The sequence below is a fragment of the Pseudomonas tehranensis genome, assembly GCF_014268615.1.
Lineage (GTDB): Bacteria > Pseudomonadota > Gammaproteobacteria > Pseudomonadales > Pseudomonadaceae > Aquipseudomonas > Aquipseudomonas tehranensis.
Map to the genome: position 1 here is coordinate 1 of NZ_JABWQV010000016.1, position 50,456 is coordinate 50,456.

The following is a 50,456-nucleotide window of genomic DNA, read 5'->3' on the forward strand; positions in this document are numbered from 1 at the left end:
GGCCAATTCCATTGGCCGCGCCGGTAATCACAATCGTGCGTTCCTGGCTCATAGCATTTTCAACCCGCCGTTGACGGGTAACACTTCGCCCGTGACGTACAGGCCGCGCTCGGCCAAATACAGCACCGCGTCGGCAATTTCTTCAGGCCGGGCGAACCGTTTGATCAACATCCGCGACTGGATTTCCTGTTCATGGGCCCCCACCAGGGCTTCACTCATTTCAGTACTGACAATGCCCGGCGCTACCGCGTTGACCCGGATGTTGCGCGGCGCCAATTCCACCGCCAATGCGCGCGTCAACGCTTCTACACCGCCTTTGGCCGCGGCGTAGTTGCTCTGACCCTTGCCGGGTTTTTGCGCGGCCACCGAACTGACGTTGACGATGCACCCGCTGCGTTGGCGCATCATGCAGGGCAGCACCTGCTGGCAGCACAACAAGGTGCCGATCAGGTTGGTCTGGATGACCTCGGTGATGTCGTTCAACGATTGCGTGGCGAGCAAACCGTCACGGGTAATACCAGCGTTGTTGACCAACAGATCGATACATTCAAAACGCTGTTCCACCCGCTCAAAAAAACCCTGAATGCTCTGCGCATCTTTGACATCGCACTGCACGGCCAGACACTCCCGACCGAGCCCCTCGACCTGCGCCTGCAATGCAGCCGCAGACGCCTCGTCACGGACATAGCTGAACGCGACCTGATAACCCGCGCCGGCCAAAGCTAGCACGATGGACTTGCCAATGCCGCGACTGCCGCCGGTCACGACAGCTATTTTCTGAGTCATGGCCGTTCCTTACAGAGAGTTTTGAGTTTTGAATTGCGCGAGGGTGAAGCCGTGGGTCGCCGCCAGTGCGCGCACCTGCTGGACTTGCCCGCGGCTGATATCGCCGTAGGAACCGTGCTGGCTCATGCCGGACAAGCCCATCAGCACCGATTCGGCCATGCAGGCATACAGCTGACCTTGTTTCAGATAAGCCCGCACGTTGGGCGCCAGGCCGTCGTCGAACGGCGTCTGGACGATGCCGCCGTGCATGTAGAGCACATCTTCGCGTTGGCTCGGCAGGTCTTGATGGACGTTCAGCGGTACGGCGATATCGCAGATCACGCTGCGCTCGGCGAAATGCCCGGCGCCGAGAAACGGCAGAGGCGCATTGGCCGCACACAGGACAATCCGTGCGCCCTTGAGGGACTCGAGATCATTGGTGACCGTGATGAACGCGTTCGCGCCAAGGCGCTCATCCACCAGACGGGCGATGTGCAGGCCGAGGTCGGTTTTGTGCCCATGGGCGTGCAACAGGTCGCGAAAACCATCGAGGGTCAGCAAGCGCTGCGCCAACCGGTCATGTTCGGCTGTGCCCTTGAGAATCGAACGGGCCGCATCGGCGTAAATCAGTTGGGCGGTTTTTTCCAGACGCCGAACCGAACCGTCACGGCCGCTGCCAATCAGAATCAGATGATTGACGGTGGCGGACAGCACCGAGGCATAGGTCGACGCAACGTTACCGGCGGCACCGACAACGGCGGCGGTTTGCTCGCGCAGTTCCAGACCTTGCTGTACACAGCCTTGCTCGATGGCTTCGAGCCCCATGCCAATGGTCAGGGCGTTGCCGGACGTCAGCGCCATGTCGGCAATTTTCAACGCCTGGCAATTGTTGGTGACGATCGAGGTGTACATCCCCAAGCCGGCAATGGTGCATCCATCGGCGCGGGCATCGGTGACACGCTTGCCGACCTCATCGCGAATGGTGTCCAGATCACCACTGAGGATGTACTCGGCCATGGCATCGGAATCCATGCACAGCGGGTACAAAGTGAATTCCACCGCCATGCCGAGGCGCGAGCGAATGATCACCGGGCCGACCGGCGCAGCGCGGCGTTCAGGCTTGGTGCGGTTGATGAACGTACGTTTCTGCTCCGGGCTCAGGGCCGCCAGCGACGGGTCGACGTCACCGAGGATATCGGCGTCGATCAGGTGGTTGATGAACGCCACGCGGGCGACCACCTCAACATCGGAATCGGCTTTTTCAGCAGGCTCGGCTACCCGAAAGTCGTCCTGACGGGCTGGCACCGCGGGGATCGAGTCTGCGCAGATACCTGCCGCCAACGGGAACGCATCGCCACGGCGCAACATGTCGCACACCCGCTGCAGGGCGCCGATCAACCCGTCAATTTCGGTCAGGGTGATACAGGCTGGAGGCTCCAGACGAATCACATTGGAGTTGCTCCCCGACGGTGCTACCCGGAACGCTTCGAACTGCAACAGGTAACCGGCGATCAAGTAACCCAGGGCATCGTTGTATTGAGCCGATGCCTGAACCAGCGAGCTGCTGACACTCAAGTCGTGCAATTCGAAACCCACCAGCAAGCCGCGCCCACGCACGTCGGCGATCACATCCGGATAAGCCGTCTTCAGTTCATTGAGCGAGGCTTTGAGGTAGGCGCCCTTGGTGCGGACTTCCTTGAGCATCGCGTCATCATTGGCGAACAGTCGACGCAATGCCGACAGGGCGATATGGCAGGACGCATCGTCCTCGGCAAAGGTCGAGCTGTGGATGTAGCTGAACTCGCCTTCGTAGTGGCCGCTGCGGATCACCGTTGCGGCGATTTTCATCAAGCCGCCGCCGAGGGCCTTGGATAGGCAGTAATAGTCGCCTTGCAGGTTGAACTGGCTGCTGGCGAGAAACGTCCCGGCACGGCCAAAACCCGACTGCACTTCATCGACCACCAACGGGCATTGCTGCTCGTTGCACAGCTTGCGCAGGCCCAGATAGAACTCGGCCGCGAACTCGTTGATGCCACCTTCGCCCTGAATCGGCTCCATCAACACGGCGGTGATTGCGCTGAACGGCAGTCGCAGCACGTTCAGGTGTTCGCCGTCCCATTGCAGGCTCAACCAATGGTGCGTATGCCGGGCGGGCAGCTCCTGCAACTGATGGGGTTGGTGTGGGTCGATGAACTCGACGTTCAGACCAAAACGGGCAAACGGCGCCCGATACTGACGGCCGTAGGTCAGTTGCACGGTATTGACCAATTTGCCGTGAAAGCTGCCGCGCAGGGCGACAAATACCGGTTCGATGTGCAACTGCGCCAGGTTGTGTTGGCGAACGGCTTCAACCACCTGACGCAAGGTCACGCTGTTCAGGGTTGCCGGCAGGACACCTGCAGGCAGGTCGAGGTCGGCCACATCCAGTTCGCGGTAAGCGCGTTCGCTCGCCGTCAAGCCGGCCAGGGTGAAGTCAATGTCATCGAACTGCTTTTGCAGGTTTTTCTGGCGACGGAACTCCGCGTGCTTGACGGCAATTTCCACCGCCTCGGCGCCGCTGTTGGAGAAGGTCGTGATATAGCGTTCGGTGCTCTTCAGTTCGCGATTGAACGCGTCGCTGAGTTCTCGCCCCAATTGCCCGGCCGCACCGCGGATCGACATTTGAGCGTTGAACGGCACGTCGCTACGCAGCAGCGTGCAGAGCTGATCGACAAACTGCGGGTCGTTGTGACCGAACAGGGCTGCACCGTAGCCGCCGAGAAAATCGGTGACCGTGACCATGTCGCCCTTGGGGTTGCGGTAGAACAATTGGCTACCGAGTGCGCGCTGAAACTCACACTCCAAGCCCAGCGCCTGGAGCAGGCCGACGAATTTGGGCCGAACGAAATCGCGATAATCCATGACAGTCATATCCCTTGAAAGTAGAAAAGAGCCGGTCGGCAGCGTCAGTCCTGAGGGACCTCTGCGCTGTAGAACAATTGAAAGGCAGCGCTGAAACCGTTGTCGTCGCGGTTCAGCACCAGGCAATGTGCAAGGCTCGCCGGGTGAGGCGCACCTTGGACAAACGGCAGGTTGGCCACCGGCTGCTGCAAACCGGCGATCGGCGGCACCTGCTGAGCCTGCAAGGCACCACGGGCGAGGATCAGATCCACCAGGCTCGGCGCAGCGCTGAGAATGCCGTTGATCGCCAGGCCACTGGTGATGTGCGAGGCGCCCGTACGGGCCAGTGTTTGGCACAACTCGCGGTCTTTATGCGGATCGCCAGTGCCACTGCACACCAACACATCGGTCGGCCTGTCGGGCAGGCTCAAGCGAGCGAGGATGGCATGGGCGGTCATGTCGGCGAGGCAGGTTTGAGGGCCTGCCGGCAGGTCTTCGCGCCGACGCAACACCAATGCTGCCGCGCCTTCCCCGGCAATGCCGCCGATGCCCCGAAGGTCAAACGGCAACAGGGTGTCCGAGCCATTGGCGCTGATGACGCCCGCCTGGACCAATCCAGACAGCGCCAGTGTATCCAGCTCGCTGCCCGCGCCGACGATGATTGCCGCGTCAATTCGGCCGGCCTGCAAAGCGGCCGTGGCCTCACGCAAGGCCGCCAGGTTGCCGGCGACGCCTTGCATGTAGGCGTTGCATTCGCCCACCAGTTTCAGCGCCAGGCTGGTGACACCCAACAGGCAGTTGCTCAACCCTTTGAGTACCAAAAAGGGGTCCTGGGCGCGGTCTTGCAGGATCCGTTTAGCGAACGCTGCCATATCGGCGACGCCGTCCTGCCGACAGCCGTGGAGCAACTCGGCATAGGATTCCAGAGACGGATGGGTGTACCCGCCCTGACAGCAATACAACCCGAAACGAACACCCGGTTGCTCGCCCGTCAGGCCAGCTTCATCCAACGCCTGACGTACTGCGCTGACGCCCCAGATCACCGCCGGCGTGCAATAACGCTGAAGATTTTGCGCAAGGTCTTGTCGGCTACGTTGGTGGTCCTGGTCCTGAATTTGCCCGAACGCCACCACGCGCTCGCTGTGGAACCGTCGGGTGTTCAGCGCCGTAATGGCGCTGCGCCCTTCGTTCGCAGCCGCCCAAAATGACTCGACACCCCATCCGCTGGGCAGCACGCAACCTGCGCCGGCAATCGCGACCGTTTTTTTCATCGCGAAGGCTCCCGGTACTTGCCCAGCGCCAGCGAGGTGTTGAGGCCGCCGAAACCGAAGGAGTTACTCAGGGCAACATCGACCTTGCGCTTGACCGCTTGATGGGCGCAGTAGTCGAGGTCGCATTGTTCGTCGGCATCATGCAGGTTGAGGGTCGGCGTGACCCGATCGTCCCGGCAGGCCAGAGCCGTGAGCATGAACTCCGGGGCTCCGGCGGCTGCAATCAGGTGGCCGAACTGGGATTTGTTGGCCGTCACCAGCAGCCGGCGATAATGCTCGCGCTCGGTAAACAAGGTCTTGATCGCCAGGGTTTCGGCGGCATCATTGAGGGGTGTCGACGTACCGTGAGCATTGATCAGATCGACTTGCCGGGGCGCCAGACCGGCATCCGTCAGGGCCGCCTGCATCGCCAGCACCGCTCCCCGGCCCTCCGGGTCGGGCGCAGTGACTTTATAGGCATCCAGGCTGCTGCCGAAGCCGAGCACTTCGGCGTACGGCGTGGCCCCCCGGGCCAGTGCCCGTTCGAGGGTTTCGAGCACGACAAAACCACCGCCTTCACCGGCGATCAAGCCGCTGCGATGGCGGTCGAAGGGCCGACACAGTTCAGTGCCCCAACGCTGTTCGCTGCTGGCGGCGCCGAGCAGATACAGCGCGGTCATGGTGTCCAGGCTCAGCACCGAATCGGCGCCCCCGGCAATGGCCACATCGACCTCGCCGCGACGAATCATCTGAAACGCGTTACCAATGGCTTGGGACGCTCCCGCGCAGGCGCTGCTGATATTGATCACCGGGCCTTCACTGCCGATGCCATCGGCAATCACCCGTGCAAGGCGGTCGTTGCTCTGGCACAGCGAGCTATCGGGATCGACCTGCGCTTGTCGCGTCATCAATTGAGCCCATGACGGCGCCTGCGCCGGGTTGTCCGGCAGGCTCAGCAGCATGTCCTGCAAACGATGGGCCGGTGCGCCGGAAGCCGACAATACCGCTGCACCGCGCAACTGTTCTGGGCTCAAGCCACCGTCGGCAATGGCCTGAGTGGCCGCAATCCAACCAAAACGGGTGCGTTTTTCCAGCGATAAACCCCAGGCCGGATGGTCCTGCAAGTGTGCTGGCATCAAGCGCATATCCACGGGCGCCGCGTAGCGCAAAGGGAACGCGCTCGCCTCGACGCCTTCCGGTTGCCATGGCCGAATGCAATGTTCGCCGGCCAACATCTTTTGCCACATGGACTGCCACTCGAAACCGAAGCCGGTGACGGCGCCCATGCCCGTGATCACGATCCGTGTGGGGCTCATGGGTAACTCTCCATTGTCTCTCTGTCCAACAGCGCTCTGGCCAGCAGCACCGCACCCCAATGCCCGCCTCGGCTGTGCTCGAGCAGCAGCGTGTAAGGGCTGGAGTCCAGTGCCCACGTCGCAGCGATTTCGGTGAGCAAGGCACTAGTGCCCAAGTCGCCTACCAACGCCTTTGAGTGTTCGAGGGCGTGTCCCGCTGAGGTGAACAACGCGGCAATCTGTGGGTCCTGTCCATCGGCGACGACCTGCCCGACATCGCTGAGGCAGAGCTTTTCGTTGCTCAAGGCACGTTCGATGACGTCGCGACCAACCGCCACTCCACGCTCGGGCTGCGCGCTGTAACCACGGGCAAAACCGGCAATGCGTAACGCTGATTGAGCACCCTTGGCCGGGCCGGTACTCAGTAACAACGCTGCCGCACCTTCACCGAAAATCCACGGGCCGGGGTTCACGGGTGGGTGGGTAACGTCACGCAGGTACAACGCAGGGGTGATGTTCGGACTGCTACTGACCACCACGGCGGCATCGGCGCGACCTTCGCTCAGATGGGCTGCGGCCTCCATCAAGGCATCCAGTCCCGCATTGCCCTGGGAGCAAAAGCCGCCCATGGGACCCTTGCAATGCAAGGCCTCGGCCGCGTGGGCCATGACGCTGCTGTTGAGCATCATCAACGCATGCAGCGGCGGTGTGTGGGCAAAGAATTGCGCCAGCAGGTCCGCCGGTTGTTCGCCAATGGCCTGCACCGCGTCCCAGCACGAACTCGGGCCATCCACTTCCGGGATGGCGGCAGTCAACGCGATCCGCTCATCGGGCAGTTCCAGCCTACGCAAGGTCTCGGCAAGACGGCCGGCGCAATACAGTAGACGGGCGCCCTGAGGCTCCAGGCTGCGGGACAACTTGCGGTCGTATACCCCGGCCGGCAACGCGGGCGCTGTGACGCAATGGGCCAGGCGTGCCGTGTCGAAGTCCAGTGGTAGCGCGGTCTGCGGTTGGCTGTCGCGAGACACGCATTCAGTCCCGGCGGCGTTGAGTACCGACGCTGCGGTGATGTAAACGGCTGTCGAATTGGATCTGGTCATTTCATGCCCTGCCCAGCACCAACGAACTGTTCACGCCACCAAACCCGAAGGAGTTGGAGAGCACGACATTGATCGGTTGCTGCAACGGTTCGCAAAGGAATTTCAGCTCCGGAAACTGGGATTTTTCCGGCTGAAAATTGAGGGTCGGCAAAGCCACGCCCAACTGAATGCTCATCAACGACAGCACCGCCTCAATGGCGCCACTGCCTGCCAATGAATGCCCAACGGCAGACTTGTTGGCGGTGAACGTCATCTGTTCAATGGTTTCACCGAAGACCTGCGCCAAACCCAGGGCCTCGCAACGGTCATTGGCCTGAGTCGACGTACCGTGAACATTCACATGGTCCACAGCAGCGCTGGCCAGTCCGGCATCGGTCAGGGCCGCAGCCATGCAGGCGGCGTACTTGCTGCCGTCGCGACTGCTGGAGGTGATTTTTTCTGCCTCGCACAGGTTCGCGTAACCCAGTACCCGACCCAACGGGCGGGCCTGACGACGCTCGGCATGCTCGCGGGATTCCAGCACCAACAGCGCGGCCCCTTCACTCAGGACAAAACCGCAGCGATCCGGCATAAACGGCCGACTCTGTTCCTGTGGGGAAAAATCCACTCGCTGGCAGAGTGCACCCAGTCCGTCGAAGCTGTAATAGGACAGTTCGTGGGCCATCAACTCCACGGCACCACACAACGCCAGGTCGATCTCGCCACGGGCAATCGCCCGATAGGCGCTGCCGATGGCCATGGTGCCGGCGGCGCATGCATCGGAATGGGTCGAAATATGGTCACGTACACCCAGCCATTCGGCGAGATGGCGGGTTTGCTGATCGACCCGCCGGGCAAACGCCCCACCGCTGAGGGTGTGGTTATCCAGGTATTGGTCGAGATCGACCCGTCCCTGATCGTCCATGTAACGGCTGGCGTCGCGCAGATCACCGCTCACGCAATGTTTGTTGGCTCCGACAAAAATGCCGCTGGCGATCCGGGCAAATGCGCCATCGGCCAACCCGGCATGGGCCAGCGCCTGACAGGCCACGTAATGCGCCAGCCATTCCTGGCGGGAGGTGGTCTGCAGATCGCCCGGGAAAGCCGCCGCGATGACCTGCCATTGTTGTTCATCGACAAATCCGGCCGCCGGGTTCGCAAACCCCAGCTCGACAAACGCCGGGTGCTGGCGAATGCAGGAACGCTTTTTGCTGATCGTCGTGAAGAGCGAGGCCGCATCCAGTGCCGTGGGAGCCACCAGACCGTAGCCGGTGACCAGAACTTCTCGGGCCTGCATCAAGTCAGCCCCTACGCCGAGGCTTGTAACTGAGTGGCCGCGTACTGCTCAACCAACAGACGCGAGATCGAATCACCGTCCAGAGGGGTCAGGCGAGCACTGCAACCGCCGCACACCACTTGTTTGCGCTCATTGAGCTGGGCGTGAACCGCGCCACATTCCGGGCAGGTCTCGGGGAGATAGCTGAAAACGTTATGGCATTGCTGCGCCCAATTACGCACGGTGGTGGCCGCGAAGACATCACCCGGCTGCATGCCCACGCGCAACTGACCCGGCGCATAAGCGCTGAGGCTCTGTTCCAGCAAGGCTACGCCGTCCTGCGTGATGCGCCCTTTTTCGACAAACCGGGTCGCGTCGCCGAACACCGCGACCGCGTGATCCAGCACGCTGGTTTTCGGCAAGGTGCAACCGTATTGGCGGCCCAGCTGGAAGCTCAGGTCGACGATGTCCAGCGAGTCGGCGCTGAGGTCGTCAACGATACTGCTGTGCTCTGCCACGTCGCCCATATCCATCACCAACAACTGCGCAAGAATCTCCCGCGTACTGTTGATAACGCTGTCCAATTCCAATGGATTGTTCATTGATTGTTCCCCTACAAAAACAGCATTAAATGAATAAAGTCATCGGGCCAAAAAAGCTGTTTTCAGGCCAAATCTATCGAGGCGCGGGAGTCTAAAGTCTCCCCTTAAGGGGAGAGTCAACTTGCCATTATTGCTTTTGAGAGAAATCCCGATGAGCCCTGACACCCTTGGTTTAAGCACCTCAATGGTGCTTGGATAGGGATCGTAAAATGACAAAATCGATTGCTTGAAACAGCACGACAGTTCCAGATGGGGCGCCCGGGAATAGCACATCGAGCGCTAACAGGTAATTCAATGTCGAGCACAGACAAACGCCCGCGCTCGTCCATGGCGCCGACCCTGGTGCAATCCGCAATCAATCTACCCAACTTCGGCAGCCGCAATGGCCCGACCGAGCTGGAACAGGGATCCCTGGCGGACATCCGCAAGGCCCGCAACCAGGCCCGAGCGCTCATCAACGAGCAGATCAATCCCAACGAACACAAGAAAACCGTCAAGGCACAGGCATACGCCGCGGCTACCCGATGTCTTGGGCAGAGCAGTCGATGCTGTTCTCGGAAATCCCTGATCACCTATTGAGGATGGCGCTCTACAAGATGAACACCGGTTGCCGGGAGCAGGAAGTCTGCAAGCTTCAATGGGATTTGGAGATTCGGGTGCCGGAACTGGGAACGAGTGTGTTCCTGATTCCTGCTGACTTTGGCGGGCGGAGTGAAAAATCTGGCGTGAAGAACGGCGACGAGAGGCTGGTGGTGCTGAACAAGGTGGCGATGTCAGTCATCGATGGCCAGCGCGGTCTGCACTCGAAGTATGTCTTTCCGTACGGGCAGCCTGACGAACATAGGCCAACCGCCATGCACCGGATAAATGACACAGCGTGGAAGAAGGCCAGGGTGAGAGCAGCGGCAAAGTGGGATGGAACACAAGTCACCGGCACACCCTGGGTTCAGATCGATCAGGATTCACGACCTCAAGCACACCTTTGGCAGAAGGCTTCGTGCAGCGGGCGTGACACTGGAGGATCGGAAGGCGCTCTTAGGGCACAAGAATGGCAGCGTTACGAGCTACTATTCTACCGCAGAGCTGGAGCAGTTGATTATGGAGGCGAACAAAGTGTCGGCAACCGATTCGCGAGGACCGGCGCTGACCATCTTGAGGAGAAAAACTGTAGTGGTATGCATTGCTGAATCTGAAGCGTTCCATTAGGCACTAGCTGGGGTAAATGAATCACCTCTACGGAAAATCTGTCATCCCAGCTGCGCTTCGTAATATCAAGCGCCGTCGATAGGTGTCGGCTCGAACGCGTAGACCACGCTGCCCCTTCCAACGGTTCGAAATGCACCCTCCCCTTTGGCCGAGAAAGGGTTTGCAAGCAGCATCCAAGTCATTCGTATCGGATCGTCGACATTAGCCAAATACAGGATTCGGTACTGATGCTCTCGATCAGCTCGATAGCGTTGTGCTGTGAATATCTCAGTGGGGCCCATTTCGAATCGCTGTGGGTTACCAGTACTAGCTTTTACCTCGTAGTAGTAGGTGCGACTCTTCGTTGCGACGATGAAATCGTAGCCCAATGTGTCTAAGCCCCCGCTTGTGTTCAGGACTGCATCGCGATAACAGGATACCCAATTACTTTCGTCGACTGACTCGAGATTGTGACGGCGGCGTAACCATTCGCGAGCCCAAAGCTCGCCCATCAGACCTACTGCCAACTTCTGTTCGTCCGACATGCTGGTCTCAGGCAACTTCGGTGCTCCGCGAGAACTACCTCCACCATGACCTCCACTCCACGCGGTGGGATCCATTGGCTGTAGCACCGTCTCTTTCGACGAGACGGAGTTCAGAGCGGGCGCTTTAGCAACAGCGTCACCAACGGCAGCCGCAATGTCCGCGTACTTATCCGAAAGCGCGGACATGATGACCCCGGCAAACTTCACCTGTACTCGGCTATTCAGCCGCTCGGCATGCTCCGTTCTCGCGCGCTCCTCACTACGGGCAAAGCTCTCTAGAGACAATCCCCATGACACTAAATCGGTGCTTGGCGGATGGCCAACGGGCCAAATCCCGTCAACGGATAAATGGTAAGCGATCTGATCTTCATCAAGTACGCGAAAATCCAGCCAACCACGGCTTCGTGCACGCGCCATAAAAGCATCGTGTGATGCTTCTGAATTACCCCATACCTTACGAAACTCAGAATCCAAGGCTTTGCCGGGAGCACGACACCTCGCGGAAAGAATTGGCAAGAACTTGCCCCAAAAGTCGCGAAGTTTGGCGCCGTTGATCGACCTGCACTCAGTTAGGGTGTGCTCCAGCGGCATTTGAGGAGCTTCAGCCAGAAAGCTTTCTTCGATCCACTTATCGATGTAAGCATCCATCACAAGCTCAGGCAGCTCGTCATATGTAGTGAACCAACTTGGATCAGGTGATGCGGTTAGTGCGCTATCCCTAGCGGATACATAAGGGTTTAGTGGCTCTCGCCTATCGAACATCCCGGAGGCACGTAAACGCAGCCGGTCTGCGACCTCGGGCTGACGCTGACGCAAATGACGCGCCCAAGCATCCTGGTGCATTCGCTCATTGCTCACGGGTTTGTAGCGATCACCTAAACCTGAGATGGCGGCATTGAGCCGAGCGATAGGCAGAGAAAATTCTGCTTTTAAATCAGATAGATCAACGAGATGTATCATGCGTTCTTCGAGATCAACCAGTGAAGTCTCGAGAGCGAGAGCCAAGCCCTCGAATGCAGCGCGTAGCTCCTCATCACGAGGCTGGTCCCGTGTAGAGAGTTCCTGCAAGAGCGTAGCGGTCTCGAATGCACCAATGCAGAGGGATAGGGGGATAGCGAGATCAAGTATCCCAATCAGGTCCCCACTTGCAAGGCAGCGCGTTTGACGAATGGCCTCAGGCTCGACGCCCAGAGCGGCGGCCATGATCTGGTCACTGGGTATTTCTTCGAACTGGACGCGAGCAGCTGTGAGCCGCAACAAGGCTGCCTCGAGCCCGTGAGCCAGCTCACGCGCGCCAAGAGCTACCGCGAGTTGCCCCGCAGCTCCTGCAAGATCTTCAAGAGTCAAAGATCCGTGCTCTGCCTGAATGATCAATACCGGGCCAACGGCTCGATGGAGTGCGAGTGAGCCACGCAGCGTTGGAGGCAGGGCAACTCTCATATCGCCATGCGCGATCTGAACCTTTCTCCCACTGACCACGGCCAACGCCCTCGCCGAGTGCCGAACCCTTCCGAGCATATTTTGCGTTGCTTGCACGAATGCGCTGCTCTTGTGCGCTGCCACGTTGACAAGGAACTCGATGATCCATGGCCCAACGATGTCGCTCAGCAGGCGGCTTGGCATTCCGTCATCGAACTTTATGTCGTCAACATAAACCTCGGCCGGCTCATCAGAAATGCGACGGAATTTACCCGGCGCGCTGGCGTTGACCCACTCCCATGCAACCGCCGTATCTCCGTGCACAAAATCGAAGACAGGTTCGCCAACGTCGAAAAGCAGCTGTTTCTTTAGTCCATCTCTCTCATCATCGAAGTAAGCTTGAACGATGCCTTCCGTTGCGTCGGAAACAACCTTAATTTCTCTTCCCACGAGAACTGGTACGCACGGGCTAGGCTTAGGCACCCCTTTCCTACATGCGATGGCCCACAGACGCTTAAACAACTCCTGGAATCGCCGGACATCGCGAATATCGGAGATCCCTGCAGAAGCGGCTTCAGATAGAGCAAATAGAGCGCGTTCGGCATGCCGCTCATCATTGAACAGTCCTAACTCTGCGCGGCTCTGTAGCCACTCGAGCGTTGTAGCGTTGATCGCGCCGGCCACTTGGTGCTGCACGAAATCTACGAAACGTGGTGGCCGCTCCTCATCAGTATTGAAATACCAAGCCTCAGAAGGTTTGACAAACCGTAACTGACCACCCGGCCGTGTGACAGGCAGCCACTCTGCGCCAGTTAGGAAGGCCTGCAACGGTGTCGACAAGTTGTGTCGCTCGGCGGCTGCGCCAGAGTCTGCACGGACAGCGGAAAACCATAGGTGCTCGTCGTTAAGCGCTCGCATGGCCAGTGCGATCTGAACCGAATAGTCGCGACGCACCTCAATCGGAAATGACTCATAGTCCCACTGTCCAGGGATGCGCCAAGACCGAAGCTCGGCACGATACTGACGTGAAATAAACATGCGCGCGCAGTCCTTCGTAAGCTGCGTTCTCCAGTGCGAGCGCAACGCGTCGGTGAGTCCAGTCACTTCACGCGAGATAGCAATCGGCAGATAGGCGGAATTACCGGAGGGTTTTGATGTGACCTCTTCACCGCCGACGGGGCGCAGACAATCCATTACTCCAGCTGCAGTGAGAAATCGCACCCAATCGGCCTGGTCTCCATGGCGGACTGGCCATGCCGCATGCGCGGGGAGCAGACGTGCAAGTGATTGCGTCAAATCCTCAGAAACGCTGGACGTGCTTCGCAGCAGCGCTTGCAACTTCTTGCCATTCGGAACCGCCCAGCCATCACCAAACATTGCGGCCTCGGCGTCGATCCAGCCGTCGAGCGTCGGAACGAAGAATGCAGCTGAGCGTGTCTCCTTGTCAGACAGCGACCGGCCGCTACTCCATAAGCGAAAGGCCCATTCGAGCGCCTGTGCGCGGGTGCTGTCGGTACCTGACGTGCGAGTCACGCCAGCAAGAGTGCGTAGCACGTCACGAGTGTCGTATTCACGGGCCAGCTTGCCGGCAATAAGGAAGGTGCGGCCAGGACGATAGCCACCATCGTCCTCCAGCCACGGCACGTCGCGGCTTAAGAGGGCGAACCCCTTTCGCAGGGTCGCAGGCAGACTCTCCAATGGCAGTGACTGTTTGCTAACGTCATCGTCAACATCTGCGTCGACAGACAATACCGGAGCAAAATAGACGTCCGCTGCGCGCCGCCTGCGGCCAGAGGTGCCGCTAGAGGGAGGCTCGCTACTGATAAGATCACCGCTCACGCTGAGCAAAAAGTTCCTGCCGAAGAGTGTGGATGCATGACCAGCCAATGCGACAGATATCTCGTCGTAGAACGCGGCCCACTGCTCGGGCGCAACACTTTTCTCATGCATTTTTCCAGCAACTCTCTCCACCCAGCTCGCGACAACATCAGGAGGCGGTTTGAAGTCGGTAAAGCGAAGTTGTACGTACAGCCGGTCCAGCGCCGCTCGTTGTTTAAAGGTGAGAGAGTCGACCAGAATGCGGCCACCACCGACCTCGCAGATGCTCTTAGGTGATAGGCACGCGTCGTGCGGAGCGGACCATGCATACGTTTCCTTGGGCGAAGCCCAAGTAATCGTGTCGTCTTGTCCGCGAACGGGGAGGAACTCGCGACTCAAGATACCTTGACCTTTGTCGCCCATTGCGAGCTTAAGTTGCTCCAGATACGGCTGTTCCCAACAGAGGAGACTGACAACTGCGCTTGGGGCCTGTGGCCACTCGCTTTCAACCAAGAAACCTATCAACTGACAACTTAACCAAGCGGCCGTTTGCATGAAGGTTTTATTGAGTTGAATAGAGGCGTCGACGGCCCGTCGATCCATCTTCGTGTAGAAGTTTGCGTTGATGTAGCCGGCGAATGGGGCCTTACCCTCCACCCCAAGCGGAAGAAAGCAGTACAGTCTTCCTTCGTCCAAAGGTGCACCAAGCGGGACGGCGACGCTAATCCGGGCAGTCCCATCCCAAGCTTTCCAGCTTTCCGGGACTTCACCTTTTTCTAGACTCGATTCAAGTGCTTGCCTGAAAAGGCCGTCATTAATGTCCCAGTGGGCCGCTACGAACTCGTCGGTACCGAGCCTGAGTTGCGTCACCGAGATGGGGCGGTCGACCTTGCAGCCCGGCGGCTCAAAAGTCCAAGTCTTCACTACCGAACGATCCAATACGAAGGGTTCCCCCTCTCCGAGATCAAGCGAAATGCGCCCAACACGCTCGAGAAACAGGTGAAGCGGCGTAGTGAGACTTTTCAACGCTTCGAACTGCGCCCTCACAACCTGAAGGGCGTCGAATGATTTCAGCGGTAAGCGAACAACAGTGGCAAAACCTGCCTCGGCGAATCGAGCCACGCTGGCACCAGGTTCGGTGGGAACAGGCAAGTGCCAGCACGGAAGATTACGCGCCATCTCCTCAACGATGTCGCCCGAATCGTCACCAAGTAGGCTGCGCAAGTCGTCGGTGGTCGCGAAGCGAAAACAGTAGCCATCGAACGTGCCGCTTCCACCTTCGCCCTGAACCGAGTAGATCTCGGGCCAATTACAAACCTGCAGGACACTTCTAAAGCCGAGGCCTTTATTGCCTATGCCTGCGTTGACTGGCTTACTGCTTAGAGCAATGTTGGTGATAGCCTTTAGATTATTGCCGGCGAAACCGGCACCACGGTTTGCAACGTAGAGACATCCATTCTCTTCGGAGGCATCCAACACTACGACAATCTCACCGTCGTAGCGTAATGGATCGTGGGCATCATGAGCGTTCTGGATAAGCTCTACGAGGAAACGGTTGCCGTAATCGTCAGAGACGAACTGCGACATGTTTCGAACACTTTGATAGAGGCTCGGATCGCTACGCGCGGCCATGTAGTGCGAGATGCGCTCATGCATAAGCCGCTCAACCGCCCTTGTAGGTGACGACTCCAGGCCGCTAGCTGATGCTTCTGGAATTGAAGTCATGTAACTTTTGCCCTTTTACTGCCTTGTAATGTAGGTAATGCCCAAAATGAGCGACTGGGCTTTAGCTGGTTCTACATCGGCCTCAATTCATCGAAGGCTTTGCGCAATCTCTTTCGGCGATCCTGCTCTTGATCCATTCATGAATCTCACTCTCAAGCCAGCCAACACTGCGGCCAACCAGAGGTACTGGTTGCGGGAACGCCCTATAACTAATGAGCCTATAGATTGTGGATCGTGCGAGGCCAGTCGTGTTGATGACCTCTTTTAAACGAATAATCCTCATGACTGAACCAATAATAACGCAGGCCAATACAGGCGCTTGAGGGGAACAATGCGTTTTGTCTCAGAGACGGTTGCACCATAGTGCTCAATCACGCACGCACCACATGATCTAAGGTCCACATGACCAGCAGGATAGATGCATGGCCAGCCTCGTGCTGGGCATCCGTGCTGAAGCCACCGGTACTCAAACAAAGGTATCGATCATCCTTATGTCGACCGCCCAAAAAGCTTCGAAGCTCCTGTGCCACGTTGAGGTTGATTGGAAGTTTGGTCATATCCGTAGCTACTACCGTTCAAATACCGCGGCAATTACAGCTTCAGGCGCTTGCTTACGGATGCATGCTTCTGCAACGGATGAAAACTCTGCATCGTATTTCACCTTTTCCTTTAAGCGGGCAATTGAGGTTTCCTTCATAATCCAAACCAAGGCCTGAGCACCATGGGCTCTAGCACCACGATAGTCTTCAATGACCGCTAGACATTCATCCCATTTTTTCCCTCGCTTTTGATTTAAGCGATCAATTCTGTTTAAGCCAAGAATTTCGATGGTTTTTTCTGCTTTAAATCTCTCCAGATCATCAATGCCACCAGCTAATACGGCAATGCAACCATCGTCGTCGCGATCGTAGGAAATTAACCGTGCTTGATCCGTTAACGGGTCAATTAAAACCGCACCTTCGAGTCGAAGCTGCACTTCTGAGCAGTTCACTGGGGCGCGCCGTTCGCCATGCATCAAAGGAAAAATATCACTCTTTTTAGAGTTGATTAAGTGACCGGCAATGACATAGTTTTTCCAATTAAAGGTTAGCCACCAATAGCCATCATCGTAACTTCCATCCAGATTCTTTACCCGACCTTTAGGCCGAAAGTGGTCAACGTGAATCGGCGAGATAGACTCCTCCGCCTCGGTGTACCAACATTTATTAGAAAATTGACTCATTAGCCAATTACGAATACGAGCATCACGCCAGAAACCTTCATGTCTATCGAGTATCGTTTGACGGGATGCATCGTCTGCGGCAGCTTGTATTTGCGCAGTAATAGCATCAGCTTCGGCGATCCAGTCAACTGGTGGTGTACCTGTAATAATCACCTTGCGCATGCTTAACCCTTTAACTTCTCAGATAGCTCTTGCGCAAGCGAGGAAAGATCATCCATTCGCTGAGCTTTCACAAGCTGCTCCATAACTTTCTCAGCCAAGGCATTTTGCTGTTGTAACTCATCTTCGGTTAACAATTCATCTAGCGGCTTGCTGCGCACTTTGTACATTTGCTCAATGAACAGCTGATACATCGGATCACGGTATTCTCTCGAGAAGCCCAGGTCATCTAGGCGCACAACCAAACATTCAAGTTCTTGCTGCTCATCATGGCTCAAACCTTCGTGTTTTCTTCTGGCCAGTAAGTCGTTACGACGTTGAAGGGCGTTTAATGTGTGCCGATCAAGCGTAGAGGGTAATCCAAACATTTCACTCTTTAATAATCCCGACACACCCATGCCTTGCGGATGCTCGTCAGGCTGTTCCACCAGCGTGTTGCCATCTCTTTTTCGAATAATGTGAACCTGCTCTTTTCTAAGTGAGCCCACCATCATAGGGTCGTGGGTGGTGATCAGGATTTGTGATTCGCCTTGTACCAGTGAATCATTTTCCAAACTCAACACACCTTCAATATCGTCGAAGTAGCGAAGCTTCCAGATCGGGTTCAAGTGAGTGTCCGGCTCGTCGAGCAGGAACAGGCAGTGATCTTCACGGGTGATGCGCATCAAGCCCAGCACCGTAAGCATCTGTAGCTCGCCTTCGGACAGCTGGGTGAAACTCACCTTGCCGCCATGCTCATCACGTTTCTTGACGGTAATGCGCACCTCATCGATCAAGTCGCCGATATAGGCACCTTCGGCATAGCGGAAGAAGCTATCGGTGCCGCCCATCCAGTCGCCCAGTTGTTTGAGCTTCCCCTGGCTCGGCACAAACAGATAAAGCTGTTTCTGCTTCTCGGTTCGACCACGGAAGTCGATCTGCTTGGTGGCTTCTTGCTCGATAGGTGCCCAGGCCACTTGCCAAAGCTTGTCGAGAAACTCACTTACCACGTTGCCACGGGCATACCAGAAGCGTGGGTCACCTTCGTTCAGTTCCTGCTCGTCGAACCTGCCGCCACGGCGTTTTTCACGCAGGCGGTGTGGCTCTTTCAAAACGAACAGGGCCGATTCCAGCGACTCAATGTGCAGGTTTTTGAGAACCTTCTGAAACACAGGGTCATCCGACAGCAAACACGCGAGCAGCACCAACTGGCTGTGGCCGCCACGGCAATAGAACAGGCGACGCAAGCGGTCATCGCCCGCTTGCTTCAGGCGCGACTCGCGGCGACGTTTGGCCTCGTCCACCGCGCGAATATCGGCTTCGGATCCGACAAAATTCTCCAGTAAACGCTCTGTAAGCACCTCGTCAGTTGTGATTTCCTGAAGCCGGTTAAAGCGGCGTTGATGTTCTTGGAACAACGCCTCAATGCGTTCATTTCGTCCGGAGTAATAAGCGAATATATGTGTCGGTAGTAAGCGTGGCCCGCGACGACGGTCAAGAGGTTCTTTATCCGGCGGGTCGTTTTTATTCAGGTACTCTTGATTGACACGTTCACCATCCACCCACACAAAGGGGCGCTTCTGCTTGGCGGTATCGGCCTCGATGCGCACGGTGTGCCCGCGAATGCTGTACTCCAGCGTGTAATCAAAAGCTGCTTCGCGGTCCAAATCGACATCGCGGAAGATGGTGATCAGCGCTTCGATTAAGTTGGACTTACCGATACCGTTCTGGCCAATTAGGGCATGACTGCGGATGGGCTTAGGTTCTGCATCCGCTGGAGCGCCCGCAGCAGACTGCAAGTGCGTATCGAATGCGATCTCAAGGCCTCGCAAATTGCGGAAAGCCGGGATGCGGATGCGGTGTAGTTGCATATCAGGCACTCACCGTGTTGGACTGGTTTTCGTGCACTTCGGCCACTGTGGGCTCCAGAATCCAGCCGTGCGCCACTTCGGTTTTCAGTTGCGCGTAAAAGGCGTCGATCTCACCCCCAAAGCGCTGCCATAAGTCCTTGGCGTTCATCTCGCCGTTGTTGCGGGCCAGGATGGTGGCTAACGACGCTTGGTCATTGACTGCTGGGGACACCCCCAAGCGCAACGGGGCGATCAGATCAGTTTGCGGGGCCTTCATGGGTTCCTCCTCTTGTTCGTTAGCGATGCCAGTGATACTTGAAACGGCAGTTCTAGCAAGGTGCTCCGCGAGATTTTTGCCGGTGAGCAGTTTTGATTCGAGGGAATCGCACAATGTCATCAACTCATTAACCCTGATGACGATTCGAACTTGCTCCATCGTTGTAGGCAATGGCATTGCATGTAACGCGAAGTAACCTGTTGGAAGTCGCTTTTGACCTGCAGTACCAACCATGTTTATCTCACCATGAAAACGGAACAACGGTGATTTAAGAAACAAATAAACAAAGCTAGGTAATACACCGGGGTGGATTGAGCGGAAAACGTGAAACTCTGTAGATCCTGAACCTAAGCCATTATTTAAATCTCTAATGACAGCAGCTTTTCCATTCTCAAAACAAGGAGTAATTTTGGCTAAGATAACGTCTCCGTTGGAGATATGGGTGTAACCCTTGTTAATTTCACCCCAAAGTCTTGGCTCTCCGCGAAGTGGAGCATTGTGTCGCTCCGAAACGCCCCTCATAGGTAGAAAGGTAGCGGTCAAATCGGCTTCGGCGTTATTACGTGGATTGATTTCACCCAAATCAAGCAGACGACTCCATTGCCACGTTGAAGGTAGGCCTATCTCCGGGGGCAACAACGGTTCAGACTCCAATTTCAGCGCGCGTTTATATTTTTTCTCCGCAATTAATTTCTGACGGGTACTAGAAATTTCGGCTAAAAGCCCTTTCGCATCACCTTCCGCAGAATCTTGAACCACCAAGCGACCCGTAACAGCCAATTGGTAAATCACTTCGCGCAACCCAGCCACATCCTCCGGCACATGAAACAGCCGCCCGAAGTTCTCAGCCAAGCGCGCCCAGCTGGTTTGCAGTTCGTGTGGACTATTGGCGCTGGTGACGGCTTGCAGAATCGATTGGCGGAGGTTGTTTTGCAACTTCCGTCGAGCCTGCTGCTGCGCTTCCAGCCAGTCGCACAAGGCCATCAGCTCATCGACTTTGGCGACGATGCGGGATTGTTCGGCAGACGATGGCAGGGGTAAAGCACGGGTCGCAAAGTACTCAGTTGGCAATCGTCTCTGACCTGCAGTACCGGTCATATTCTTCTCGCCTTCAACAGCGAAATATGGCGACCTCAAAAACAAGTAGATGTACCCCGGCAGTATGCCAGCGTGGATCGGTCTGAATACGTGAAGCTCGGTCGTACCGGCACCGATGCTGTGCTCCAATCCTGCAATAACGGCGGCCTTACCGTTCTCAAAGCATGGTGTGATCTTGGCAATAACGACATCGCCATTTCTGAAGTGAGGGAACCCCTTCTTTATACTTCCCCACTTCGCAGTCTCAGGCACCAGTGCCCCCATATGGGTTTCAGAGAAACCTCTCATCGGTATAAAGGAAGCAGCAGCCTCATCGGGCGCATCGTTTCTCGGGCTAATCTCGCCAATATCAAGAAGACGCGTCCAACACCATGAGGTAGGAAGCTCTATAAATGACGGGATATCGAGAGCTGCGCTCTCTAGCTTTGGCAGGCGTTTGTAGGCTTTCTCGCGAATCAACCGATTCCGTAATGTTGTGATGTCGGCCAGTAGTTGGCGCGCGTCACCATCGATACCGTGTTGAGGCGTCAATGCGCCTGTAATTGCCAACTGGTAAACCATTTCACGGAGCTGTTGGATGCCCCCCGGCGCATTCGCAATATGCCCAAACTCAGCCAAAAACCGCTCTGCGTCCATCAGGCTTCCTCACCAACGAAGTGATGGGACAGTGCGGCCCCCAATTCGCTTTTGAGCTGGTTTTCGGTTTCTTCGATTTCGCCCAGCAGCTTTTTGTATTTCTCCAACAGCAGGTCAGGATCGTGGGTTTCTTCTTGCGGCTTGTTTGGATTTGGCTCATCAAGATTGAAGATAGGCCAGTAGATGCGATCACCTGCAAGCTTCGCATCGCGGGCTTGCAGGCGCAGCGTTTCGGCTTTCGCACGCAATCCTGCGATCTGATTATCGATCTTCTCGCGGTAGGCCGTACCAGTGCTTCCGATCAAGCTACGGCGCAAATCGCTGGCTTCGCCTTCCAACGCGGCGGCCTGGTTATTCAGGTCGTCAGCGCGCTGCCAGTGCGGTTGCGCTGCAGCTTCGGCCTGCTCGCGCTTAGCTTTGAAATCGATCTTCCACGCAAATTCGTTTTCCACACGATCAGCGAAGTCATTGGCTTCATCGCCCCACCACTCCTGTTCGACTTTGAACTCCTTAAACTGAATGGGCTTGGTTTTGGAATAGCTCTTGTAGCCATTCGGATAAGGGTGCTCGTAGAACCAAATCGTGTCGGTGTGGAAGTGCTCAGTGCCATCATCCACCGTGGTGCCTTTAGTGAAGAACAGCAGGTTGGTTTTGATGGTGGTGTAGGGAGCAAACACCCCCTTAGGCAAACGGATGATGGTGTGCAGATTGCAGTCGCGCAGCAGCAGTTTTTTCAACTCATCCTTAACGCCAGTGCCAAACAAAAAACCATCGGGCAGCACCACGGCGGCACGACCATTTTCCTTCAACAGTTTCTTGATGATGAGGGCCATGAACATATCGGCTGTCTCGCGGGTGCGCAGATCAGCCGGATAGTCACTGCCGACGCCATCCTCTTCATAACCACCAAAGGGTGGGTTGGTAATGATGCAATCGACCTTGTCGTTAGCACTCCACTCGTTCCAGCCGATGCCGAGGGTGTTGCGGTGCTCGATCTGACTCGGTACATCAATTCCGTGCAACAGCATATTGGTGGTGCACAGCAGGTGGGGCAGCTGCTTCTTTTCGATGCCGTGGATGAGCTCTTCAATGGCGCGTTTGTCTTCAGCGCTGGATTTGATTGTGAGCTGATTGCGGAAGTGATCGATAACGGCGGTCAAGAAGCCGCCTGTGCCGCAAGCTGGATCCATCACGGCTTCACGCTTGTCCAAACGCGGGTTGACGCGATCTGCCATGAAGGAGGTGATGGCGCGCGGAGTGTAGAACTCTCCCGCGTTGCCGGCACCGCGCAGATCATTCAGCAGTTGTTCATAGACGTCGCCCAGCTGGGCGCGCTGTGTAAAGTCGTCAAAGTGGATCGCTTCTTCCAATTTTTCGATCACAGCAAGCAGCTGTGGACCGGATTTCATGTAGTTGTTGGCGTCTTCAAAAACCTGCTTGATGACTTTATGCTGCGGGCTTTTGCTCGCGTCGATTTGGTCTTTGAGGGCTGGGAACAATTCGTTATTGATGAAGGCGATGAGCTCGCTGCCAGCGACTTGCGGTTTCTTCTTGCCTTCGGCATCGGGCAAATATTTAGCCCAATTGCGCCAGCGGAAACGCTCTGGAATAGGAGACTGATATTGAACGTTATCGTCTTCCCACTCGTCTTCGCGCTGATCGAAGACCTTGAGAAAGAGCATCCAGGTAAGCTGTCCCAAGCGCTGGGCGTCACCGTCGACACCGTCATCCTTGCGCATGATGTCCTGGATGGACTTGATGGTACTGCTGAGGTTCATCGATTGACTCTCTTATCTTTCGGCTTGATGCGCGATCAAGCCTTCTTCTGTTCGTAATTGTCGTAGAGCGCTTGTTCGAGCTCATGCACGGCCTGGGTGTATTGCTCGACGCCACCAAAAATGCCGCGCCGTATTTGTGTTTTGCTACCGAACTGATCGAAGGGCGGAAGCTCCAACACCCTGGCGTCTTCGATATCCTGCACACCGTGATCAGCGAACTTGTCGAGCAGGGCTTCGAGCACGGCGCGGGCTTGTTCACCGTATTTGCCGAAAACATCGCGCTTTTTCACGTTGTTAGCGCGCTCGCGACGAGTGAGTGGTTTTTGGTCGAAGGCGACATGGGCAACTAAATCGAAGACATCCAGCTCACTGCCATTGGCTACGGTCTGCTGCAGGATTTCCAGCGGGATACCATGCTCGGCAAGCTCTTCCAGCACCGCTTGTTTGCGCTCCGCACTACTCCAGCGACGCAGAAAGTCGGTTAGATTGCCGAACTCGGCCTGCAAGGCCTTCCTGATGTCGTCCTTGAGTAGAACGCGATAGTTCTCGGTGATGAGCTTGCCGTCGACATCGAGATATTGCGAGCGCTCCACCGCCAAGCTCACGTTGACATCGCCAATCACGTATTTGACGCGGCCTTCGCCGCCACCGCGACCGGGTGGTACATCGTCACCTGGGCCATAGGGGGGCGGTTCGGCCTCACCTATACCAGGTGGGTTGCTGTCATCTGGCGGTACCACGGGATCGTCGGGCGCAGGCTCGTATACCACTACCGGTTCACCATCAAAATCCGGGTCAGCGAACAAGCGCGTAGCACCCTTGAAATCCATGATAGTGAAATACAGCTTCTGGTAGTCCTCGCGTAGACGAGTACCGCGCCCAATGATCTGCTTGAACTCCGTCATCGAGTTGATATTCTGATCCAGCACAATGAGCTTACAGGTCTTGGCATCTACCCCAGTGGTAAGCAACTTCGATGTAGTGGCGATAACCGGGTAAGGCTCATCATTGTCGATAAAGTACGATAGCTGCGCCTTGCCTTCGTTATCGTCTCCCGTAATGCGCATCACGTAGCGGCGATTGCTAGCAGCGGCCGGGATCAACTTGACCAGCTCTTGCCGCATTCGCTCGGCGTGATCTTGGTCGTCGCAGAAGACAATAGTCTTGGCCATCGGGTCGGTGGCCTTGAGATATTCCCAGACCTTGCTGGCAACGAGCTTGGTGCGCTTTTCCAGCACCAGGTTACGGTCAAAATCCTTGGTGTTGAACTGCCGCTGCTCCACTACTTGGCCAAGCTTGTCCACCTTGCCTTTCTCGGGCGTGTAGCCAACTGCATCGACATCGGTCGCGATGCGGATGACCTTGTACGGGGCGAGAAAGCCATCTTCGATGCCTTGCTTGAGCGAGTAGGTGTAAACCGGCTCACCAAAGTAGTTGGTATTGCTGACTTCCTTGGTTTCTTTGGGCGTGGCGGTCAGGCCCAGATGGGTGGCGCGGCTAAAGTAATCAAGCACATCGCGCCAAGCGGAGTCTTCGGCTGCACTACCACGGTGACATTCGTCGATGACAATCAGATCAAAGAAGTCAGCAGGAAATTGGCGGTAGATCTGCTTCCACTCTTCCTTGCCCGTCACGGCTTGATACAGAGCCAGATAGATCTCGTAGTTCCTTTTGATTTCGCGGTTGGTGACCTTATGCATTACCTCGCCAAATGGGGCGAAGTCTTGCTGCATGGTCTGGTCGACCAGAATATTGCGGTCGGCCAAAAACAAGATGCGCTTCTTGGATTTAGCTTTCCACAGCCGCCAGATGATCTGGAAGGCGGTGTAGGTTTTGCCGGTGCCGGTGGCCATAACCAGCAACACACGCTCCGCCCCCTTCGCCACAGCCTCAATCGCACGATTGATGGCCACACGCTGGTAATAACGAGGCTCGCGACCACTGCCGTCGGTGTAGAAAGGTTGCTCAAGGAGCTTTACAGCAGCGGGCTCAGCCAATCCCTTCCATTGCTGATACAGCGGCCAGAGATCATCTAGTGAGGGAAACTCACTAAGCTGCAGTTCACGCTCAATGGGCTGCGTGAGGCCGGTACGATCGTGAATCAGGAAGCCATCGCCATTACTGCTAATAGCAAAAGGAGCGTCCAGCATTTCTGCATACGACAATGCCTGCTGCATGCCATGCCCAACGGAAAACTTAGCCTGTTTGGCCTCAAGGACAGCGATCGGCACATCTGGACGAGCATATAGCACGAAGTCGGCGCGCTTCGGACCACCTTTAGCTTCGGGATTCTTGATGCGCACAGCAAGATTTCCACGCACCATAACTCGGCCGTCAGTGAGATTAACCTCTTCACGGAACTGATGCTGCTGCCAACCTGCCTGCTGGATGGCTGGGGTTATGAACTTGGTGCAAATATCCCGCTCAGACAGCTGCCTCTTATCCATGATGCGCCACCCTAGATGCTATGCCCGCCAGTCCTGAACTATTGTGCAGTCAATCTCAATTGGCAACCAAAAACGGTCAATCGTATAAATGAAAAAGCCCGGTCCTTTTGGGACCGGGCTAAGTCATTGAATTATATGGTCGGGACGGAGTGATTCGAACACTCGACCCCTAGCACCCCATGCTAGTGCGCTACCGGACTGCGCTACGCCCCGACTAGGCGTGAATCTTGTTCCGTCTCTCAACGGAACGCTCAGGAATATATCGCAAGCTTTTGAAAACTGGAAGATTTAAAAGCAGAAATTTATTTCTTGAGCACCACCAGCACATCTTCAAGCTCGGCGATCATCTGGCGGATCATCTGTTTGTACTGGGTTGTATCGTCTTTGGCCTCATCACCGGAGAGGCGCAAGCGCGCTCCGCCGATGGTGAACCCTTGGTCGTACAGCAGCGCGCGGATCTGCCGGATCATCAGCACGTCTTGGCGCTGATAATACCGGCGGTTTCCGCGGCGCTTGACCGGGTTGAGTTGAGGAAACTCCTGCTCCCAATAGCGCAGCACGTGTGGTTTTACCGCACACAGCTCGCTGACTTCACCAATGGTGAAGTAGCGTTTGCCCGGGATGACGGGTAGCTCGTCGTTATGACTTGGTTCCAGCATAAGCCTCAACTCGGGCCTTCAACTTCTGCCCTGGACGAAAGGTGACCACACGGCGAGCCGTGATCGGGATTTCTTCACCCGTTTTCGGATTGCGGCCAGGCCGCTGGCGTTTGTCCCGCAGGTCAAAATTGCCGAAACCGGACAATTTGACCTGTTCGTTGTCTTCCAGAGCGTGCCTGATTTCTTCGAAAAACAGTTCGACCAATTCTTTGGCCTCCCGTTTATTCAGGCCCAGCTCCTCATACAGACGTTCCGCCATCTCAGCTTTCGTCAGAGCCCCCATACGTCACTTCCTTAACGTGGCGTTCAACCTGTTTTCGAGCGAGGTGAGGATATTCTGCGTTGCGGTATTCACCTCATCGTCATTAAGAGTGCGCGATGGATGCTGCCAGGTCAAGCCGACTGCAAGGCTTTTTCTATGCGGATCAATGCCTTTACCCTGATACACGTCAAATAGCCTGAGGTCCGTGAGCCATTCGCCTGCATTTTCACGGATTACGTCCAGCACAGCGCTGGATGCAACGTCGCGGTCAGCCAGCAACGCCAGGTCACGCCGCACTTCAGGAAAGCGTGATAACTCCTGGAATTTCGGCATTTTCCCCAGTGCAACTTCAGCCAGAACCAGCTCGAAAACAAAGACGGGACGATCAAGGCCCAGGGTTTTCGACAATTCAGGGTGAATGGCACCGACATAACCGACTTCACGCCCGTCACGCTCGATCCGTGCTGTCTGCCCCGGATGCAGCGCCGGATGCTTGCCCGGCACGAACGTAAACGCATCAAGCGCACCGGCGAAGCCCAGCACCGCTTCCACATCAGCCTTGACGTCGAAGAAGTCGACGACATCGCGACCTTGTGCCCAGCCTTCCGGCAAACGACTGCCGCAAACGACACCGGCCAGCATCGGCTCTTGCTTCAAGCCTTCCAACTGGCCGACAAAGCGCAGACCGCTCTCGAACAGACGTACGCGGTCCTGTTGGCGATTCAGGTTGTGCTGGAGCGACTTGACCAGGCCTGGCCACAGGGACGAACGCATGGCCGCCATGTCGTTGGAAATCGGGTTGGCCAGCAACAGCGGCTCGACACCTGGGTTGAACAGTTCGAACTGACGCGGATCGATGAAGCTGTAGGTGATCGCTTCCTGATACCCACGAGCCACCAGCAGACGGCGCAGTTCCGGCAGGTCGCTACGGGCTTCGGCCTTGGCTTGTGGGGCCAGGCGCGCCTGCGGGTAGCGAACCGGTAAACGGTTGTAGCCGTACAGACGGGCCAGCTCTTCGATCAGGTCGACTTCCAGGCTGATATCGAAGCGATGGCTTGGCACTTCGACACGCCACTGCCCTGCCCCGTCGGCGCTGATGTTCAGGCCGAGGGCGCTGAGCAGGCGCTCGACTTCAGCCGGGTCCATTTCCATGCCGAGCATTTGCGTGATGCGCTGGGCACGCAGGGTAACCGGTGCGATGTTGGGCAGGTGCTGTTCACTGACGGTTTCGATGATCGGGCCAGCTTCGCCGCCAGTGATCTCCAGCAGCAGGCCAGTGGCGCGCTCCATGGCTTCACGGGCCAGTTGCCAGTCCACGCCGCGCTCGTAACGGTGCGAGGCATCGGTGTGCAGGCCATAGGAACGGGCCTTGCCCGCCACGGCGATCTGGTCGAAGAACGCACTTTCAAGGAACACATCACGGGTCGTTGTAGAGACACCGCTGTGCTCGCCACCCATCACGCCGGCAATCGCCAGGGCACGGGAGTGGTCGGCGATCACCAGCGTATCGCTGCGCAGGGTCACTTCCTGACCGTCGAGCAGGACCAGTTTCTCGCCCTCCTCAGCCATGCGCACGCGGATGCCGCCGTTGATTTCGGCAAGGTCGAAGGCGTGCAGTGGCTGCCCCAGCTCCAGCATCACATAGTTGGTGATGTCGACTGCGGCATCGATGCTACGCACGTCGGCGCGACGCAGGCGTTCGACCATCCACAGCGGGGTCGGCTTGGCCAGGTCGACATTACGGATAACGCGCCCCAAGTAACGTGGGCATGCTGCAGGCGCCAGGACTTCAACCGAGCGCACTTCATCATGCACCGCCGCCACGGTCGCGACCGCTGGACGTGCCACCGGGGCGGCATACAACGCACCCACCTCACGGGCCAGACCGGCCAGGGACAGGCAGTCGCCACGGTTCGGGGTCAGGTCGACCTCGATGCTGGCATCGTCCAGGCTCAGGTATTCACGAATGTCCTGGCCCACCGGCGCATCGGCCGGAAGCTCCATCAGGCCATCGTTGCCCTCGCCAATCTGCAGTTCAGCCTGGGAGCACAACATGCCGTTGGACTCGACGCCACGCAGCTTGGCTTTCTTGATCTTGAAGTCGCCCGGCAGTTCGGCACCGATCATGGCGAACGGGATCTTCAGGCCCGGGCGCACATTTGGCGCGCCGCAGACCACCTGGAAGGTTTCCGCGCCATTGCTGACCTGGCACACCCGCAGTTTGTCAGCGTCCGGGTGCTGCTCGGTGCTCAGCACCTCGCCCACCACCACACTACTGAATACACCGGCGGCCGGCGTCACGCTATCGACCTCAAGACCGGCCATCGACAGGCGAGCAACCAGCTCGTCCCGGCTTACCTGCGGGCTTACCCAGCCGCGCAGCCATTGTTCACTGAATTTCATCCTGCTCTCCTAATAGATTCGTTACGGGTCTGCGGCTTAGCGAAATTGCGCAAGGAACCGCAAGTCGTTGTCGAAGAACAGGCGCAAGTCATTTACACCGTAACGCAGCATGGCCAGACGCTCGACGCCCATGCCGAAAGCAAAACCCGAGAACTCTTCCGGATCGATCCCGGACATACGCAGCACGTTCGGGTGAACCATGCCGCAGCCCATGACCTCCAGCCAGCCGGTCTGCTTGCAGACGCGGCAGCCTTTACCGCTGCACATCACGCACTCCATATCGACTTCAGCGGATGGCTCGGTGAACGGGAAGTACGAAGGACGGAAACGCACCGCCAGTTCTTTTTCGAAGAACACCCGCAGGAACTCTTCGATCGTGCCTTTCAGGTCGGCGAAATTGATGTCGCGATCAACCAGCAGGCCTTCGACCTGGTGGAACATCGGCGAGTGGGTGATATCGGAGTCGCTACGGTACACACGGCCTGGGCAGACGATGCGGATCGGCGGCTGCTGCGATTCCATGGTGCGGACCTGTACCGGCGAGGTATGGGTGCGCAACAGCATGTTCGCATTGAAATAGAAGGTGTCATGCATCGACCGGGCCGGGTGATGGCCTGGGATGTTGAGCGCCTCGAAGTTGTGATAGTCGTCTTCGACCTCAGGGCCTTCGGCAATGCCGTAGCCGATGTGGGTGAAGAACTGCTCGATACGTTCCAGGGTCCGGGTAACCGGATGCAGACCACCGGAAGTCTGGCCGCGGCCAGGCAGGGTCACGTCGATGGATTCGGCGGCGAGCTTGGCAGCCAGATCCGCTTCCTCGAACAATGCCTTGCGCGCATTAAGGACTTCTGTAACACGCTCCTTGGCAACGTTGATCAGCGCACCGACCTGCGGACGCTCTTCGGCCGGCAGGTTCCCCAGGGTCTTCATCACCTGAGTCAACTCGCCCTTCTTGCCAAGGTAGTGAACCCGGATTTGCTCCAGGGCATTGATATCTTCAGCGCTTTGCACAGCCTCTAGTGCTTGAGAGACCAGCGCGTCCAGGTTTTCCATGTACAGACTCCAGATACAAAATAGGGGAAGAGCTTGAAGGCTCTTCCCCTATTTATGACGTTTAACACCTGGCCCCACAGAGGTGAGGCCGGGTGACTGTCGGGGGTACTTAAGCCAAGGTGGCTTTAGCTTTCTCGACAATCGCAGCAAACGCCGCTTTTTCGTTCACTGCCAGATCAGCCAGAACCTTACGGTCGATCTCGATGGACGCTTTTTTCAGGCCGGCAATGAAACGGCTGTAGGACAGACCGTTAACACGAGCACCAGCGTTGATACGAGCGATCCACAGAGCGCGGAACTGACGTTTTTTCTGACGACGGTCACGGTAGGCGTATTGGCCTGCCTTGATTACCGCTTGCTTGGCAACACGGAATACGCGGGAACGCGCGCCGTAGTAGCCTTTAGCAAGTTTCAGAATTTTTTTGTGACGCTTACGGGCAATGACGCCACGCTTTACACGAGCCATGAGTTACTTCCTCTATTCTTGATCCAAAAATTAACGAAGGCGCAGCATGCGCTCGACTTTTGCCACGTCAGACGGATGCAGCAAGCTGCTACCGCGCAGTTGACGCTTACGCTTGGTCGACATTTTGGTCAGGATGTGGCTCTTGAAAGCGTGCTTGTGCTTGATACCGTTAGCAGTTTTCAGAAACCGCTTAGCAGCACCACTTTTAGTTTTCATCTTTGGCATGTTCGGATACTCCGCATTCAGTTGATAAACATAATCGCAAGGCCTGCCGTGCCCTGTTGATTACTTCTTCTTTTTCGGGGCGATGACCATGATCAGCTGGCGTCCTTCCATCTTAGGATGCTGTTCGACCGAACCGTACTCGAGCAGGTCTTGTTCAACCCGCTTGAGGAGTTCCATCCCCAGCTCCTGGTGGGCCATCTCACGGCCGCGGAATCGCAAGGATACCTTGGCCCTGTCCCCGTCACTCAGGAAACGTACCAGGTTGCGCAGTTTTACCTGGTAATCCCCTTCCTCCGTCCCTGGACGAAACTTGATTTCTTTTACCTGAATCTGCTTCTGGTTTTTCTTCGCCGCGGCAATCTGCTTCTTCTTTTCGAAGATCGACTTGCCGTAGTCCATCACCCGGCAAACCGGCGGGACTGCGTCTGCGGAAATTTCTACCAGATCAAGCTTGGCTTCTTCAGCAATACGAAGCGCTTCATCAATCGAGACGATGCCAATCTGCTCGCCGTCAGCGCCAATTAACCGAACCTCGCGTGCCGAGATATTCTCGTTGATCGGGGCTTTCGGTGCAGCTCGTTTATCTTGTCTCATTTCACGCTTAATAATAATTACTCCAAATCTGGGCGACCACGCCGGGAAACCGCTTGCGCGAGGAACTCAGCGAATTCGGCGACGGGCATCGAGCCCAGGTCAGCACCTTCACGAGTACGCACAGCGACAGTCTGCATCTCGACCTCCCGATCTCCAATAACCAAGAGAAAGGGAACCTTGAGCAAAGTATGCTCGCGGATTTTAAAGCCGATCTTTTCATTTCTCAAGTCGGACTTGGCACGAAATCCGCTTTGGTTGAGAGTTTTTTCGACTTCGGCGGCAAAATCTGCCTGTTTATCAGTGATATTCATGATCACTGCCTGGGTCGGCGCCAGCCACGCAGGGAACGCACCCTCGTAGTGTTCGATCAGAATCCCGACGAAACGCTCGAAGGAACCGAGGATCGCGCGGTGAAGCATGACCGGGTGCTTGCGACTGTTGTCTTCGGACACGTATTCGGCGCCCAGACGGATCGGCAGGTTAAAATCGAGCTGCAGGGTACCACACTGCCATACACGGCCGAGGCAATCTTTCAGCGAGAACTCGATCTTCGGCCCGTAGAAAGCCCCTTCGCCCGGTTGCAGATCGTACGCAAGGCCCGCGCTATCGAGTGCGGCGGCCAGGGCTGCTTCGGCGCGATCCCACAACTCATCGGAACCGACGCGTTTTTCCGGACGAGTGGACAGCTTCATCTCGACTTCGGTAAAGCCGAAGTCCCGGTAAACGTCCATGGTCAGCTTGATGAAGGCAGCGGATTCGGCCTGCATCTGCTCTTCGGTGCAGAAGATATGCGCATCGTCCTGGGTGAAGGCACGCACGCGCATGATGCCGTGCAGCGCACCCGATGGCTCGTTACGGTGGCAGGCACCGAACTCGGCCAGGCGCATCGGCAGCTCGCGGTAGCTTTTCAGGCCTTGGTTGAACACCTGCACGTGGCAAGGGCAGTTCATCGGCTTGATGGCGTAGTCGCGGTTTTCCGACTGGGTAGTGAACATGTTGTCGGCGTAGTTGGCCCAGTGCCCGGATTTCTCCCACAGGCTACGGTCAACCACTTGCGGCGTCTTGATCTCCAGGTAGCCGTTTTCACGCTGGACCTGGCGCATGTACTGCTCGAGCACCTGGTACAGGGTCCAGCCGTTCGGGTGCCAGAACACCATGCCCGGGGATTCTTCCTGGGTGTGGAACAGGCCCAGGCGCTTGCCGATCTTGCGGTGATCGCGCTTCTCGGCTTCCTCGATACGCTGGATGTAAGCCGCCAGTTGCTTCTTGTCGGCCCAGGCAGTGCCGTAGACGCGCTGCAACTGCTCGTTCTTAGCATCGCCACGCCAGTAGGCGCCGGACAACTTGGTCAGCTTGAAGGATTTCAGGAAACGCGTGTTCGGCACGTGCGGGCCACGGCACATGTCGACGTATTCTTCGTGGTAGTACAGGCCCATGGCCTGCTCGTCCGGCATGTCTTCCACCAGACGCAGCTTGTAATCCTCGCCACGCGCCTTGAACACTTCGATGACTTCGGCACGCGGGGTTACTTTCTTGATGACGTCGTAATCTTTCTCGATCAGCTGCTGCATGCGCTGTTCGATGGCCGCCATGTCTTCCGGCGTGAAAGGACGCTCAAAGGCGATGTCGTAATAGAAGCCTTCGTCGATGACCGGCCCGATGACCATCTTGGCGCTCGGATACAGCTGCTTGACCGCATGGCCTACCAGGTGCGCGCAAGAGTGGCGAATGATCTCCAGCCCCTCTTCATCCTTGGGCGTGATGATTTGCAGCGTGGCGTCGCTATCGATGACGTCGCTGGCATCGACCAGTTTGCCGTTGACCTTGCCAGCCAGGGTGGCCTTGGCCAGACCCGCGCCAATGGATGCGGCGACCTCGGCCACGGAGACCGGATGATCGAATGAACGTTGACTGCCGTCGGGAAGAGTAATAGTTGGCATGGCGCCTCCTCTCCTAGTGGTGACCCCTACCAAAGGTCACGTGGGTTGGGATGAGCCAGTACAAGATCCAGTCCAGGCCATTCAATGACGAACGCCTGCCTTACAGCGGCAGGAGCCTTGCGGCCAACCGGGAAAACCGAACCAGAGTGACTGGGATTCAAATCAGGGTTAATCGAACATTTGCCGCCGCCGGGACCTGTGGTCCTCCGAAGCCTGAAAATACCCGAGCCCGGCATGCTAGCACAGATGAACGGTCATCGCCGCGCCCGGATTGAAGCGAACGTAAATCCACGGTTTTTATGCCAGAGTGCTGAACTGTACCGCCCGCTACGCCTCAGATAACAAGACATTGACCCGAAAGGAGCATCTTCGCATGCGTCTGAACACATTATTTGCAGTAGTCGCCCCCCTCGCCCTGCTGCTTCCGCTGACCGCTCACGCCGATTGGCCCAAGGGCGAGCGTGAAAAATACATGGCCCAGTGCACCGAGGCGGCCACGCCACAGATCGGCGCGGCAGCGGCCAAATCCCATTGCGCCTGTGGCGCCGATGCGATCAAGTCCTACCCGGCCAAGGACATTCAGGCCCTGATGGACAACCAGGCCACCCCGGATCTGCAGCAAAAAGCACTGGGGCAGATTGCAAAATGCAAGCCCGATAGCAAGGCTAAAAAGTAAGAATTTGGGTCTTTGCACGGAGTCGTGCATCGATAAAAAACGCTGATTTCGGGCTTTTTTGACCGATTTATTCAGGTTTTACAGCTTTTTTTATCGTCTTTACGTTCGGCTGAAAGCCTTTAAAACCGGGCCTTTCAGCCGGGTCAGGCGGTAAAGAAAACGCGACTGATTGGCAAACAGCGCCTGCGGGGGGCTCCCAAATCGAACATTTCGACTATGATACCCCGGTGTGCCCAGTTGGCCTGAGCAGCACAGTACACTGAAAATATATGTTTCTTGGAGATACACCATGTCTAATCGCCAAACCGGCACCGTTAAATGGTTCAACGATGAAAAAGGCTTCGGCTTCATCACTCCTACAGGTGGCGGTGACGACCTGTTCGTACACTTCAAAGCTATCGAAAGCGACGGTTTCAAAAGCCTGAAAGAAGGCCAGACCGTTTCCTTCGTGGCTGAGAAAGGCCAAAAGGGTATGCAAGCTGCACAGGTTCGCCCAGAGTAATTACTCGGCGAGCACAAAAAACCCCGTCCATGTGACGGGGTTTTTTATGGGCGATTGAAAACTCAATCAGCCGCAGTTCACCCGATTGATGACCAGATTGGCATCCGTATTGAGATTCAGGCGATCCGAGCGGTACTCAAGCGTCACCATGTCGTTGGGCTTGAGAATCCGCGCATTCTGCGCACCGGCACGGGTGCGGGCTTGTTCCAGCAGTTGCGGCGTGGCCTTCTTGCCAATGGCAAACTCGGCACCTTTTGCTTCGCAGCGGCTGTAGCCAGTTTCTGTTGCCACCGGATCAGGGGTCGATTCAGAGGTGCTGCTGCATCCGCTCAAGAGCGTGACGGCCAGCAAAGTACCCAATGACGCGAGCTTCCAAGGCATGAAGCCTCCTTTTGTTGATGATTAAACAGAGAGCGTGCGACAGCCCAAACGAAGCTTGGTTTCAAGCCAAGGGCTATCATGGTGCCCTCATCAGGAAAACAGGCAGTTTGCCTGAGCCGACATCCCGCTTCAGGGGTGAATCGTGACTGAATATGAATGGTGCTCAGTAAACATCGATGTAGTCAAAGGGTGGATTCGGCCAGTTGTCTTTCAACGCATTGTAGATTTGCGTGACCCAGACCTCGTCGCTGGCGGCGACCCGTCCGACGTAGCCTGAACCTTTCGCCCACGTTTCCAGCCGAAACGATAGCCCGTCGATGTCCACACCGCCCACCACGCCCGAAGACAAATAGGCGATACCACCCTTGGTCACGCGCAGCTGGGTGTGCTCGTCATCACTGGCCGAAGCCAGCAACTGACGAACCGCGTCGAGGGTCAACCCGTCAGGAGCGTTCAAATCGATCTGCACGGCGGGGGCCTCTTCAGAAAGTCAAAAAGCAAGTGTCGCACAGCCCTTCCCTGATGCCTAAGTCGCAGTGCAAAACCCCAAGCAAAAATGGTTAACTCAACCTACAGACCTTCCAACTCGCGAGCCCGACCATGAGCACCGTCAGCATCGAAGCCACCATCAATGCCAAATGGTCGGAGGGCCACAGCTCCTACAGCCCTGGCAGCCCCGAAGAACTGGCAATCATCGGTATAGAACTGTTGGTGAAGGAACTGGGAACGAAGGCCGCCCTGAACTTTATCCAGCAAGCGTTCGAACGATACCCCAGCAGCATTGAAGCAGTGGATTGAAGCACACCCGCAGGCCTTGGCCTGCGGGTGTGTGGCAAGACGGGTTACTTCAAACGCGCCAGGCGCTCGGTCAGCAGGTCAAAAAAGCCCTGAGCGTCGCCATCCTGCACCCAGTAGGCATTTTTGGGTGCCTTCAGGCCGTCGTACCAATCAACGATGGTCTGGCCAAAGGTCGGCCCTTCCCGGCTGTCCACCACGACGTTGACTGAACGCCCGGTAAACAACTCTGGCTTGAGCAGGTAGGCAACCACCGTCGCGTCGTGCACCGGCCCGCCCGTCATGCCGTAGTGCTCCATATCACCTTTGACGTATTCGTTGAGAATGTCGCCGACGATCTTGCTGGCCTTGTTGTTCACGGCAGCGATCTGCTTCAGCCGTGCTTCGCTGGTGAGGATCTTGTGGGTCACGTCCAGCGGCAGGTAAGTGAGTTTCACACCGCTCTTGAGCACCACTTCTGCGGCCTGTGGATCCGCGTACAGGTTGAACTCGGCCACCGGGGTGATGTTGCCGCCATTGAAGTGCGCACCGCCCATGATCACCACTTCCTTGATACCCTGGACAATCTCGGGTTCCTGGATCAGCGCCAGGGCCAGGTTGGTCTGCGGGCCAAGCATGGCAAGGGTGATGCTGTGGGGCTTGGCCGCCTTGAGGGTGTCGATCAGGTAGTTGACGGCGTTGCCCTTGGCCAACCCTTTCTTCGGCTCATACACCTCGACACCCGACAGGCCTTCCTTGCCATGGATGTTTTCCGCGTAGATGGGCGTGCGCATCATCGGCTTCGGCGCACCGGCATACACCGGCACGTCTTCGCGCCCCGCCCATTCCCGGGCCAGGCGAGCGTTGCGCGATGTCTTGTCCAGACGCACGTTGCCAGCGACGGTGGTCAGCGCACGGATATTCAGTTCTTCGGGGGAAGCCAGGGCAAACAACAGGGCAACCACATCGTCGGCCCCCGGATCAGTGTCGATGATCAGGTCGATTTTTTCCGCCGCCTGGGCGCTCGTAGCAGTGATCAGTGACAAAAGCAGCAGACTCCGGAACAGTTGACGCATTTTCTGAGCATAGCGGTGCATGGCGCATTCCTTGTGCAGGGTTGAGAAGGTTAGAACGTTACTCCGGCAATCAACACGATGTTGCAATACGGGGAGCATTCTCCCGTGCGAATAATCGCCCGAGCTTGCCGGCTGACCGCCTTGAATTGTTCATGGCTGACCAGCTCCCGCGCCCCCAGCGCGCCATCGGCATGCAGTGCCTCCAGTGTCGCCAGGGCCGCAGGTTGTTTATCGAAAATTTCTTCCGCCAGTACGTGGCTCTCCACCTGCATTTCGCTGAGCAGCACTTTCAGGGTGCTGACAAAATCCGGAATGCCGTGGGTCAGGGCCAGGTCGATCAACTCGACCTGTGGAGGCACCGGCAACCCCGCATCACCGATGACCACCTTGTCGCCATGGCCAAGGGAAGCGATCAGTCGCGACAGCGCGATATTCAACAACGGCGTCTTTTTCATGATTTGAAAGCCTGTACTTCCAGCAAGGTGGGAATGGAGGGCTGCGCCCCCGCGCGGGTGACCGATAACGCGGCGGCGACCTGACCAAAACGAATCGCCTCGGCCTCGCTTTTGCCGTCAGCCAACGCTGCCGCGAAGCCGCCGACAAAGGTGTCTCCGGCTGCCGTGGTGTCCACCGCCTTGACCTGTGGCGCCGGGAAGTGTTGAAAACTCGCGCCATTGGCGAACATCAGTCCCTGGGCGCCCAGGGTGACGATCACCTTGCCGGCACCGGCGGCGAGCAATTGCGTCGCGGCCGCTTCGGCGGTTTCCAGAGAGTCCACCGTCACGCCGCTCAGCACGGCGGCTTCGCTCTCATTGGGAATCAGATAGTCGATACAGGCGTACCAATCGGCCGGCAAGGGCCGGGAGGCCGGCGCGGGGTTCAGAATGACGGTCTTGCCCAGTTCCCGGCCCCGCTTGAGTGCATGCCCGACGGTCGCGTCCGGCACCTCAAGCTGGCAGATAACGACATCGGCGCTGCGCAGCACCTCATCGAAGCGATCCAGAACATCAGGACCCAGCGCGCCGTTGGCACCGGGGACGATAACGATCGCATTCTGACTGTTGTCGTCGACCACGATCAGCGCGACGCCGCTGGAGCCGTCCACGACACTGACCGACTGGCAGTCGATGCCCTCGGCCAGCAGCGCCCCGCGCAATTGCTGACCGTAGGCGTCACTGCCCACGCAACCGACCATGGACACCTTCGCTCCCAGGCGCGCTGCAGCCACGGCCTGATTGGCCCCCTTCCCTCCCGGGATGGTGCAGAACGATTGCCCCATCAGCGTTTCACCGCCCTTGGGCAGACGCGGTGCCCGGGTCACCAGGTCCATGTTCAGGCTGCCTATTACCACTACTTTTGCTGGCATACATCTTCACTCATCAATTCGGTTCAGCGGTATTGGGCGAATGTACCTGACAGCGGTGCAGTCGACTCTCGCAAGACAATGCTGGGCGTCACGATGCGCTGATCGGTGGCAAGCCCCGGCGTTGCGATCCGCCGCAACAGCACTTCAGCGGCCATCTCACCAAGCTGCAGGATCGACTGCCCCACCGTGGTCAGCGCCGGATAGACATAACGGCTCATCTGAATGTCATCGAAACCAATGACCGACAGTTCACTGGGCACGCGCACATTGCGCTCGGCAGCGGCGCGCAACACACCGATGCCGATCATGTCGTTGGCCGCAAAAATCGCACTGGGTGGCTGTTGTTCGAGCAGCCTGGCCGCCGCCTGATAACCACCGGTGCTGGTGAAATCGCTTTCGAGCATGCGCTCGACGGGCAGTTCGATCCCGGCTTCTTTCAGGGCGCGGCAGTAACCGGCCAAACGCATTTGCGCCACGCTGGTGTCCGCCGGGCCGCCGATAATAGCGATATCACGGTGGCCAAGCTCCAGCAGGTGCCGGGTGGCCAGGTATGCACCGTGTTCATGGTCGATGCGCACCAGGTCCGCGTCGACGCCGTCCAGCCCACGGTCGACGATGACCATGGGCGTACGCACGTTGGTCAGCCCCTGAGCGAGACCGACGTCGCCGCCGGCGGAAGCGACGATCAGGCCGTCGATGCGCTTTTCCAGCAGCACCCGCAGATAACTGCGCTGCTTGTCCGGGTTGTCATCGGAATTGCACAGGATCACGCAATAGCCGTTGCGCTCACAGTAATCCTCGATCCCCCGGGCCAGTTCGGCAAAGTAGGGATTGAGGCTGTTGGGCACCAGCAAACCGATGGTCGCCGTGGTCTTGGCTTTCAGCGACCGGGCCACCGCGCTGGGCACATAATCGAGCCGCTCGATGGCCGCCTCAACCTTGAGCCGCACCTCTTCGCTGACCGGCCGCGTCTTGTTCACTACGTGAGACACGGTGGTGTAGGAAATTCCCGCGAGCGCCGCCACATCCTTGATCGTCGCCATGGTTCAGGCCCGCCGGCTGGCGCGCTGGCTGCGGTAAGTGTCGAGCACCACCGCAACCACAATCACCGCGCCGGTAATGATGCGCTTGGTCGGTTCGGAGGCGCCAATCTGCGCCAGGCCCGCGGCCAACACGGAGATGATCAGCACGCCAAAGAAGGTGCTGATGACCGAACCGCGTCCACCCATCAGGCTCGTGCCGCCGATGACCACAGCTGCGATGACCTGCAACTCGAGCCCTGAACCGGCGTTCGGATCCGCCGCCTCCAGACGGGAAATCTGGAACAGCGCGGCCAGACCGGCCAGCAACCCCATCAGGCTGAACACCAGGATCTTGTAAGGTTTTGGATTGATACCCGCCAGTCGCACGGCTTCTTCATTGGTGCCGATACCGATCAGATAACGGCCAAACACGGTGCGGGTCAGCACAGCCTGGGCAATGAAGATCACCAGCAAGGCAATGATGAAAGACGGTGAAATGCCGAAGGCGATCGGATTGGACAGCCAGGCGAAGGAATCCCCGATGTAGGCCGTCCGCGAGCCGGTCATCTGGTACGCCAGGCCTCGGGCCATTTCCAGCACGCCGAGGGAAACGATGAACGATGGGATCCGCCACGCCACGGTAATCGAACCGGTGACGGTGCCGGCCAGGGCCGCCACGGCCATGCCCAACAATGCGGCTGGCCAGACACTCCAGCCCCAGCCCAGCACCGCCACACTCACCGTCGATGCGGCCAGGGCCAGCACCGACCCGACCGACAGATCGATACCGCCGATGATCAGGATGAAGGTCATGCCGACCGCCAGCACCATCAGGTCTGGAATCTGGTTGGCCAGGGTGCTGAAGGTGTCATACGAAAGAAAATGGCTGCTCAGGACCGAGAACAACGCGATCATCGCCAACAAGGCCCCGGCCAGTCCCAGGTAGGTGCCCAGGCCATAGAAGTTGCCACTCGGTTTGCCGACGGCAGATACGGTTTTCATGAGAAGTCCCTAGGCGCTGCTTCGTTGAGCAACGCATCACGTTTCTGGTAGCCGGCGAATGCGGCGGCAAGCAAGTCATCCTGGGTCCAGCTGTCGCGCTCGAAAGTGTCAATCAGGCGGCCGGCGGACAGCACGCCGATGCGGTCACAGATCAGCATCAGTTCCCGCAGGTCGCTGGACACCACAACCAACGCTTTACCCTGGCGCGTCAGCTCACCGAGCAGCGCATAGATATCGAATTTGGCGCCGACGTCGATGCCACGGGTCGGCTCGTCGAACAGCAACACCGAGCAATCGCGTTCCAGCCAGCGACCGATCACGACCTTCTGTTGATTGCCGCCCGACAGTTCGGACACCAACTGTGTCGGGCTGGAGCTGCGGATTCGCATGGCGTCGATCTGGCGCTGCGCCAACGAGAACTCCTCGCTGCCATTGACGAAGCCGGCGCTGGAGATCTCCGGCATGTTGCCCAGGGCAATGTTGGCGGCGATGGATTGAGTCAGCAGCAGGCCTTCGCCCTTGCGGTCCTCGGTGATCAGCGCGATACCGTGGGCCACCGCATCGGACGGCGAGCGAATGCTGACGACACGGGCCGGCGAACCCAGCGCCACCGTGCCGCTGTCGGCCGCATCGGCGCCGAAGATCAGCCGCAGCAGCTCGGTGCGCCCTGCCCCGATCAGCCCGGAAATACCGAATATCTCGCCACTGCGCACCTCGAAGGACACATCGCGGACCTTGTCCGAACGGCTCAAGCCGTTGACGGTCAACGCCGGCGCGCCGATCTGGCGCGGCCCCAGGTCGATGTGCTCGCCCAGTTCCCGCCCAACCATCAGCGTCACCAGTTGCTCGCTGTTGTAGTTGGCGATCGGTTCGACGCAGACCAGGTTGCCGTCGCGCAGCACCGCAATGCGCTGGGCCACCCGAGCCAGTTCTTCAAGGCGATGGGAAATATAAATGATCGACACGCCTCGCGCCTGCAGACGAGTGATCTGCTCGAAGAGCATCTCCACCTCACGAGCGGTGAGCATGGCGGTCGGCTCGTCGAGAATCAGCACATGGCAATCGCCGATCAGGTTGCGGGCGATTTCGACCATCTGCTGGTGACCGATGCCCAACTCACTGACCAATGTGTCAGGGTCGATCGCATCGAGCCCCACCTGGGCCATGGCCTCGACCGCCGCTTTGCGCAGTTGCTTGCGACTGATCCAGCCGCCACGGTTGGGCAGGTTGTGGAGGAACAGGTTTTCGGCCACGGAAAGTGTCGGCAGCAGATTGAGCTCCTGCATCACCATGCGCACGCCCAGCTCTTCAGCCTGGGTACGACTGCCGGGACGATAATCCTGCCCCTGGAATTGCATCTGCCCGGTGGTCGGCGTCACCAGCCCGCCGATGATCTTGGACAGGGTGCTCTTACCGGCGCCATTTTCGCCGGTCAGCGCCAGCACTTCGCCGCGCATCAACGTCAAGTCGATGTCGCTCAGTACCGGCTGGGCATAGGTCTTGCCGATGCCGCTGACCGAAAGGACAGCGTTCGGGTCGCGAACGGACATAAAAAACTCTCCAATACGCTCGCCAGCAAGGGCGAGCGTCGTTGTGTCGCCGGGAAAACTACTGGGTCACCAGCTCGACCGGAGTTTCGATAACGCCGTTAGTGCCGCTGTCGACGGCTTCGCCCTTGAGGATCTTCAGGGCCGTCTCGATGCCGAAAACAGCCTGTTTGGCGGCGAACTGGTCGGCAGTCGCCAGGACGCGACCGTCCTTGAGCATGGGCTTGATGGCGTTGATGTTGTCGTAGCCGACCACTTGTACCTTGCCCGCCTTGCCCGCAGCGCGAATGGCCGATACTGCGCCGACCGCCATGCTGTCGTTACCGGCCAGCAGTGCCTTGATGTTCGGGTATTCGCTGAGCATCGAGGCGGCAACCTGATTGCCCTTGTTGATTTCCCAGTCGCCCGATTGCAGGGAAACGACCTTGATCTGCGCCGCTTCCATGGCGTCCTTGAAGCCGGCGGTGCGCGCCTGGGCATTGGTGGTGGTGGACACGCCTTCGATGATACCGACCTCATCACCGGCCTTGAGCTGCTTGGCCAGGTACTCGCCCACCAGGCGTGCGCCCTTGCGGTTGTCCGGGCCTACGAACGGCACGGTGATGTTTTTGCTTTTGACCACCGCCGGATCGAGCTGGTTGTCGATGTTGATCACGGTGATGCCGGCGTCGACGGCTTTCTTGATCACCGGCACCATGGCCTTGGAATCGGCTGGCGCGATGATGAGGGCATCGACCTTGGAGACGATCATCTGCTCGACAATGCGGATCTGGTTGGCGGTGTCGGTTTCATCCTTGATCCCGTTGGAGATCAGGTCGAAATCGGCGGAGTGTTCCTTCTGATAAGCCTTGGCACCATCTTCCATGGTCAGGAAGAACTCGTTGGCCAGGGATTTCATGACCAGGGCAACCTTGGGTTTTTCCGGGGTCTGGGCAAATGCCGAAGAGAAAGGCAGCGCAGCGGATGCGGCCGCGAGCATGGCGACGGCGAGAAGGCGTCCAGCGAATGGCAACTTCATGGGTTCACTCCGATTTTATGATTATTTTGAGCAAAATCGTTGCACGGGAAGTCGTTCCACAGGCCGTCGTCGAGCATCAACAAAGGCTGCGCAAACGTTTGCGTGAAGGGAACTATGGTAAAGCTTCGGGGATTTGTCAACGTGCGGATTTCACCGCACGGCTGTGGAATCAGACGGTCGTGTCGACCAGGGCACCCGTATCGGCCCCCTTGGCCAGCTCTGTGATCAGATGGCCGGTGACTTCCAGCAACGCACCGCTGGTGTCGGCAATCTGGCCTTGTATCGCCATGACCGTCGAGGTTTTGGCTTCGGGTGTCGGGTAGACCTGCTTCTGCGCAGCAGCCAACTGCTGTTGCTGTTCTCTGAGCTGCTGTTGAAGCTCTTGCATGCGCTTGAGCAACACCTGCACGGCAATGCTCTGGGTGCTCCCGCTCTTTTCGGTCTTACCTTCGGACGCAGGGCTCATGCTCGTACGGACCTGGCCTGGCGCCTGCGTCTGGCCAAGGGTCTCATCGGCTGCCTCGGCGCTCGCCTGGCTCAAGGCCTTGAGCGTGGCTGCGGACTGGCCGCCAATGGTGACGGCAGCGGCATTGGGAAAGCCGACGGAAAACGACATAACAAAACTCCATGGATAAGATTCCTACGAAGGCCATCGACTGCTTGAGCGACTTCTTTAGCTTAATTTTTCCTACACCAAAACGGAAAAAGCGTTGTCAGAGGATTTTCTTGAATTTTAAGCAGTTGCGTAAATGCCTACGGTTAAATACTGTACGCACGTACAGCTCAATAAGGATAATCCTGTGGCAACGCCGTCCGCTGCAACTACCCCCTTAGATTCCTATACCCGCCTCGGCCTGCGGGTCTCGAAAATCATCAACTCCCCCACCGCCCAAAAAGCCAAGGCGGCCCTGATCTTCCGGCTGCCCGAGGAGCCAGTGGATGAGTGGGAGCGCCTGCTGGAAGAAATCGACGAGAACGACAATGTCACCCTCGCCTATCGCGACGATGGCGGTGTGCAGGTGTTCTGGGTTGTGCCGAAGGAAGATTGAGCCTGATGAGTGTTCGTTGTTTAGCTTTATTGCTTGTGATGGTCGCCATGGGCGCGCAAGCCGATGCGCCCCGTACGTTCAGCGAGGCCAAGAAAGTCGCCTGGAAGCTCTATGCGCCCCAATCCACCGAGTTCTACTGTGGCTGCAAATACTCCGGCAATCGCGTGAACCTGGCTGCCTGCGGTTATGTGCCGCGCAAGAACGCCAATCGCGCCGCGCGTATCGAGTGGGAGCATATCGTCCCGGCGTGGCAGATTGGTCATCAGCGTCAATGCTGGCAACAAGGCGGGCGGAAGAATTGCACCCGCCACGACCCGGTCTATCAACGGGCCGAGGCCGACCTTCATAATCTGGTGCCAAGCATCGGGGAGGTGAACGGCGACCGCAGCAACTTCAGCTTTGGCTGGCTGCCGGCGCAGAAGGGCCAGTACGGCTCATGCCTGACCCAGGTGGATTTCAAGGCCAAGAAAGTCATGCCTCGCCCTTCCATCCGCGGAATGATCGCCCGTACGTATTTCTACATGAGTAAACAATACGGCCTGCGCCTCTCGAAGCAGGACCGGCGCCTGTATGAAGCCTGGGACAAGACCTACCCGGTACAGAGCTGGGAGCGCCAGCGCAACCAGAGCGTGGCGTGTGTGATGGGTCGCGGAAACGAGTTCGTGGGCCCGGTTAATTTGCAGGCCTGCGGTTGACCTCGCATTTGGGAACAGCGCAAATCAACTGTGGGAGCTAGCTTGCGCGCGATAGGGGCATGTCCGTCAACCACAACGTTGGCAGATCCACCGCTATCGCGAGCAGGCTCGCTCCCACAGGTTTTGTGGACTTAGCTGACTTTCTGTTCTGCGCGGTTTATTGAGCGGTCGGGTAATCCACCACCAGCGACTCGATGTTGCGCTTTTTCGCTCGAACCAGGGCGGCGTTCAATTGCGCCTGCTTCGCCTCGGCTTCGGCCTTGGAATTGAAAGGCCCGACCAGAACCCGGTCCTTGCCATTGTCCTTCACCACACTCGATACAAAACTGTGCTCAATGAGCCACGCGGTCAGGTCGCTGACCGCTTGCGGGATTTCGCCCCGGACCTCGACGCCCCACTGCGGCGCAGCGGCAGCGCTCGGCACGGTGGTCGCTGCCACCTTTGGCTTCGGTGTGTCGACGTCACGCCCTTCACCGCATCCTGCCAGCGCCAATACCGCGATTACCCAAGCCAATTTGCGCACAACGTTTTACCCCGGAAGACATGGAGCGGGGATTTTAACACTCAAGCCCGTCAATAACGCCGTAAACAGCGCTCAAAACACGAGAAACCTGCACGGCGTCTCTGTATAGTCGCACCCTGGGAATTAATGCTGCGTCTGCGCGTCAGAAAGAGGCACCCACATTGTGACACTTGGCACTAATCTATAAGCAGTACCGACATCTGCACTGCCTGAATCAGGTGCCCTATAAAGCAATCAAGGAGAACACCATGCTGATACTCACCCGCAAAGTCGGTGAAAGCATAAACATTGGTGACGACATCACGATCACCATTCTGGGCGTTAGCGGCCAACAAGTCCGTATCGGCATCAACGCTCCGAAAAACGTTGCGGTGCATCGCGAAGAGATTTATCAGCGCATTCAGGCGGGCCTTACTGCCCCTGACAAGCCGCAAACGCCCTGAGCCCTGCAGCAGTCCGTAGCCAGCCCTTATGCATCGTCGCAAGGCTGGCTAAAGATTCATGCCGACCGTCCCTCATCCCTGCTCCATCCCGCCTTTGATTTTTTCGTTCATCCCGTCAAACCGATACTAATGATATGACCCATAGCATGGCTGTCAGACGTTTCGTTTTAATGGCGATGAAGCCGGTATTCGTGACGGTCACCCCAGACCCACGCCGCGAGCCATACCTGTGGCTGCGATCACCATCAGCACCAGCAGCAAGGCCTCAATGTGACTGATCCGCGCAAACCGGCCGGCTTTCGAAGGATCGATCGCATGCCCTTTGCCCAGTGCCATCCGCCATTTGATCAAGGCGATCATCGGGGCGATTTCAAGCAACAGGATCAGCACGAACAACGTCATCTTCAGGTGAAACAGCGGCTGGTGCAGGTAATAGTCCGTGCCTTTTTCAAATCCGCCGAAAGCACGCATCCCGCCGGTCACCAGCAGGACCAACGCCGATAGCCCCCACAGGTTGTCCGCCATCAACACGTTTCGAACCGCGTCCATACCGCCCGCCAGGCGTCGCAACGCCGTGCCACGGGCAAGCACCGCCCAGAATCCCAGGGCGAACGCCAGAAGATGAATTGCCGCCAAAGACCAATGAGCCAACATGGAAGATTCCTGTCAGAGGATGTCAAATCGACCTGACAGTACTAGCTCATAAAACAATGATTGCCAGACCTGGAATGCAAAAAAAGTGGGAGCGGGCTTGCTCGCGAAAGCGGCATCACAGTCAACATTGCAGTGACTGATACGCCGCCTTCGCGAGCAAGCCCGCTCCCACAGGGGTATTGCGAGTTCTAAAAGGACTCAGTCAGCCAGACGCCAGGTCGTCCCGCCCTTGCCGTCTTCCAGTACCACGCCCATGGCGGTGAGCTGGTCGCGGATGCGGTCCGATTCTGCCCAGTCCTTGTTGGCACGCGCCGTCAGGCGTGCCTGGATCAACGCTTCGACCTCGGCGGCGTCCACGCGACCTTCGGCACCGGCCTGAAGGAAATCATCCGCCTCGAGCTGCAACACACCCAGTACGCCGGCCAGTTCTTTCAGACGCGCTGCCAGGCCCGCCGCCGCATTGAGATCGCTCTCACGCAGACGATTGATCTCGCGCACCATCTCGAACAGCACCGCGCAGGCTTCCGGCGTGCCGAAGTCGTCGTTCATCACTTCGGTGAAGCGCGCAACAAAGGCTTCGCCACCGGCGGCCGGGACCTTCGGCAGCCCCTTCAACGCATGGTAGAACCGCTCCAGGGCGCCCTTGGCGTCCTTGAGGTTATCTTCCGAATAGTTGATGGCGCTGCGGTAATGGCTCGACACCAACAGATAACGCACGACTTCGGGGTGGTACTTGTCGAGCACATCGCGGATGGTGAAGAAGTTGTTCAAGGACTTGGACATCTTCTCGCCATTGATCCGGATCATGCCGCAATGCATCCACGCGTTGGCGTAGGTCTTGCCGGTGGCCGCCTCGCTCTGGGCGATTTCGTTTTCGTGGTGCGGGAACTCCAAATCGCTGCCGCCACCATGAATGTCGAAGGTCTCGCCCAGGCAGCAGGTCGACATCACCGAGCATTCGATGTGCCAGCCCGGACGCCCGGCGCCCCACGGCGACTCCCAGCTCGGTTCACCCGGCTTGGCGGCTTTCCACAGCACGAAGTCCAGCGGGTCCTGTTTCGACTCATCAACTTCGATGCGCGCGCCGATGCGCAGGTCTTCGATCTTCTTGCGCGACAACTTGCCGTAGCCCATGAACTTGGCGACGCGGTAGTACACGTCGCCATTGCCCGGGGCGTAGGCGTAGCCCTTGTCGATCAGGGTCTGGATCATGGCCTGCATGCCAGGGATATAGTCCGTGGCACGGGGTTCAAGGTCCGGTTTGAGGATATTGAGGCGCGCCTCGTCCTCGTGCATGGCCTTGATCATGCGTTCGGTCAGCGCATCGTACGGCTCGCCATTTTCGCGGGCGCGATTGATGATCTTGTCTTCGATGTCGGTGATGTTGCGCACGTAGGTCAGGTCATAACCGCTGAAACGCAACCAGCGGGTCACCAGGTCGAAGGCGACCATGCTGCGACCATGGCCGATGTGGCAGTAGTCGTACACAGTCATCCCGCAGACGTACATGCGGACTTTGTTACCGTCCAGCGGCTTGAAGACTTCTTTGCTCTTGGTGAGCGTGTTGTAGATCGTAAGCACAGGGTTTCCCTTAAGACTTGATCACTGACCCCAGGAATCGCGCAAGGTCACGGTACGGTTGAACACCGGAGCACCGGGTTTCGAGTCCTTGATATCCGCGCAGAAGTAACCTTCGCGCTCGAACTGGAAACGGTCTTCCGGCTGTGCGTTGCCCAGCGAAGGCTCGGCACGACAACCAGTGAGTACTTGCAGGGAGTCAGGGTTGATGTTGTCCAGGAAGCTGGCGCTGTCCTCGGCCTTTTCAGGGTTCGGCGAACGGAACAGGCGATCGTACAAGCGCACTTCGCACTCGACGCTGGCAGCGGCCGGCACCCAGTGGATCACGCCCTTGACCTTGCGACCCTCCGGGTTCTTGCCCAGGGTCTCGGGATCGTAGGAGCAATGCAGTTCGACGATGTTGCCATCGGCGTCCTTGATCGCTTCGTCGGCACGAATCACGTAGCTGCCGCGCAGACGCACTTCACCGGCAGGCTCCAGGCGCTTGTAGCCTTTTGGCGGCTCTTCCATGAAGTCTTCACGGTCGATGTAGATTTCCCGGGCGAACGGCAGGACGCGCACGCCCATGTCTTCTTTCGGGTGGCAAGGCAGCTCGAGGTTTTCGACTTTGTCTTGCGGGTAGTTGGTGATCACCACTTTCAACGGGCGCAGCACGCACATGGCGCGTGGAGCGCTGTGGTCCAGGTCGTCGCGGATGCTGAATTCCAGCATGCCGAAGTCCACCACGCCGTCGGAACGGTTGGTGCCGACCATCTCGCAGAAGTTGCGGATCGATTTTGGCGTGTAGCCACGACGACGGAAGCCCGACAGCGTCGACATGCGCGGGTCGTCCCAGCCATTGACGTGCTTTTCATCCACCAGTTGCTTGAGCTTGCGCTTGCTGGTGATGGTGTAGTTCAGGTTCAGGCGGCTGAATTCGTACTGGCGCGGCTGAGCCGGCACCGGCAGGTGCTCCAGGAACCACTCGTACAAAGGACGATGGCTTTCAAACTCCAGGGTGCAGATCGAGTGGGTGATGCCTTCGATGGCGTCCGACTGACCGTGGGTGAAGTCATAGTTGGGGTAGATGCACCATTTGTCGCCGGTCTGATGGTGATGGGCGTGACGGATGCGGTACATGATCGGGTCGCGCAGGTTCATGTTCGGCGAGGCCATGTCGATCTTGGCGCGCAGCACCCGTGCACCGTCCGGGAATTCGCCGCCGCGCATGCGGGCGAACAGGTCCAGGTTCTCCTCGACGCTGCGATCACGGAACGGGCTGTTCTTGCCCGGCTCGGTCAGGCTGCCACGGTACTCCTTGGCCTGTTCAGGGGTCAGGTCGCACACGTAGGCCTTGCCGGCCTTGATCAGCTCCACCGCCCAGTCGTGCAACTGGTCGAAATACTGCGAGGCATAGCGCACCTCACCGGCCCATTCAAAACCCAGCCACTTGACGTCGCTTTCGATCGCGTCGATGTATTCCTGGTCTTCCTTGGCCGGGTTGGTGTCGTCGAAACGCAAGTGCGTGACGCCGCCGAACTCCTGGGCCAGGCCGAAGTTCACGCAAATCGACTTGGCGTGACCGATGTGCAGGTAGCCGTTGGGCTCCGGCGGAAAACGGGTGACGATCTGCGTGTGCTTACCCGAATCCAGGTCCGCCTGGATGATCGGGCGCAGGAAATTGACCGGCACGGCCGGGCCGGTCTTGGAATTCGAGGTAGGGTCGACAGTGGGCTTGCTCATAGGATCCTTGAACGTACAAGTGCGCGGCCGGGTGCGGCCTGATAAATCAAAGCCCGTATCATAGCCGATGCTGTCAAGCACCTGACAGGCCAGGCCGGCAAACGATTGAATTTAATCGACCGTCAGATGAAAAACCGCCTCGAAAAACCCGCTCGGCGCGCTAAACTGCCCAGCCTGGCCGATTACAGCCAGACCGGTTGCGGGCAGCAAAGCCCCGAAACCCACGAATTCCTTGAAAGAGTAGCGATCATGACTCAAGTCAAACTGACCACCAACCACGGCGACATCGTCCTGCAACTGAACGCCGAGAAGGCGCCGATCACCGTTGCCAACTTCGTTGAATACGTCAAGGCCGGCCACTACGAAAACACCGTTTTCCACCGTGTCATCGGTAACTTCATGATCCAGGGCGGCGGTTTCGAGCCAGGCATGAAAGAAAAGAAAGACAAGCGCCCAAGCATCCAGAACGAAGCCGACAACGGCCTGGCAAACGAGAAGTACAGCGTCGCCATGGCCCGCACCATGGAGCCGCATTCGGCTTCCGCGCAGTTCTTCATCAACGTGGCCGACAACAGTTTCCTGAACCACAGCAGCAAGACCACCCAGGGCTGGGGTTATGCGGTGTTCGGCAAAGTGGTTGAAGGCACCGACGTGGTCGACAAGATCAAGGGCGTTTCCACCACGTCCAAGGCCGGCCATCAAGACGTGCCAGCAGAAGACGTGATCATCGAGAAAGCCGAGATCATTGAGTGATACTGCTGATTTCAGATTTGCATCTGGAAGAGGAGCGCCCGGACATTACCCGGGCGTTTCTGGATTTGATCGCCACACGCGCCCGCTCGGCGCAAGCGTTGTACATTCTGGGCGACTTTTTTGAAGCCTGGATCGGCGACGATGCCATGACACCGTTCCAGCGTTCCATCTGCCAGGCCCTGCGCGAACTGAGCGACAGCGGCACGGCCATTTTCCTGATGCACGGCAATCGCGACTTCATGCTCGGGCAGGCCTTCTGCAAAGCGGCCGGCTGCACCCTGCTCAAGGACCCCAGTGTCGTGCAGTTCAACGGCGAACCGGTGCTGCTGATGCACGGCGACAGCCTCTGCACCCGCGACGAAGGCTACATGAAGTTGCGGCGCTGGCTGCGCAACCCGGTCACGCTGTTCATTCTGCGTCACCTGCCATTGGCCAGCCGCCACAAACTGGCGCGCAAACTGCGCAGCGAAAGCCGTACGCAGACGCGAATGAAAGCCAATGACATCGTCGACGTCACGCCAGAAGAGATCCCGCGGATCATGCAAGCGTACGGCGTGAAGACCCTGATCCACGGCCACACCCATCGCCCCGCCATCCACAAACTGCAACTGGGCGAACACGCCGCCCGACGCATTGTGCTGGGGGATTGGGACAAGCAGGGCTGGGCGTTGCAGGTGGATGAACAGGGGTTTGCGTTGGCGCCGTTTGGTTTTGGCAATGCGCAGTTGGCGTTGCCAGGGACTTAAAGCACACGCAGATCCTGTGGGAGCGGGCTTGCTCGCGAAAGC

The 50,456-nt window shown here is 57.8% G+C and carries 45 protein-coding genes, 1 tRNA gene and 1 pseudogene; 10 read left to right on the forward strand and 37 right to left on the reverse strand.

The genetic code is table 11. The features are described 5' to 3' along the window. Positions 1-48: 48 nt before the first annotated feature. The 7 genes from HU811_RS05530 to HU811_RS05560 form a co-directional block, all read right to left on the reverse strand. Complete coding sequence (locus HU811_RS05530) at positions 49-786, reverse strand: SDR family NAD(P)-dependent oxidoreductase (RefSeq protein WP_186654528.1); 738 nt, start codon at positions 784-786, stop codon at positions 49-51. A 9-nt stretch (positions 787-795) separates the two neighbouring features. Then, positions 796-3,666, reverse strand: a complete 2,871-nt coding sequence (locus HU811_RS05535; protein ID WP_186654531.1) for an aminotransferase class III-fold pyridoxal phosphate-dependent enzyme — start codon at positions 3,664-3,666, stop codon at positions 796-798. Positions 3,667-3,710: 44 nt separating this feature from the next. Continuing rightward, positions 3,711-4,916, reverse strand: coding sequence for a beta-ketoacyl synthase N-terminal-like domain-containing protein (locus tag HU811_RS05540; protein ID WP_186654533.1), 1,206 nt, complete (start codon positions 4,914-4,916; stop codon positions 3,711-3,713). Then, positions 4,913-6,211: a beta-ketoacyl-[acyl-carrier-protein] synthase family protein gene (locus HU811_RS05545; protein ID WP_186654534.1), complete on the reverse strand. Its 1,299-nt coding sequence runs from the start codon at positions 6,209-6,211 to the stop codon at positions 4,913-4,915. Before HU811_RS05545 ends, HU811_RS05540 begins: the two co-directional genes overlap by 4 nt. After that, positions 6,208-7,134, reverse strand: a complete 927-nt coding sequence (locus HU811_RS05550; protein WP_186654579.1) for a beta-ketoacyl-[acyl-carrier-protein] synthase family protein — start codon at positions 7,132-7,134, stop codon at positions 6,208-6,210. The genes HU811_RS05545 and HU811_RS05550 overlap by 4 nt, the downstream gene beginning before the upstream one ends. Before the next feature lie 157 nt (positions 7,135-7,291). Beyond that, positions 7,292-8,566: a beta-ketoacyl-[acyl-carrier-protein] synthase family protein gene (locus tag HU811_RS05555; protein WP_186654535.1), complete on the reverse strand. Its 1,275-nt coding sequence runs from the start codon at positions 8,564-8,566 to the stop codon at positions 7,292-7,294. 11 nt (positions 8,567-8,577) lie between these two features. Further along, the gene (locus HU811_RS05560) at positions 8,578-9,147 is read right to left on the reverse strand and encodes an acyl carrier protein (RefSeq protein ID WP_186654536.1); all 570 of its coding nucleotides are present in this window, start codon (positions 9,145-9,147) and stop codon (positions 8,578-8,580) included. A gap of 294 nt (positions 9,148-9,441) precedes the next feature. On the opposite strand from HU811_RS05560, the gene HU811_RS05565 reads away from it, so the two are divergent. Both HU811_RS05565 and HU811_RS05570 read left to right on the forward strand, forming a co-directional pair. Next, on the forward strand, positions 9,442-9,726 hold the full coding sequence (locus tag HU811_RS05565) for a hypothetical protein (protein ID WP_186654583.1): 285 nt from the start codon (positions 9,442-9,444) through the stop codon (positions 9,724-9,726). Further along, positions 9,657-10,353: pseudogene (locus HU811_RS05570) on the forward strand (tyrosine-type recombinase/integrase); the annotation flags it as partial. The gene HU811_RS05565 and the pseudogene HU811_RS05570, both read left to right, overlap by 70 nt. 65 nt (positions 10,354-10,418) lie before the next feature. On the opposite strand, the gene HU811_RS05575 reads toward HU811_RS05570, so the two are convergent. From HU811_RS05575 to thrS, 16 genes are all read right to left on the reverse strand, one after another. Then, complete coding sequence (locus tag HU811_RS05575; protein ID WP_186654537.1) at positions 10,419-15,770, reverse strand: ATP-binding protein; 5,352 nt, start codon at positions 15,768-15,770, stop codon at positions 10,419-10,421. A gap of 151 nt (positions 15,771-15,921) precedes the next feature. After that, the gene (locus HU811_RS05580; protein ID WP_186654538.1) at positions 15,922-16,122 is read right to left on the reverse strand and encodes an AlpA family transcriptional regulator; all 201 of its coding nucleotides are present in this window, start codon (positions 16,120-16,122) and stop codon (positions 15,922-15,924) included. A 285-nt stretch (positions 16,123-16,407) separates the two neighbouring features. Next, positions 16,408-17,223 carry an HNH endonuclease family protein gene (locus tag HU811_RS05585; protein ID WP_186654539.1) on the reverse strand — a complete coding sequence of 272 codons (816 nt, stop codon included), beginning with the start codon at positions 17,221-17,223 and terminating at the stop codon, positions 16,408-16,410. Between the two features lie 2 nt (positions 17,224-17,225). After that, a complete protein-coding gene (locus HU811_RS05590) occupies positions 17,226-19,070 on the reverse strand; it encodes an AAA family ATPase (RefSeq protein WP_186654540.1) in 1,845 nt (614 codons plus the stop codon). A 1-nt stretch (position 19,071) separates the two neighbouring features. Continuing rightward, the gene (locus tag HU811_RS05595; protein ID WP_186654542.1) at positions 19,072-21,060 is read right to left on the reverse strand and encodes a restriction endonuclease subunit S; all 1,989 of its coding nucleotides are present in this window, start codon (positions 21,058-21,060) and stop codon (positions 19,072-19,074) included. Next, positions 21,060-22,838 carry a class I SAM-dependent DNA methyltransferase gene (locus HU811_RS05600; RefSeq protein WP_186654545.1) on the reverse strand — a complete coding sequence of 593 codons (1,779 nt, stop codon included), beginning with the start codon at positions 22,836-22,838 and terminating at the stop codon, positions 21,060-21,062. The genes HU811_RS05595 and HU811_RS05600 overlap by 1 nt, the downstream gene beginning before the upstream one ends. Positions 22,839-22,873: 35 nt before the next feature. Continuing rightward, positions 22,874-25,285 carry an EcoAI/FtnUII family type I restriction enzme subunit R gene (gene hsdR, locus HU811_RS05605; RefSeq protein WP_186654560.1) on the reverse strand — a complete coding sequence of 804 codons (2,412 nt, stop codon included), beginning with the start codon at positions 25,283-25,285 and terminating at the stop codon, positions 22,874-22,876. A gap of 136 nt (positions 25,286-25,421) precedes the next feature. Beyond that, a tRNA-Pro gene (locus tag HU811_RS05610) sits at positions 25,422-25,498 on the reverse strand. Between the two features lie 89 nt (positions 25,499-25,587). Further along, positions 25,588-25,944, reverse strand: a complete 357-nt coding sequence (locus HU811_RS05615; protein WP_003179985.1) for a MerR family transcriptional regulator — start codon at positions 25,942-25,944, stop codon at positions 25,588-25,590. Beyond that, positions 25,925-26,227 carry an integration host factor subunit alpha gene (gene ihfA / locus HU811_RS05620; protein ID WP_002553164.1) on the reverse strand — a complete coding sequence of 101 codons (303 nt, stop codon included), beginning with the start codon at positions 26,225-26,227 and terminating at the stop codon, positions 25,925-25,927. The genes HU811_RS05615 and ihfA overlap by 20 nt, the downstream gene beginning before the upstream one ends. Before the next feature lie 3 nt (positions 26,228-26,230). Continuing rightward, positions 26,231-28,609: a phenylalanine--tRNA ligase subunit beta gene (gene pheT, locus HU811_RS05625; RefSeq protein ID WP_186654561.1), complete on the reverse strand. Its 2,379-nt coding sequence runs from the start codon at positions 28,607-28,609 to the stop codon at positions 26,231-26,233. 36 nt (positions 28,610-28,645) lie between these two features. Next, positions 28,646-29,662, reverse strand: coding sequence for a phenylalanine--tRNA ligase subunit alpha (pheS, locus tag HU811_RS05630; RefSeq protein WP_047229332.1), 1,017 nt, complete (start codon positions 29,660-29,662; stop codon positions 28,646-28,648). A gap of 109 nt (positions 29,663-29,771) precedes the next feature. Next, complete coding sequence (gene rplT / locus HU811_RS05635; protein WP_002553161.1) at positions 29,772-30,128, reverse strand: 50S ribosomal protein L20; 357 nt, start codon at positions 30,126-30,128, stop codon at positions 29,772-29,774. 30 nt (positions 30,129-30,158) lie between these two features. Continuing rightward, positions 30,159-30,353 carry a 50S ribosomal protein L35 gene (gene rpmI / locus HU811_RS05640; protein ID WP_002553160.1) on the reverse strand — a complete coding sequence of 65 codons (195 nt, stop codon included), beginning with the start codon at positions 30,351-30,353 and terminating at the stop codon, positions 30,159-30,161. A gap of 60 nt (positions 30,354-30,413) precedes the next feature. Next, positions 30,414-30,965 carry a translation initiation factor IF-3 gene (infC, locus tag HU811_RS05645; protein WP_169432615.1) on the reverse strand — a complete coding sequence of 184 codons (552 nt, stop codon included), beginning with the start codon at positions 30,963-30,965 and terminating at the stop codon, positions 30,414-30,416. Beyond that, a complete protein-coding gene (gene thrS / locus HU811_RS05650) occupies positions 30,965-32,887 on the reverse strand; it encodes a threonine--tRNA ligase (RefSeq protein ID WP_003203626.1) in 1,923 nt (640 codons plus the stop codon). The genes infC and thrS overlap by 1 nt, the downstream gene beginning before the upstream one ends. Positions 32,888-33,260: 373 nt before the next feature. Here thrS and HU811_RS05655 point away from each other — a divergent pair, with 373 nt between their 5' ends. Both HU811_RS05655 and HU811_RS05660 read left to right on the forward strand, forming a co-directional pair. Beyond that, positions 33,261-33,563, forward strand: a complete 303-nt coding sequence (locus HU811_RS05655; RefSeq protein ID WP_186654562.1) for a hypothetical protein — start codon at positions 33,261-33,263, stop codon at positions 33,561-33,563. Positions 33,564-33,852: 289 nt separating this feature from the next. Then, entirely contained in the window at positions 33,853-34,065 is a 213-nt protein-coding gene (locus HU811_RS05660; RefSeq protein WP_047229330.1) for a cold-shock protein, read from the forward strand. Between the two features lie 66 nt (positions 34,066-34,131). Here HU811_RS05660 and HU811_RS05665 read toward each other — a convergent pair whose 3' ends face one another. Both HU811_RS05665 and HU811_RS05670 read right to left on the reverse strand, forming a co-directional pair. Further along, the gene (locus HU811_RS05665; protein ID WP_092399300.1) at positions 34,132-34,446 is read right to left on the reverse strand and encodes an I78 family peptidase inhibitor; all 315 of its coding nucleotides are present in this window, start codon (positions 34,444-34,446) and stop codon (positions 34,132-34,134) included. 163 nt (positions 34,447-34,609) lie between these two features. Next, positions 34,610-34,915: a hypothetical protein gene (locus HU811_RS05670; protein ID WP_186654563.1), complete on the reverse strand. Its 306-nt coding sequence runs from the start codon at positions 34,913-34,915 to the stop codon at positions 34,610-34,612. A 131-nt stretch (positions 34,916-35,046) separates the two neighbouring features. Here HU811_RS05670 and HU811_RS05675 point away from each other — a divergent pair, with 131 nt between their 5' ends. After that, entirely contained in the window at positions 35,047-35,244 is a 198-nt protein-coding gene (locus HU811_RS05675; RefSeq protein WP_047229327.1) for a hypothetical protein, read from the forward strand. A gap of 44 nt (positions 35,245-35,288) precedes the next feature. Here the strand turns inward: HU811_RS05675 and HU811_RS05680 are convergent, their stop codons facing one another. The 8 genes from HU811_RS05680 to HU811_RS05715 form a co-directional block, all read right to left on the reverse strand. Further along, complete coding sequence (locus HU811_RS05680; RefSeq protein WP_186654564.1) at positions 35,289-36,317, reverse strand: nucleoside hydrolase; 1,029 nt, start codon at positions 36,315-36,317, stop codon at positions 35,289-35,291. 29 nt (positions 36,318-36,346) lie between these two features. Continuing rightward, entirely contained in the window at positions 36,347-36,751 is a 405-nt protein-coding gene (gene rbsD / locus HU811_RS05685) for a D-ribose pyranase (RefSeq protein ID WP_092399306.1), read from the reverse strand. Further along, positions 36,748-37,662 carry a ribokinase gene (gene rbsK / locus HU811_RS05690; protein ID WP_092399308.1) on the reverse strand — a complete coding sequence of 305 codons (915 nt, stop codon included), beginning with the start codon at positions 37,660-37,662 and terminating at the stop codon, positions 36,748-36,750. The genes rbsD and rbsK overlap by 4 nt, the downstream gene beginning before the upstream one ends. Before the next feature lie 23 nt (positions 37,663-37,685). Continuing rightward, positions 37,686-38,705: a LacI family DNA-binding transcriptional regulator gene (locus tag HU811_RS05695; protein WP_092455092.1), complete on the reverse strand. Its 1,020-nt coding sequence runs from the start codon at positions 38,703-38,705 to the stop codon at positions 37,686-37,688. 3 nt (positions 38,706-38,708) lie between these two features. After that, positions 38,709-39,686: an ABC transporter permease gene (locus HU811_RS05700; RefSeq protein ID WP_092455090.1), complete on the reverse strand. Its 978-nt coding sequence runs from the start codon at positions 39,684-39,686 to the stop codon at positions 38,709-38,711. Next, positions 39,683-41,236: a sugar ABC transporter ATP-binding protein gene (locus HU811_RS05705; protein ID WP_186654566.1), complete on the reverse strand. Its 1,554-nt coding sequence runs from the start codon at positions 41,234-41,236 to the stop codon at positions 39,683-39,685. The genes HU811_RS05700 and HU811_RS05705 overlap by 4 nt, the downstream gene beginning before the upstream one ends. Before the next feature lie 58 nt (positions 41,237-41,294). After that, positions 41,295-42,251 (reverse strand): sugar ABC transporter substrate-binding protein, encoded by a 957-nt coding sequence (locus HU811_RS05710; protein WP_092399316.1) that lies wholly within the window; start codon positions 42,249-42,251, stop codon positions 41,295-41,297. Between the two features lie 169 nt (positions 42,252-42,420). Continuing rightward, positions 42,421-42,867, reverse strand: a complete 447-nt coding sequence (locus tag HU811_RS05715) for a hypothetical protein (RefSeq protein ID WP_186654568.1) — start codon at positions 42,865-42,867, stop codon at positions 42,421-42,423. 133 nt (positions 42,868-43,000) lie between these two features. Here HU811_RS05715 and HU811_RS05720 point away from each other — a divergent pair, with 133 nt between their 5' ends. After that, entirely contained in the window at positions 43,001-43,300 is a 300-nt protein-coding gene (locus HU811_RS05720; RefSeq protein WP_076385536.1) for a DUF1654 domain-containing protein, read from the forward strand. A gap of 5 nt (positions 43,301-43,305) precedes the next feature. After that, positions 43,306-43,995: an endonuclease gene (locus HU811_RS05725; RefSeq protein ID WP_186654570.1), complete on the forward strand. Its 690-nt coding sequence runs from the start codon at positions 43,306-43,308 to the stop codon at positions 43,993-43,995. Between the two features lie 157 nt (positions 43,996-44,152). On the opposite strand, the gene HU811_RS05730 is transcribed toward HU811_RS05725, so the two are convergent. Beyond that, the gene (locus tag HU811_RS05730; protein WP_186654573.1) at positions 44,153-44,518 is read right to left on the reverse strand and encodes an SPOR domain-containing protein; all 366 of its coding nucleotides are present in this window, start codon (positions 44,516-44,518) and stop codon (positions 44,153-44,155) included. 248 nt (positions 44,519-44,766) lie between these two features. Here HU811_RS05730 and csrA point away from each other — a divergent pair, with 248 nt between their 5' ends. After that, positions 44,767-44,961 (forward strand): carbon storage regulator CsrA, encoded by a 195-nt coding sequence (gene csrA / locus HU811_RS05735; RefSeq protein ID WP_003179932.1) that lies wholly within the window; start codon positions 44,767-44,769, stop codon positions 44,959-44,961. A gap of 198 nt (positions 44,962-45,159) precedes the next feature. Here csrA and HU811_RS05740 read toward each other — a convergent pair whose 3' ends face one another. The 3 genes from HU811_RS05740 to HU811_RS05750 all read right to left on the reverse strand — a co-directional run bounded on the left by HU811_RS05740 (position 45,160) and on the right by HU811_RS05750 (position 48,915). Next, a complete protein-coding gene (locus tag HU811_RS05740) occupies positions 45,160-45,615 on the reverse strand; it encodes a DUF2214 family protein (protein WP_186654575.1) in 456 nt (151 codons plus the stop codon). 198 nt (positions 45,616-45,813) lie between these two features. After that, on the reverse strand, positions 45,814-47,196 hold the full coding sequence (gene cysS, locus HU811_RS05745) for a cysteine--tRNA ligase (protein ID WP_092403178.1): 1,383 nt from the start codon (positions 47,194-47,196) through the stop codon (positions 45,814-45,816). Between the two features lie 21 nt (positions 47,197-47,217). Next, complete coding sequence (locus HU811_RS05750) at positions 47,218-48,915, reverse strand: glutamine--tRNA ligase/YqeY domain fusion protein (protein WP_076385540.1); 1,698 nt, start codon at positions 48,913-48,915, stop codon at positions 47,218-47,220. 249 nt (positions 48,916-49,164) lie between these two features. Here HU811_RS05750 and HU811_RS05755 point away from each other — a divergent pair, with 249 nt between their 5' ends. Both HU811_RS05755 and lpxH read left to right on the forward strand, forming a co-directional pair. Beyond that, positions 49,165-49,668, forward strand: a complete 504-nt coding sequence (locus tag HU811_RS05755) for a peptidylprolyl isomerase (protein ID WP_186654581.1) — start codon at positions 49,165-49,167, stop codon at positions 49,666-49,668. Next, the gene (lpxH, locus tag HU811_RS05760) at positions 49,665-50,414 is read left to right on the forward strand and encodes a UDP-2,3-diacylglucosamine diphosphatase (protein WP_186654577.1); all 750 of its coding nucleotides are present in this window, start codon (positions 49,665-49,667) and stop codon (positions 50,412-50,414) included. Before HU811_RS05755 ends, lpxH begins: the two co-directional genes overlap by 4 nt. Positions 50,415-50,456 lie beyond the last annotated feature (42 nt).

Bases quoted from the DNA above. Each gene is read 5' to 3' on its own strand.
- HU811_RS05665 (WP_092399300.1), bottom strand. From the start codon at position 34,446: ATGCCTTGGAAGCTCGCGTCATTGGGTACTTTGCTGGCCGTCACGCTC.
- HU811_RS05545 (WP_186654534.1), bottom strand. From the start codon at position 6,211: ATGAGCCCCACACGGATCGTGATCACGGGCATGGGCGCCGTCACCGGC.
- HU811_RS05705 (WP_186654566.1), bottom strand. From the start codon at position 41,236: ATGTCCGTTCGCGACCCGAACGCTGTCCTTTCGGTCAGCGGCATCGGC.
- pheT (WP_186654561.1), bottom strand. From the start codon at position 28,609: ATGAAATTCAGTGAACAATGGCTGCGCGGCTGGGTAAGCCCGCAGGTA.
- HU811_RS05560 (WP_186654536.1), bottom strand. From the start codon at position 9,147: ATGAACAATCCATTGGAATTGGACAGCGTTATCAACAGTACGCGGGAG.
- HU811_RS05590 (WP_186654540.1), bottom strand. From the start codon at position 19,070: ATGCAACTACACCGCATCCGCATCCCGGCTTTCCGCAATTTGCGAGGC.
- HU811_RS05585 (WP_186654539.1), bottom strand. From the start codon at position 17,223: ATGCGCAAGGTGATTATTACAGGTACACCACCAGTTGACTGGATCGCC.
- HU811_RS05680 (WP_186654564.1), bottom strand. From the start codon at position 36,317: ATGCACCGCTATGCTCAGAAAATGCGTCAACTGTTCCGGAGTCTGCTG.
- HU811_RS05675 (WP_047229327.1), top strand. From the start codon at position 35,047: ATGAGCACCGTCAGCATCGAAGCCACCATCAATGCCAAATGGTCGGAG.
- HU811_RS05600 (WP_186654545.1), bottom strand. From the start codon at position 22,838: ATGAACCTCAGCAGTACCATCAAGTCCATCCAGGACATCATGCGCAAG.
- HU811_RS05595 (WP_186654542.1), bottom strand. From the start codon at position 21,060: ATGGACGCAGAGCGGTTTTTGGCTGAGTTTGGGCATATTGCGAATGCG.
- HU811_RS05580 (WP_186654538.1), bottom strand. From the start codon at position 16,122: ATGAGGATTATTCGTTTAAAAGAGGTCATCAACACGACTGGCCTCGCA.
- HU811_RS05530 (WP_186654528.1), bottom strand. From the start codon at position 786: ATGACTCAGAAAATAGCTGTCGTGACCGGCGGCAGTCGCGGCATTGGC.
- HU811_RS05655 (WP_186654562.1), top strand. From the start codon at position 33,261: ATGCGTCTGAACACATTATTTGCAGTAGTCGCCCCCCTCGCCCTGCTG.
- rpmI (WP_002553160.1), bottom strand. From the start codon at position 30,353: ATGCCAAAGATGAAAACTAAAAGTGGTGCTGCTAAGCGGTTTCTGAAA.
- HU811_RS05660 (WP_047229330.1), top strand. From the start codon at position 33,853: ATGTCTAATCGCCAAACCGGCACCGTTAAATGGTTCAACGATGAAAAA.
- HU811_RS05535 (WP_186654531.1), bottom strand. From the start codon at position 3,666: ATGGATTATCGCGATTTCGTTCGGCCCAAATTCGTCGGCCTGCTCCAG.
- thrS (WP_003203626.1), bottom strand. From the start codon at position 32,887: ATGCCAACTATTACTCTTCCCGACGGCAGTCAACGTTCATTCGATCAT.
- HU811_RS05755 (WP_186654581.1), top strand. From the start codon at position 49,165: ATGACTCAAGTCAAACTGACCACCAACCACGGCGACATCGTCCTGCAA.
- rplT (WP_002553161.1), bottom strand. From the start codon at position 30,128: ATGGCTCGTGTAAAGCGTGGCGTCATTGCCCGTAAGCGTCACAAAAAA.
- HU811_RS05565 (WP_186654583.1), top strand. From the start codon at position 9,442: ATGTCGAGCACAGACAAACGCCCGCGCTCGTCCATGGCGCCGACCCTG.
- hsdR (WP_186654560.1), bottom strand. From the start codon at position 25,285: ATGGATAAGAGGCAGCTGTCTGAGCGGGATATTTGCACCAAGTTCATA.
- rbsK (WP_092399308.1), bottom strand. From the start codon at position 37,662: ATGCCAGCAAAAGTAGTGGTAATAGGCAGCCTGAACATGGACCTGGTG.
- pheS (WP_047229332.1), bottom strand. From the start codon at position 29,662: ATGGAAAACCTGGACGCGCTGGTCTCTCAAGCACTAGAGGCTGTGCAA.
- csrA (WP_003179932.1), top strand. From the start codon at position 44,767: ATGCTGATACTCACCCGCAAAGTCGGTGAAAGCATAAACATTGGTGAC.
- HU811_RS05725 (WP_186654570.1), top strand. From the start codon at position 43,306: ATGAGTGTTCGTTGTTTAGCTTTATTGCTTGTGATGGTCGCCATGGGC.
- HU811_RS05720 (WP_076385536.1), top strand. From the start codon at position 43,001: ATGCCTACGGTTAAATACTGTACGCACGTACAGCTCAATAAGGATAAT.
- HU811_RS05715 (WP_186654568.1), bottom strand. From the start codon at position 42,867: ATGTCGTTTTCCGTCGGCTTTCCCAATGCCGCTGCCGTCACCATTGGC.
- HU811_RS05740 (WP_186654575.1), bottom strand. From the start codon at position 45,615: ATGTTGGCTCATTGGTCTTTGGCGGCAATTCATCTTCTGGCGTTCGCC.
- ihfA (WP_002553164.1), bottom strand. From the start codon at position 26,227: ATGGGGGCTCTGACGAAAGCTGAGATGGCGGAACGTCTGTATGAGGAG.
- HU811_RS05615 (WP_003179985.1), bottom strand. From the start codon at position 25,944: ATGCTGGAACCAAGTCATAACGACGAGCTACCCGTCATCCCGGGCAAA.
- HU811_RS05540 (WP_186654533.1), bottom strand. From the start codon at position 4,916: ATGAAAAAAACGGTCGCGATTGCCGGCGCAGGTTGCGTGCTGCCCAGC.
- rbsD (WP_092399306.1), bottom strand. From the start codon at position 36,751: ATGAAAAAGACGCCGTTGTTGAATATCGCGCTGTCGCGACTGATCGCT.
- HU811_RS05555 (WP_186654535.1), bottom strand. From the start codon at position 8,566: ATGCAGGCCCGAGAAGTTCTGGTCACCGGCTACGGTCTGGTGGCTCCC.
- HU811_RS05710 (WP_092399316.1), bottom strand. From the start codon at position 42,251: ATGAAGTTGCCATTCGCTGGACGCCTTCTCGCCGTCGCCATGCTCGCG.
- HU811_RS05575 (WP_186654537.1), bottom strand. From the start codon at position 15,770: ATGCATGAGCGCATCTCGCACTACATGGCCGCGCGTAGCGATCCGAGC.
- HU811_RS05700 (WP_092455090.1), bottom strand. From the start codon at position 39,686: ATGAAAACCGTATCTGCCGTCGGCAAACCGAGTGGCAACTTCTATGGC.
- HU811_RS05695 (WP_092455092.1), bottom strand. From the start codon at position 38,705: ATGGCGACGATCAAGGATGTGGCGGCGCTCGCGGGAATTTCCTACACC.
- HU811_RS05750 (WP_076385540.1), bottom strand. From the start codon at position 48,915: ATGAGCAAGCCCACTGTCGACCCTACCTCGAATTCCAAGACCGGCCCG.